Origin of the sequence: Paenibacillus massiliensis subsp. panacisoli DSM 21345, from assembly GCF_000426545.1 — a bacterium.
GTDB lineage: Bacteria > Bacillota > Bacilli > Paenibacillales > Paenibacillaceae > Paenibacillus > Paenibacillus panacisoli.
The window spans coordinates 480,786-538,456 of sequence record NZ_KE384534.1; the positions used below are offsets into that span (position 1 = coordinate 480,786).

The 57,671-nt window shown below is 49.5% G+C and carries 54 protein-coding genes and 1 pseudogene (2 of these 55 cut by a window edge); 46 read left to right on the forward strand and 9 right to left on the reverse strand.

Going from position 1 to position 57,671, the window contains the following annotated elements; genetic code table 11:
• Together K331_RS0124640 and K331_RS0124645 are read right to left on the reverse strand one after the other, a co-directional pair.
• A protein-coding gene (locus tag K331_RS0124640) for a non-ribosomal peptide synthetase (RefSeq protein ID WP_028592340.1) crosses the window boundary here: on the reverse strand, window positions 1-596 show its beginning. Its footprint begins 3,169 nt before the window's first position; only the first 596 of its 3,765 coding nucleotides appear in the window; the start codon lies at window positions 594-596; its stop codon lies beyond the left edge, outside the window.
• 106 nt (window positions 597-702) lie between these two features.
• Window positions 703-2,460 (reverse strand): methyl-accepting chemotaxis protein, encoded by a 1,758-nt coding sequence (locus K331_RS0124645; RefSeq protein ID WP_028592341.1) that lies wholly within the window; start codon window positions 2,458-2,460, stop codon window positions 703-705.
• 379 nt (window positions 2,461-2,839) lie between these two features.
• Between K331_RS0124645 and rpiA the strand changes: the two genes are divergently transcribed.
• The 9 genes from rpiA to K331_RS0124695 all read left to right on the forward strand — a co-directional run bounded on the left by rpiA (window position 2,840) and on the right by K331_RS0124695 (window position 14,980).
• Entirely contained in the window at window positions 2,840-3,511 is a 672-nt protein-coding gene (gene rpiA / locus K331_RS0124650; RefSeq protein ID WP_028592342.1) for a ribose-5-phosphate isomerase RpiA, read from the forward strand.
• Between the two features lie 94 nt (window positions 3,512-3,605).
• Entirely contained in the window at window positions 3,606-4,049 is a 444-nt protein-coding gene (locus K331_RS0124655; RefSeq protein WP_028592343.1) for a MarR family winged helix-turn-helix transcriptional regulator, read from the forward strand.
• Window positions 4,050-4,325: 276 nt separating this feature from the next.
• Window positions 4,326-5,414, forward strand: a complete 1,089-nt coding sequence (locus tag K331_RS0124660) for a cobalamin B12-binding domain-containing protein (protein ID WP_028592344.1) — start codon at window positions 4,326-4,328, stop codon at window positions 5,412-5,414.
• The gene (locus K331_RS0124665) at window positions 5,411-7,135 is read left to right on the forward strand and encodes an ATP-binding protein (RefSeq protein ID WP_028592345.1); all 1,725 of its coding nucleotides are present in this window, start codon (window positions 5,411-5,413) and stop codon (window positions 7,133-7,135) included. Before K331_RS0124660 ends, K331_RS0124665 begins: the two co-directional genes overlap by 4 nt.
• Window positions 7,136-7,233: 98 nt before the next feature.
• Entirely contained in the window at window positions 7,234-7,797 is a 564-nt protein-coding gene (locus K331_RS0124670) for a nucleotidyltransferase family protein (RefSeq protein WP_028592346.1), read from the forward strand.
• Window positions 7,798-8,055: 258 nt separating this feature from the next.
• Window positions 8,056-8,484 (forward strand): GNAT family N-acetyltransferase, encoded by a 429-nt coding sequence (locus tag K331_RS0124680; RefSeq protein WP_028592347.1) that lies wholly within the window; start codon window positions 8,056-8,058, stop codon window positions 8,482-8,484.
• Window positions 8,485-8,620: 136 nt separating this feature from the next.
• Window positions 8,621-9,241, forward strand: coding sequence for a GDSL-type esterase/lipase family protein (locus tag K331_RS0124685; protein ID WP_028592348.1), 621 nt, complete (start codon window positions 8,621-8,623; stop codon window positions 9,239-9,241).
• A 396-nt stretch (window positions 9,242-9,637) separates the two neighbouring features.
• Window positions 9,638-11,647: a methyl-accepting chemotaxis protein gene (locus K331_RS0124690; RefSeq protein WP_051290011.1), complete on the forward strand. Its 2,010-nt coding sequence runs from the start codon at window positions 9,638-9,640 to the stop codon at window positions 11,645-11,647.
• A 207-nt stretch (window positions 11,648-11,854) separates the two neighbouring features.
• Window positions 11,855-14,980, forward strand: coding sequence for an ATP-binding protein (locus K331_RS0124695; RefSeq protein ID WP_211237357.1), 3,126 nt, complete (start codon window positions 11,855-11,857; stop codon window positions 14,978-14,980).
• A gap of 20 nt (window positions 14,981-15,000) precedes the next feature.
• On the opposite strand, the gene K331_RS0124700 is transcribed toward K331_RS0124695, so the two are convergent.
• The 3 genes from K331_RS0124700 to K331_RS0124710 all read right to left on the reverse strand — a co-directional run bounded on the left by K331_RS0124700 (window position 15,001) and on the right by K331_RS0124710 (window position 19,031).
• Complete coding sequence (locus K331_RS0124700) at window positions 15,001-15,678, reverse strand: response regulator transcription factor (protein ID WP_028592351.1); 678 nt, start codon at window positions 15,676-15,678, stop codon at window positions 15,001-15,003.
• Window positions 15,679-16,018: 340 nt separating this feature from the next.
• Window positions 16,019-16,693, reverse strand: coding sequence for a tetratricopeptide repeat protein (locus K331_RS0124705; RefSeq protein WP_018883557.1), 675 nt, complete (start codon window positions 16,691-16,693; stop codon window positions 16,019-16,021).
• Window positions 16,694-16,997: 304 nt separating this feature from the next.
• Window positions 16,998-19,031: a beta-galactosidase gene (locus tag K331_RS0124710; RefSeq protein WP_028592352.1), complete on the reverse strand. Its 2,034-nt coding sequence runs from the start codon at window positions 19,029-19,031 to the stop codon at window positions 16,998-17,000.
• 218 nt (window positions 19,032-19,249) lie between these two features.
• On the opposite strand from K331_RS0124710, the gene K331_RS0124715 reads away from it, so the two are divergent.
• Together K331_RS0124715 and K331_RS0124720 are read left to right on the forward strand one after the other, a co-directional pair.
• On the forward strand, window positions 19,250-20,107 hold the full coding sequence (locus tag K331_RS0124715; protein ID WP_036635857.1) for a helix-turn-helix domain-containing protein: 858 nt from the start codon (window positions 19,250-19,252) through the stop codon (window positions 20,105-20,107).
• A 117-nt stretch (window positions 20,108-20,224) separates the two neighbouring features.
• Window positions 20,225-20,881, forward strand: a complete 657-nt coding sequence (locus K331_RS0124720) for an SGNH/GDSL hydrolase family protein (RefSeq protein WP_028592354.1) — start codon at window positions 20,225-20,227, stop codon at window positions 20,879-20,881.
• 220 nt (window positions 20,882-21,101) lie between these two features.
• On the opposite strand, the gene K331_RS31720 is transcribed toward K331_RS0124720, so the two are convergent.
• Complete coding sequence (locus K331_RS31720; RefSeq protein WP_084165561.1) at window positions 21,102-21,311, reverse strand: hypothetical protein; 210 nt, start codon at window positions 21,309-21,311, stop codon at window positions 21,102-21,104.
• Between the two features lie 130 nt (window positions 21,312-21,441).
• Here K331_RS31720 and K331_RS0124725 point away from each other — a divergent pair, with 130 nt between their 5' ends.
• The 3 genes from K331_RS0124725 to coaD all read left to right on the forward strand — a co-directional run bounded on the left by K331_RS0124725 (window position 21,442) and on the right by coaD (window position 23,786).
• Window positions 21,442-22,365 carry a DUF7638 domain-containing protein gene (locus K331_RS0124725; protein ID WP_028592355.1) on the forward strand — a complete coding sequence of 308 codons (924 nt, stop codon included), beginning with the start codon at window positions 21,442-21,444 and terminating at the stop codon, window positions 22,363-22,365.
• A gap of 322 nt (window positions 22,366-22,687) precedes the next feature.
• Window positions 22,688-23,278, forward strand: coding sequence for a 16S rRNA (guanine(966)-N(2))-methyltransferase RsmD (gene rsmD / locus K331_RS30465; protein ID WP_036635728.1), 591 nt, complete (start codon window positions 22,688-22,690; stop codon window positions 23,276-23,278).
• Window positions 23,271-23,786 carry a pantetheine-phosphate adenylyltransferase gene (gene coaD, locus K331_RS0124735; RefSeq protein WP_018883550.1) on the forward strand — a complete coding sequence of 172 codons (516 nt, stop codon included), beginning with the start codon at window positions 23,271-23,273 and terminating at the stop codon, window positions 23,784-23,786. The genes rsmD and coaD overlap by 8 nt, the downstream gene beginning before the upstream one ends.
• Here coaD and K331_RS0124740 read toward each other — a convergent pair.
• Window positions 23,761-25,068, reverse strand: coding sequence for a hypothetical protein (locus tag K331_RS0124740; RefSeq protein WP_051290012.1), 1,308 nt, complete (start codon window positions 25,066-25,068; stop codon window positions 23,761-23,763). The genes coaD and K331_RS0124740 overlap by 26 nt on opposite strands.
• Window positions 25,069-25,191: 123 nt before the next feature.
• On the opposite strand from K331_RS0124740, the gene K331_RS0124745 reads away from it, so the two are divergent.
• Window positions 25,192-26,229 (forward strand): YlbL family protein, encoded by a 1,038-nt coding sequence (locus tag K331_RS0124745; protein ID WP_226383683.1) that lies wholly within the window; start codon window positions 25,192-25,194, stop codon window positions 26,227-26,229.
• Window positions 26,230-26,266: 37 nt separating this feature from the next.
• On the opposite strand, the gene K331_RS0124750 is transcribed toward K331_RS0124745, so the two are convergent.
• Window positions 26,267-27,502: a nucleotidyltransferase gene (locus tag K331_RS0124750; RefSeq protein WP_028592358.1), complete on the reverse strand. Its 1,236-nt coding sequence runs from the start codon at window positions 27,500-27,502 to the stop codon at window positions 26,267-26,269.
• A 302-nt stretch (window positions 27,503-27,804) separates the two neighbouring features.
• Here K331_RS0124750 and K331_RS0124755 point away from each other — a divergent pair, with 302 nt between their 5' ends.
• The 29 genes and pseudogenes from K331_RS0124755 to K331_RS32855 all read left to right on the forward strand — a co-directional run.
• Complete coding sequence (locus tag K331_RS0124755) at window positions 27,805-28,317, forward strand: YceD family protein (RefSeq protein ID WP_028592359.1); 513 nt, start codon at window positions 27,805-27,807, stop codon at window positions 28,315-28,317.
• Window positions 28,318-28,460: 143 nt separating this feature from the next.
• Complete coding sequence (gene rpmF / locus K331_RS31725) at window positions 28,461-28,634, forward strand: 50S ribosomal protein L32 (protein ID WP_036645943.1); 174 nt, start codon at window positions 28,461-28,463, stop codon at window positions 28,632-28,634.
• 262 nt (window positions 28,635-28,896) lie between these two features.
• Window positions 28,897-29,472, forward strand: coding sequence for a transcription factor FapR (gene fapR, locus K331_RS0124760; protein WP_018883545.1), 576 nt, complete (start codon window positions 28,897-28,899; stop codon window positions 29,470-29,472).
• A gap of 1 nt (window position 29,473) precedes the next feature.
• Complete coding sequence (gene plsX / locus K331_RS0124765; protein ID WP_025681529.1) at window positions 29,474-30,481, forward strand: phosphate acyltransferase PlsX; 1,008 nt, start codon at window positions 29,474-29,476, stop codon at window positions 30,479-30,481.
• The gene (locus K331_RS0124770; protein WP_018883543.1) at window positions 30,478-31,467 is read left to right on the forward strand and encodes a beta-ketoacyl-ACP synthase III; all 990 of its coding nucleotides are present in this window, start codon (window positions 30,478-30,480) and stop codon (window positions 31,465-31,467) included. Before plsX ends, K331_RS0124770 begins: the two co-directional genes overlap by 4 nt.
• A gap of 49 nt (window positions 31,468-31,516) precedes the next feature.
• A complete protein-coding gene (gene fabD, locus K331_RS0124775; RefSeq protein ID WP_028592360.1) occupies window positions 31,517-32,479 on the forward strand; it encodes an ACP S-malonyltransferase in 963 nt (320 codons plus the stop codon).
• 26 nt (window positions 32,480-32,505) lie between these two features.
• Complete coding sequence (gene fabG, locus K331_RS0124780) at window positions 32,506-33,255, forward strand: 3-oxoacyl-[acyl-carrier-protein] reductase (protein ID WP_028592361.1); 750 nt, start codon at window positions 32,506-32,508, stop codon at window positions 33,253-33,255.
• A gap of 93 nt (window positions 33,256-33,348) precedes the next feature.
• Complete coding sequence (locus K331_RS0124785) at window positions 33,349-33,582, forward strand: acyl carrier protein (protein ID WP_018883540.1); 234 nt, start codon at window positions 33,349-33,351, stop codon at window positions 33,580-33,582.
• 347 nt (window positions 33,583-33,929) lie between these two features.
• Window positions 33,930-35,168 carry a beta-ketoacyl-ACP synthase II gene (gene fabF, locus K331_RS0124790; RefSeq protein WP_028592362.1) on the forward strand — a complete coding sequence of 413 codons (1,239 nt, stop codon included), beginning with the start codon at window positions 33,930-33,932 and terminating at the stop codon, window positions 35,166-35,168.
• 13 nt (window positions 35,169-35,181) lie between these two features.
• Window positions 35,182-35,880 (forward strand): ribonuclease III, encoded by a 699-nt coding sequence (gene rnc / locus K331_RS0124795; RefSeq protein ID WP_028592363.1) that lies wholly within the window; start codon window positions 35,182-35,184, stop codon window positions 35,878-35,880.
• A gap of 382 nt (window positions 35,881-36,262) precedes the next feature.
• Window positions 36,263-39,832 carry a chromosome segregation protein SMC gene (smc, locus tag K331_RS0124800; protein ID WP_028592364.1) on the forward strand — a complete coding sequence of 1,190 codons (3,570 nt, stop codon included), beginning with the start codon at window positions 36,263-36,265 and terminating at the stop codon, window positions 39,830-39,832.
• Between the two features lie 145 nt (window positions 39,833-39,977).
• The gene (gene ftsY, locus K331_RS0124805; RefSeq protein WP_028592365.1) at window positions 39,978-40,991 is read left to right on the forward strand and encodes a signal recognition particle-docking protein FtsY; all 1,014 of its coding nucleotides are present in this window, start codon (window positions 39,978-39,980) and stop codon (window positions 40,989-40,991) included.
• A gap of 370 nt (window positions 40,992-41,361) precedes the next feature.
• Entirely contained in the window at window positions 41,362-42,012 is a 651-nt protein-coding gene (trhA, locus tag K331_RS0124810; protein ID WP_025681534.1) for a PAQR family membrane homeostasis protein TrhA, read from the forward strand.
• A 134-nt stretch (window positions 42,013-42,146) separates the two neighbouring features.
• Complete coding sequence (gene ylxM, locus K331_RS0124815) at window positions 42,147-42,515, forward strand: YlxM family DNA-binding protein (RefSeq protein ID WP_018883534.1); 369 nt, start codon at window positions 42,147-42,149, stop codon at window positions 42,513-42,515.
• A gap of 63 nt (window positions 42,516-42,578) precedes the next feature.
• On the forward strand, window positions 42,579-43,958 hold the full coding sequence (gene ffh / locus K331_RS0124820) for a signal recognition particle protein (protein ID WP_018883533.1): 1,380 nt from the start codon (window positions 42,579-42,581) through the stop codon (window positions 43,956-43,958).
• 95 nt (window positions 43,959-44,053) lie between these two features.
• On the forward strand, window positions 44,054-44,326 hold the full coding sequence (gene rpsP / locus K331_RS0124825) for a 30S ribosomal protein S16 (protein WP_018883532.1): 273 nt from the start codon (window positions 44,054-44,056) through the stop codon (window positions 44,324-44,326).
• A gap of 22 nt (window positions 44,327-44,348) precedes the next feature.
• Entirely contained in the window at window positions 44,349-44,579 is a 231-nt protein-coding gene (locus tag K331_RS0124830; protein WP_018883531.1) for a KH domain-containing protein, read from the forward strand.
• A 101-nt stretch (window positions 44,580-44,680) separates the two neighbouring features.
• A complete protein-coding gene (gene rimM / locus K331_RS0124835) occupies window positions 44,681-45,193 on the forward strand; it encodes a ribosome maturation factor RimM (protein ID WP_028592366.1) in 513 nt (170 codons plus the stop codon).
• Between the two features lies 1 nt (window position 45,194).
• Entirely contained in the window at window positions 45,195-45,968 is a 774-nt protein-coding gene (gene trmD, locus K331_RS0124840) for a tRNA (guanosine(37)-N1)-methyltransferase TrmD (protein WP_025681535.1), read from the forward strand.
• Window positions 45,969-46,325: 357 nt separating this feature from the next.
• Window positions 46,326-46,667, forward strand: coding sequence for a 50S ribosomal protein L19 (gene rplS, locus K331_RS0124845; RefSeq protein WP_018883527.1), 342 nt, complete (start codon window positions 46,326-46,328; stop codon window positions 46,665-46,667).
• Between the two features lie 153 nt (window positions 46,668-46,820).
• Complete coding sequence (lepB, locus tag K331_RS0124850; protein WP_028592367.1) at window positions 46,821-47,453, forward strand: signal peptidase I; 633 nt, start codon at window positions 46,821-46,823, stop codon at window positions 47,451-47,453.
• A gap of 52 nt (window positions 47,454-47,505) precedes the next feature.
• The gene (ylqF, locus tag K331_RS0124855) at window positions 47,506-48,366 is read left to right on the forward strand and encodes a ribosome biogenesis GTPase YlqF (RefSeq protein ID WP_018883525.1); all 861 of its coding nucleotides are present in this window, start codon (window positions 47,506-47,508) and stop codon (window positions 48,364-48,366) included.
• Between the two features lie 309 nt (window positions 48,367-48,675).
• Window positions 48,676-48,810, forward strand: a complete 135-nt coding sequence (locus tag K331_RS33010; protein WP_264177771.1) for a hypothetical protein — start codon at window positions 48,676-48,678, stop codon at window positions 48,808-48,810.
• 76 nt (window positions 48,811-48,886) lie between these two features.
• Window positions 48,887-49,513, forward strand: a complete 627-nt coding sequence (locus K331_RS30470) for a ribonuclease HII (RefSeq protein WP_084165562.1) — start codon at window positions 48,887-48,889, stop codon at window positions 49,511-49,513.
• 350 nt (window positions 49,514-49,863) lie between these two features.
• Window positions 49,864-51,912: a hypothetical protein gene (locus K331_RS0124870; protein WP_028592368.1), complete on the forward strand. Its 2,049-nt coding sequence runs from the start codon at window positions 49,864-49,866 to the stop codon at window positions 51,910-51,912.
• Window positions 51,909-52,211: an EscU/YscU/HrcU family type III secretion system export apparatus switch protein gene (locus tag K331_RS0124875; RefSeq protein ID WP_028592369.1), complete on the forward strand. Its 303-nt coding sequence runs from the start codon at window positions 51,909-51,911 to the stop codon at window positions 52,209-52,211. The genes K331_RS0124870 and K331_RS0124875 overlap by 4 nt, the downstream gene beginning before the upstream one ends.
• The gene (locus tag K331_RS0124880) at window positions 52,204-52,611 is read left to right on the forward strand and encodes a YraN family protein (RefSeq protein WP_051290013.1); all 408 of its coding nucleotides are present in this window, start codon (window positions 52,204-52,206) and stop codon (window positions 52,609-52,611) included. Before K331_RS0124875 ends, K331_RS0124880 begins: the two co-directional genes overlap by 8 nt.
• A 420-nt stretch (window positions 52,612-53,031) precedes the next feature.
• Window positions 53,032-53,607, forward strand: a complete 576-nt coding sequence (locus K331_RS0124885; protein ID WP_036635730.1) for a nitroreductase family protein — start codon at window positions 53,032-53,034, stop codon at window positions 53,605-53,607.
• A 266-nt stretch (window positions 53,608-53,873) separates the two neighbouring features.
• Window positions 53,874-55,154, forward strand: a pseudogene (locus K331_RS32855) (YifB family Mg chelatase-like AAA ATPase); the annotation flags it as partial.
• Here K331_RS32855 and K331_RS0124895 read toward each other — a convergent pair.
• Window positions 55,135-56,769, reverse strand: coding sequence for a recombinase family protein (locus tag K331_RS0124895; protein ID WP_051290014.1), 1,635 nt, complete (start codon window positions 56,767-56,769; stop codon window positions 55,135-55,137). The pseudogene K331_RS32855 and the gene K331_RS0124895 sit on opposite strands and share 20 nt — an antisense overlap.
• Window positions 56,770-57,171: 402 nt before the next feature.
• Between K331_RS0124895 and K331_RS0124900 the strand changes: the two genes are divergently transcribed.
• Both K331_RS0124900 and K331_RS33015 read left to right on the forward strand, forming a co-directional pair.
• Entirely contained in the window at window positions 57,172-57,486 is a 315-nt protein-coding gene (locus K331_RS0124900; protein WP_028592373.1) for a LytTR family DNA-binding domain-containing protein, read from the forward strand.
• Window positions 57,487-57,630: 144 nt separating this feature from the next.
• A protein-coding gene (locus K331_RS33015) for a hypothetical protein (RefSeq protein ID WP_264177772.1) crosses the window boundary here: on the forward strand, window positions 57,631-57,671 show its 5' end (the start). The gene runs 85 nt beyond the window's last position; 41 of the gene's 126 nt are visible here — the first part of the coding sequence; the start codon lies at window positions 57,631-57,633; its stop codon lies off the right edge, out of view.

A 57,671-nucleotide genomic window follows, 5' to 3' on the forward strand; every position in this document is an offset into this window, starting at 1 on the left:
GCTTCTGATGCTATTACGTTGTAATAGGAAGCATAGCGCTCCATCGTGTCAGCCAGCAGTAGCGAGCGATCATACCGAATGTGAACATGATACGCGTCTTCCTCGGTTGCTACATGTACAGCGATAATAGGCTCGGGCATAGCTTCAGGTAACGACTGCAAGGATTTTGCCGATTCAGCAGTGTCCTGTACCTTGTCGCCAGCCTGCAAATATGAGAACACAACCTCCGCACCGATCTCTGTGAGTCGGGATGCGTTAGAGGAATGAAGATCATGGCACTGGTTCATTAGCTCGGACATCGTTAAGGACGGTTGCAGCTCTAACTCCCACACATTCCATCCCGCCGTGTTACTGTAGATGAGGGAGGCCAGCTCGGTCTCCGCAGAGAGTCTGTACATCCAGGCAAAGAATACGGCTGTGAAGAACGCTTCTTGTTGCGCTACAGGAATCTTGGCCTGCACAGCTTCATATACGGTCCGGTCAAGCTGTACATTCAAGTTGTCCTGCTCGTAGGTTCGGTGTCTGCGATTACGATCGAGCGGAATAGGAAGTGCCTGAATGACTGGGGCAGTAATATTCGTATTGGAATGACTCATGTTCAGATCTCCTCCAATGAATGTTATAGGGAAAGAAAAGCCTTCCATCCGAGAAATAAGTATGGAAGGCGCTCTTTGGAAGTTAGCTATACGTTACGACTATGCATTAGCTCGGATTGGATACTTTGAAATAGGAAATCAGTTCTCTTAGTTCCTCAGACATAGAGCTGAGCTTGTTAGAGGAGTCAATGATTGAGATCGTTGAAGCCTTCTGCTCTTCCACCGTCTGAGAGATATAGCCGCTGTTGCTGGCAGTCTTGCTCACTGTGTTTGAGAGTTCTTCTGCGGTAGCCGTCATTTCCTGAGTACCTGCCGAGATCTGTTCGGTAGAGCTGGACAGGTCCTCGATCTGTGCGACAAAGCTTCTTGTAGCACCGAGAATATTCTCGAACAATGATCCAGCTTTTTCTGTAACAGCAATTCCTTCTTCGACCTGCATGGTACCTGTCTCCATAGCGATCGAGGCTTCCTTGATCTCCTTCTGAACCTCTTCAATCAAGCCAGTGATTTGCTGGGTGGCTGCCTGGGATTGCTCAGCAAGCTTGCGGACCTCTCCAGCAACGACAGCAAAGCCTTTACCTTCCTCACCGACACGAGCTGCTTCAATGGAGGCGTTCAAGGCAAGCAGATTGGTCTGGCTGGAAATGCCACTAATAATGTTCAGAATGTTACCAATTTCCTGTGAACGACTTTCGAGCAGACGAATAGCCCGCGAAGTGTTCTTAACGGAGTCTGTAATCTTGTGCATTTGCTCAGCAGCCTGTTGTGCGACCATGTTGCCTTCCACGGAGCGCTGTTGTACGGAATCGGCCTCGGAGGCAAGACTGGAGGCATTGACTGCAATTGTCTGAATGACCGATGCCATCTCAGACATGGAACGAGCTGTGTTCATAGAAGATTGCTCTTGAGATTTGATGTTATCCGTAATTTCATTGATATTGGCGTTAATTGTGTTAACGTTGGTACCATTTTGCTCACAGATCGCGAGCAGCTCCTTGGCGGATTCATTCACTTCATCGGTTGTAAATTGTACTCGGGCCATGGTGTTGTTCATACGCTCAACCATAGTGTTGAATTTGTCATTCACAATGCCAAGGTCATCGACGCCTGCCTTGATACGAACATTCAGATTACCTTCACTGACCTCTTCGATTCCATGGATTAATTCCTTGATCGGAGACAGTGTGCGTTTGACGACAATATACTGGACGACGAAGAAAATAACGAAGAACAAGGCCATGATCGCGATACCAGTCCATAGGGTCTTGGTGAGCCCCTTAGGCACAGCGCTCGCATCCACGTCAACAGCAAAATACGCAAAAATCTTGTTGCTGCTATCCTTGAGCGGATACATCAGCGTAGTCCAGGTACCGAAGTCATCGGAGTAAATGTCTGAGAACGTTGGGTTGCCAGCATTCAGCATCTTACCCACCGCATCTGCAATAATTACCGGTTGTTCATACATAGCACCAACGCCCATATCCGCTGCTTCGAAGTCGTTGCGCAGAGCGGTAGGCATAGCGACAATCGAGGTCCCACGACCATTTTCAAGCTCAACCCCAAAAATGTAAGCATAGTTCACGTTAGGATTGTACTTGCTTATGGTGTCGAGCGTCTCGCGCAGCTTGGTTTGTGCAGGGCCGTCATAGCTTTGCTCCGTAACCGCCTGTCTAACTTCCTCGGCATCAATCTGTTGATACCAGCTCTCCGTTACCTTTTCAATCTGGCTATGGAGCTGGTCGATCAGAACAGACTTCTGAATCAGGTAGCTGGACGCGATCAGCAGGGTCCCAATCAAAATAATGTTAATGAAAGAAAGAAGAAGGTTTTTCGTGAAAAATGAAAGTCGGGTCCAAGTTTTCAAAAATGCTCACTCCTGGTTCGAAATAATGTTGCTAGAACTCATAATCTTGACGCTAGGGAAGCTGGTGGTCATTCCTTTCTCTATGTATTGACTAAGTTGTTCTGCCCTCCTGTCATATAAGACTCAAGTCCTGGTAATTTGCTGACCCCATATGTAATATCGTAAAAAATAGTCTTAAAATGAAGAGCAAAGTGAGAGTTATATGAGATCAGTCGGATGTAAAACTTAGATGTAATTGCGTAAATATGCATTGTTATGCAATCATTAGAAAAAGAGTACAAAAATATGATACTGGAAAAACTCAAAAAAAACACCTCTAGTTATCAAAGTTTGTAGTACACTTAGGAAGTAAGATTACAAGTGGGGGTGAGCGATTATTATGAACATGAAAAAAATCGCAGCCGAGAAGGCAGTCGAAGCAATCCAGGATGGGATGAAGGTAGGCCTCGGGACTGGCTCTACTGCTTACTGGGCAATTCTGAAGATCGGTGAGCGCGTGCGTGATGGTCTGAAGATTGAAGCGGTGGCAACATCTCGTGCTTCTGAACAGTTGGCGGAGGAATCTGGCATTACACTCGTTCCCTTTGAGTCGCTGGATCGCCTGGATCTCACCATTGATGGCGCTGATGAAGTGGATGAGAATCTTCATTTGGTTAAGGGCGGCGGTGGAGCATTGCTGCGAGAGAAGATCGTGGCGGCTCAGTCGGACAAGCTGATTATTGTAGCTGACGAGAGCAAGGCTGTTCAGACCTTGGGAGCTTTCCCGTTACCTGTAGAGGTAGTACCCTTCGCTCATGAATGGACCAAAAGGTCGCTTGAGGAGACGGGTGCCACAGTGAGCTGGAGAAGAGCGGACGGAGAGCTGTATATTACTGATAACGGCAACTACATCGCTGACTGCAGCTATGGTCAGATCAAGGAGCCGGGTTCATTGGCAGCTATCTTGAATGCGATTCCAGGTGTCGTGGACAACGGCTTGTTCGTAGGCATGGCGGACCAAGTTATTATCGCAGCTGCTGACGGTCAGCTTCGCATCAGAAATCGAGCTTAGCATGTGGACAGGCTACAAAGCGCTGGTGATCTTGACAGTTCCATACAATTAATATATCTTTGAATTAAGATATGAGGTGTGGAGGCTGGCTTTTATGTCTAATTCAACGGATCATCAGGAAATATCCCTTAATTTGTTTGTCGTGCTAGCACGAGCTTATAATTCAGTAACATCCCGCACGAATCGGGATATTCATGGCTATGGATTGAATACTACGGAATTCGGAGTGCTGGACCTATTGTACCATCGTGGTCCGCAGCCGCTACAGAAGATCGGTGAGAAGGTCTTGATTTCCAGTGGTAATATTACCTATGTAGTGGATAAGCTTCAAAAGAAGAATATGCTGACCCGTCGGGCGTCCCAGGATGACCGGCGCGTGATCTATGCTGAGCTAACCGAGGAAGGTCGTCACTTTTTCGAGCAGATTTTCCCAGGTCATCGGGAGGTTATCATGGATGCGGTCAGTGGGCTGTCTTTGAAGGAGAAGGAACAGGCCATCACCTTACTGCGTAAGCTGGGATTCGGAGCGGAGCGATAGGGTAGAGGGCTCGCACTCCAATTGGCTTTACGAAGAAGTATCGGTGAAGAAGTATCGGTATTATGTATACCGGTACTTTTTTTATTTGAAGATAATAGACTTAATAAGTCCTTTATTTTACGAATTGTTTGCGAATACGGGTTAATTCATGAAGCAGTATACGTTATACTAAAGGTTGACCTTATATTACTGTAGCTCATCGTATTGAAGTTCAATTATAGTGTTCATCATTTTGAAGCTCGCGGTACTATATTAATCCGGATGGAGTGAATTCGCTTGAGTATACAAGCTGGATATAGCAACGCTGGCGAATTGCTACTCACACGGGCGGGTGAACTGGCTGATTGGATAGTAGATAGACAATATGATCTTCAACCCGAGCTGATGGAGCGATATGGTCCAATCGGTAAAGTGAAGACTAGGCAGGATACGCTCTATAGCCTTCAATTTCTGGCAGAGAGTGTCATGGTAGACAGTCCGAAGCTGTTTGTTCAGTACATTTCCTGGCTCAAAATTCTGCTGGAGGGGTTCGGTATCACCTCTCAGGATCTTGTGATCAACTTGCAGCTGATCGACAATGCCCTGGAGGAATTACTGGAGCACCCGGGCAAGACGATGCTGCGGGACCATTTGTTACTCGGCATTGAACGAATCAAGGAACCAGAGGAATACCCCTCGTTCATCCGGCAGGATAACCCGTTATATGAGGAAGCTAGAACGTACCTTGACTTGCTAAGTGCAGGGAACCGAAGAGAAGCACTTGAGCTTGTGGAGGAGCTTCTGGAGAATGAGGTAGCTATAAAGGATATTTATAAATATATCTTTCAGATTACACAATATGAGATTGGACGACTGTGGCAGATGGGAGACATGAATGTCGCTCAGGAGCATTTCTGTACGGCAGCCACACAGTTCATCATGTCCAGCCTGTATGGTCGATGGATCGTTCATTCACGTGATGGATATCGGCTACTCGCCACCTGCGTAGGGCAGGAGCAGCATGAGATTGGCATTCGAATGATAGCGGATTTCTTTGAAATGGAAGGCTGGAACACGTACTATCTGGGGGCGAATGTACCGCAGCGAAATGTAATTCAGGCTATTATTGACTATAGCGTCGACCTAGTGGCACTATCGGCAACGATGGCTTTTCATGTTCATCTGATCAAGGATCTGATTGTTGCGATTCGTGCGGACGAGCGAACAGCCCATGTAAAGATCATGGTGGGTGGACAGCCGTTCAACATGGATGGCAGGCTATGGCAGGAAGTTGGAGCAGATGGCTTCGCGATAGATGCGGATCAGGCAGTGAAGGCTGCTGCTGATCTATTGTCACATATAGCCCAGGGAGGTAACACAGCATGAGTGATCCTTCGTTGGAAATTCAGAATCTACGCAAGATCATTGAGGACCTATCCAGGCAGATCGTGACAGCACAGACGGAGCAGGAACGAGTACTAAGCGAATTCTCCGGGATGAATAATGAATTAGTGAATCTGCAAAGAAAGCTGACCAAGTCCAATTCGGAGCTGAAGCAGGCGAGAATGGAGGCCGAACGAGCGAATCAGGCGAAGAGTACGTTCCTTGCCATGGTAAGCCATGAAATTCGTACACCTATGAACGGAATGCTTGGCTTGACAGAGGTGCTTCTGGCAGAGGAGCTGCCTGCTGCCCAGCGGGAGTCGATACAGTGGATTCAGGAGTCAGGCAAGCTGCTGCTGGACATGGTGAACAATCTGCTCGATCTATCCAAAATTGAGGCCGGAGAAATGAAGCTGCAGGCTACCTCTATCAATCTGCAGGATATGATGAAGCAAGTTACAGCTTTGCTTGAGGTACAGGCTGCTCAGAAAGGCAATGTGATCTCTACGGAGCTGGAGCAGGGCGTGGAAACAAGGCTCATCGGGGATGCAGCGAGACTCACACAGGTACTGCTCAACTTACTTGGCAATGCTAACAAATTCACGGTTGCCGGGCAGCTGCAGATCAAGATCAGGCTATTGGAGAACAGCGACGAACAGCAACGACTGCGTTTTGAGGTGAGCGACACCGGCATAGGCATTTCGGAAGCTGATCAATCCATATTATTTCAGCCTTATACCCAAACGGTAGAGGGACAGACATCACCACATGGAGGCACAGGCCTGGGGCTATGGATTAGCAAGCTGTTCGTGGAAATGATGGGCGGTCAGATCGGATGTATCAGCGTAGAGCAGGAGGGAGCAACCTTCTGGATTGAGCTAGTGCTGCGCAAGGCCAGTGATCCTGAGCTTCACCCCACGCATGCTACGAAGGCTGGTGCTCCAGCAGAACTAACTGAGTGTGACAAGATGGATACCATGCTGCCGATTCTCGTAGTAGAGGATCAGCTTGTGAACCGGAAGGTGATTGGAGAGCAGCTAAGACGATTGGGGCTGAAAGAGCTGGATTTTGCGGTAAGCGGTGAAGAGGCTGTAGAGTATGCACGTAGCCGCCATTACGGCTGCATACTGATGGATCTTCATTTGCCAAAGCTTGACGGATATGCTGCGGCAGCTCACATTCGTGCACACGAACAGCAATCACAAAGCGAACGGATACCCATTATCGCCTTATCCGGTAGCTCTGGTGAAGAGGAAAGGAGTAAGGGGGCGTCTGCGGGCATTGACGATTTCCTGCAAAAGCCAGCCTCGATTCACTTGCTAAGGGAGAAGCTGCAGCACTGGCTTCCTCAAGCTGCACCGGAGGAGGCCCTCATTGATGAAGAGGTCATCCGAGACATCATGGCTCTGGATGAGGATGGAAGCACAGAGCTGCTTGCTTCATTGCTGGAAATATATAAGGGTGATACGCCATACAAGCTGCAACGCTTGATCGGTCTGCTGGAGCAGGAGGAGTTCGATCCATGTGTGTATAATCAAATATTGGAGGCTGCGCACGAGCTAAAATCAGGAAGTCTCAGTCTGGGCATCAAGCGAATGTCGATCATGTTCGCTGATATTGAGCAAGCTGCGCGTGATCGGAAGCTGTCGACCGTCAAACCGGTCATATCCAAGCTGGAGCCAACGTATCACATGACCTGCACTGCTCTCGAAGCTTTTTTGTAGATTGTAGTTGATAGGCTGTAGTTTGGAAGTTGTTCTTGGACATGCATGTACTCTGTAACGAGTGCGTGCATGTTATTTTCATCTTAGGGAGGGATCTGATGGAACATCATATCAACATAGAGCAGCGTGAGCGGCTGCTGGCTTGGCTGGAAGACCCACAGGTATATGATGATTTGAGACGTGTGAGGGAGCTAGGGCTACCGCAAGCCTGCATCGCGGCCGGATATGTGCGGAACCGTGTCTGGGACAAGCTTCACGGCTATGTGTCCTTGACCCCTTTAAATGATATTGACGTCATATACTTTGATCCCGAGCAGCAGAGCGACGAGCGGGATGAATGGCTTGAACAGCAGCTGGGCCGGGATCAGATTCATCGGAACTGGTCGGTCAAGAATCAGGCTCATATGCATATACGCAATGGACATGCTCCATACGCTTCAGTGACCGATGCGATGCGTTATTGGCCAGAGACGGCTACGGCGGTAGGCATCTATCTGGACCAGGAGGATCAGCTGCAGATCGTTGCTCCCTTCGGGCTTCAGGATCTAATGGACTTGAAGGTACGCAAGGGTCCATACTTTCGGAGCGACACCTATTTCCGGCAACGGGTGTTCGACAAACAGTGGCTGGATACCTGGCCGCTTCTAATTGTGGAAGCATAACCTGAAATCCTGCAATAGGAGGCATTATAAAAGAACGGATATGACACAAAGCATACAGGAGGCTTCAACGTGAACCATAAGAGACTCAGGATCGTTTTAGGTGTTCTGGTGATAATCGTGCTCCTTGTAGTAATTATTCCGCTCGTGGGATACTTTGGCGTCAGCAGTGCCGACTCATTTTCAAATGAAACATTCTATTATCTTCAACTAGGGGCAAGCTTGTCTGCCCTAACAATCAGCTGATCAGGAGGAACCAACATGTTCAAGGATATCAGGAATGAATTAGTGCAACGCCCCGAAATTAGAGAGCTGCTAGGCTACGCGGCTATTTCGACTGGAGAAGAGGAGGATGAGCTGCTTGAGCATTATGCTTCGTTGGCAGACTGGCATCTATACGGGTATGAGGACGAGGGGCTGATCGTTGGGATCACCGGCTTCGTTGAGCAGGCCGATGGGGAGCTGAAGCTGCAGCATCTGGCTGTTCTTCCGGAGAATCGACATAAAGGGTATGCCAGAGGAATGCTGCTGGAATTGATCAAGGAGCGTGAGCTACAGCGTATGACGGCAAATACCGACGAGGAAGGAGCACAGTTCTTCAGACAGCTCGGATTTGCGGTGTACATAACGAAGGATACGCACACTGGACTTGAGCATTACCGCTGTGTGTATGAAGTAGAGCTGGACTAAGCATTCACCGTGCCCGTATCCCCTGTCTTTACATATACTGCATTAACGCCAGTTCAGCGGAGCGTTGCTTCGGCAGTGTAATCATTGTAGCAGAAGCATAGTTCTGCGAGGGTGAACCGACAGGGAGGCAGGGAATATGGCATATCGCTATACGGCTCTTGGTGACTCGCTCACGGTAGGGACCGGGGCACTGCCTGGCAGCGGCTTCGTTCCTCTCTATAGAAGCATGGCACAGCGGTCACTGCAAGAGCGAATTATACTGCATAATTATGGGGTGAACGGGTTAACTTCAGGAGAGTTACTCAGTCAGTTGAACAGCTCTACCTTGCTGGAGAGCGGGGTGAGTCAGGCCAATATCATCACCGTCAGTATCGGGGGCAATGATCTGCTGAGGATGGCGCGCTCTGGCATGCAACGGGATGCAGGAGGGGATCTGGAGCTGACCAAACGCAATGTGCGCCGGATCGTGAATACGCTACTGCAGATCAAGAGAGGCAGCCGGGAACCCTTCTTTATTCGAATTCTGGGGCTGTACAACCCACTGCCGCGCTATCCGCAGGCACAGTATTGGGTGGGGCAATACAATCGTTTTCTCAGCACAATGAATGCTGGGATCATTCGGGCAGTCCAGATTCAGGACAGCTTCGCAGGCCAAGAGCGGCGTTTGCTCTCACTGGACGGGATCCATCCCAACGGACGAGGCTATCGAGTGATCGCTGCACAATTGAATCAAGCAGGATATTATCCGCTGAGATAGGCTATAGCTGACTAGAGCTGATTAGAAATGATGGTGTAACAAGAGGGATGTTCTTCGCCTTTGGGCTGAAGGATGTCTCTTTTTTTGTGTAGAGTGGCTGGCATGTGCTTTTGCGAAAATCGTTTATTGATATTCTTATATCCGCTTTATTTTTGTCGAATGACGACGAACGTCATAGAGAATTGCCATAAATGCTCTCAAGTTTTCTTAACAAGTGTTAAGGAAATTCATAGTTTTCTTATGAATGGTTAGCATTTGATTTAATGATTTTCTCCTATACTTAGCACGGTAGTTCTTTGGTCTTAGTTCTTGCTGCTTCAGATTATATTGAAGGTTGTTATTCGCTCATGAATATGGATTGAGGAACTATAAAACCAGAAGAAGAGGTGTGAGGAATTGAATTCGAAAGTGGCAAAGCTCGAAAAAACAGGGTGGTTGACCCGTATTCAAAAAAACTTCAAAACGAAGCTGATCCTGTCTTTTCTTGTGTTTTTGGTTGCCCCATCCATACTAGTAGGGGTGCTGGCATACTTTAATGCCAAAGAACAAGTGGAGAAGCAAATCGTACATGGTGCAGAGGAAGCTGTGAAGCTGGGCGATCTGGCCATCACCATAGCCATTCAGTCCAAAATCAGTGATATTAAGACCTACGCTGAGCAGTTGGATGAAGCGCTCTACACCAACGAAGAAGATGATTACATTACAGGGGAGTTCGCCCAATATTTACAGCAAAATGAAGATGCCTCCGCTATTCAGCTTGCTACCGAATCAGGATTGTATATGACCTCTGCTCCAGCGGAGGAGATCCCGGCAGGCTATGACCCAAGAGAACAGGCCTGGTACAAGGAAGCGATGAGCAAGCCGAGTGAAGTGACGGTGAGCGTTCCTTATCGCTCAGAGAATTCAGATGATTTTACAGTTACCATTGCCAAAGCGCTGGATGATGGAACAGGTGTTATTGGAATTGACCTCAAGCTAACCATGTTTCGGGACTGGATGCAGAACGTCAAGATTGGTGAGCAGGGCTATATGGTGATGCTGGATACCAGTCGCACGTACATCTATCATCCTACACTTGAAGCTGGCACAAGTGCAGAGGATGCTTTTTGGAATCAGGTATACGAGAATCCATCCGGTAGCTTCTCCTACAAGGTGGGTGAGGACGATAAACTGATGTATTTTACAACGAATCCCCTGACAGGCTGGAAGCTGGCTGGTACGATGTATACCTCTGAAATGGTGGAGGCGGCCAAGCCCATTTTGACGAGCATGCTATGGATTCTTCTCATCTGTTTAGCGGTAGGAATTGTGCTGGTATGGCTTGTTGTCCGTTCCATCATTCGTCCGATCGAGAAGCTGAAGGGACAAGCTAATCTTCTGAGTGAGGGTGATCTGACGCAGGAATTCGTTCGACAAAGCCATGATGAGATCGGTGATCTGACCGATGCCTTTGGCAAGATGCAGGGCAATCTACGTCTATTGATTCAGAGCATTGAGAGCAGCTCACGCCAGGTTGTAACTTCCGCTGGAGAGATGACACAAAGTACAGAATCCACCAGTGCGGCAAGTGAGGATGTAGCGAAGGCCGTTCAGGAAATTGCCAGCAGTGCAGAGAAACAAAATGTGAGTATTGTCCAGAACAATGTTGCCTTGGATGAAATCGCCGTAGGTGTTACCCGAATTGCGGAACGCTCTGGCCAGGTTGCAGATCTGACTCGTCACACCACGTCCCAAGCTGAGGAAGGTGGGGAGTCTGTGCGGCTGACGGTGAGGCAAATGGGCTCAATTCATGAGACGGTGGAGCAGGCGAACCACATCATCCAGGTCTTGAGTGACCGTTCTGTGAAGATTGCTTCAATTACGACGTTTATAGGAGACATAGCCAATCAGACGAACCTTCTGGCATTAAATGCTTCTATTGAAGCAGCACGGGCAGGAGAGCATGGAAAAGGCTTCGCAGTCGTTGCCGAGGAGATTCGCAAACTTGCGGAGCAATCGGGACAATCTGTGAAGGATATTACGCAGCTTACAGAAGTGATCAAGCAGGATATGGAGGCTTCTGTGAGTATGATGAATAAGATCTCGGGCGAGGTTCGTGACGGTATGGATATCTCCACAGCTACGATCAGCAAGTTCGAGACAATACTGAATAGCATGCAGGAGATGACACCGCAGGTTGAAGAGGTGGCTGCTATCTCCCAGCAAATTACAGCCGGGGTCGAAGAAGTGTCCGCTGTGGCTTCTGAGCTGGCTCAGATTGCTACAGGCAATGCGAGCACAGCGGAGGAAGTAGCCGCATCCTCAGAGGAGCAGCTGGCTGCAATGCAGCAGGTATCAGCCTCTGCACTTAGTCTCGCAGATATGGCGGAGCAGCTGCAGCAATTAATACGGAAGTTCAAATATTGAGAGGCTACTTTTCACACAGATGAATCTGTTTTAGTTGCTTCAATTAGCCTTCACATACTATGATTAAAGGAACTGGGTTTCATAGTTATGCAATTCTCTAATCTGGATGGTGGGTACTTGATACTAGATTTTATGCTACCGGCATGGATTGTTCTATGCTCGATCTATCTTCTTCATTCCTGTCTTGAGCAGGATAAGCTAATTCATATGAAGCAGCCAATGCGTACATGGGTTGTAGGCATAGTGCTAGGAGTGGCAGCCCTTGTGCTACTTACTGTCCGTCAGGGTCCAGATCATCCAATGGAAATGAGCATGCTCGGGATCGTATATATGCTGGGGGTTTATTTTGGTCGGGCAGGGTCTGCGGTAATCATATTCATGATGCTATTGATCTACCGGATGATGGACCCTGCTTCCTACGCCATGGACTGGCAGTATTGGACAGCTGAACTTGTGTATGTTGCTGGATTGTGCCTCCTGAATGCCTTTTTGAAGAGTTTTTTCGTACAGTGGCTGTCAGGAGGTCTTTTTTTGTTGTTGAACTGTATGCTGCTTGGGTTGTTTCAGGGCTTTGCCGCAGGATGGATGTGTCGAATCCTGTCGCTGGCCCTGATGTTGTTAATGGTCATTATATTATTGTACGTGTTGGCGAGGTCCAGAGAGCGACAGCAGCGCCTCATGCAGAGCTATCGTCAGCTTGAGGAGCTGGTGGAGCATCAGCCAGGGTTCACCTTTATTGTAGAGAAGAGAAACGGGAGGTATGAGTATCTCTTCTCTGAAGGTGAGATGCTTCAGTTAATTGGTGTTCCTCCTCATCGACAGGGGCAACCTATGGGATCGTCTGGACTGGACAGTGAGATTTTTCCGCAAGAGATCATTGAGTTTATCCATCAGAAGTATCAGGAGGCCTGGGAAGGCAAGCCAGTCTATTATGAGGTTGAATGTCTCGGTCACTATGCACTGGTGAAGCTCCAGCCGATTGTAGATGAGCATGGAAGAGTTCAGCGTCTGATTGGGTATGGTGTTAACATTGCTACATATAAGTCGGTCAGGCGTCAGCTCCAGGAACAGGGAGAGGGCTTTGCATTTCTAAAGGAATACGCAGAGGACTGGATTATGGAGTTCACGGCTGAGGGCCGTATTATGTATGCCAATTCAAATGCACTGCAAGCGCTTCAGCTCGAGCTTCCCCAGATTATGAATCAGCACCTTGAGAGGCTGGTACATATAGAGCAAGAGGAGCAATGGGTGAGGCTGATGAGAAGCACACAGCATAATGAAGGAACGAAACAGACCGAGCTTAGGATCATATTGGACAATGGCATGTCGTCGTATTACAACGTGTACATTCTTCCTTTCTATCACAGGGATGTACTTGTGCGAATTCAAGCCGTATTTCAGAATATCACGGATGCTCGTGAGCGTGAAGCGGCGGTGGAGGCTAGTGCGGCCAAGAGCGAATTCCTGACTTATATGACCCATGAAATCAGGACGATACTGAATGGGCTTATCGGTTTTTTGCTACTACTACAGCGAACCAGGTTGTCTCCGATTCAGCAGGATTATGTGCGCAAGATGAATGATTCCTCCCACTCACTCATGAATGTTACAAACGATATTCTGGATATGGCGAAGATCGAGGCAGGAAAGCTGGTTCTGGAGCAGGTACCCTTTCATTTCGAAAAATGGATCAAGGGACTGGCGGACAAGACAGGCGTCTATCCGCGACAACAGAATGTAGAGCTGGTGTTCTACACAGATCCCGATTGTCCACTCTATGTTGTTGGTGACCCCTATCGACTGGAGCAGGTGCTGCTTAATTTACTGAGCAATGCAGTCAAATTTACGGATGCTGGTCACGTTCTGCTGAGGACAGAGGTCATCTCACTAGAGGCAGAGCAAGTCCGAATTCTCTTTGAGATTGAGGACACGGGGATCGGCATGACGAAGGAGCAAATGTCGCGGGTGTTCATGTCATTTACACAGGGGGACCCGGATATAAGTCGAAGGTATGGCGGAACGGGTCTGGGATTATTCATTTGCAAGCATCTGGTGGAGTCTATGGGGGGGAGTCTGGAGGTGGATAGCGCATTTGGCAGCTACAGCCGCTTCTACTTCGAGCTAAGCTTTGCACTGGCAGCTTCACAGGAGCAAGCCCTACCTGATCACACGGAAGTAAGTATTCCTAATTACGAAACAGCCATCGTGGATCACCCATCTCATTCCAGAGAGAGTATGACTCAGATTCTGCAATCCTTTGGCATGAATCCGCGTGTATTTTCAAGCTTTAAGGAGTTCATCAGCTCGGGCTGGGGAACGTCAAATGATCAGGACGGTCAGCATGTGCTGATTATGAACGTAGCTGCCTATGCAGAAGATCCCCTGGAGCGCAGAATTATGGAGCTGACGAAGCTGCTGCGACCCTATCTGCATATTGTGGTGTGCTCGGATGCAGGTAACGTTATAGTGGATGAGGCACATGATTACGAAGTGGAGACAGATACCCGTCTCTTTAAGCCCGTTACCCGTCTTGGACTCTTGGAAGTGTTTGAGATGTTGGAGGAGCCCGCTCTGGCATCAGAAGGAAGCACTGAACAGGATATGTCCGAGCCGGCCCCCTTAATAGAGAAGAAATGTATTCTGGTTGGTGAGGATGAACGCATTAGTCAGCTTGTCATCGAAGGATTACTTGGCTATCTGGGATATGAGGTGACAATCGCAAGTAACGGCTATGAGGTGCTGGATTGGTTGGAAAAGAAGCCGTGGAGTCTGATCTTTCTGGATCTGTCCATGCCCAAGCTGGGCGGTATGGAGACAGCGTTGCACATTCGGAGAATACGTGCGTATGATCAGACGCCGATCATTGCGATCACTGCGAACAGTGTCAAGTCTGTACACGAGCAATGCCTGTCGAGCGGAATTAATGAAGTGCTGATGAAGCCTGTGCACTCGGAACGGCTAATGAGAATCGTAGATGCTTGGTCGGGCATGAATGGTTTGCGCAGTATTCAAGGTGTGGATATTGATCAAGCGCTAACCCAAATGGATGAGAAAATGCATATTCTCCAGTTTGCGCTGAGAAGATTCAAGACGGAGTACGAGTCGTTCGGCAGTATAGTACAGCAGGAGCTGCACGCCAAGAACTTCGACCAGGTGTCCCGTAGAATCCATACCTTGAAGGGAGCTGCTGCCAATCTATATGCCAGACGATTGCAGCAGAAGGTGATTGAAATGGAGGAGTTGCTGCAGTATGGGGCTCTTGAGCATGAAATAAAGCGTACATTAGAGGAAGTGCTTCATGAGCTTCAGCTTATTTTACAATCCATGCCGTAGTGAGGGATTGCAATGGTAATTCAAGGTGTGAATTTGTAACCGACGCCCCATATCGTATGTATGTATCTAGGCTGCTTGGGATTTTCTTCGAGCTTCTTGCGCAGCTTGGTAATGTGAACATCCACTGTACGGTCGTTGATATAGGAGTCAACACCACGAATGGCTTCAATAAGGGCGTAACGGCTAAATACTTTGCCGGGGTTCAGCAGAAAAAGCTTCATAATCTCGAATTCTGAAAAGGTCGTCTCAATCTTGGTGTAATTATGAAGAATGATTCTTCGTTCCAAATCTATGGTGATTCCTGGCTCAGGAGCTGGCCCTGTTGTGGGATTCACCGGAAGTGAGCTCCGTCTTAATACAGCTTCAATTCTGGCCTTAAGCTCCTGCATGCTGAAGGGCTTGCACACGAAATCATCAGCTCCCTCGGTTAACGAGCGGATCCGTTCATGAACATCCGTCAATGAGGAGGTCACAATGATCGGAGCCTGAGTATGGCCTCGAATGAGTGCACAGGGATTAATCCCTTGTGAGTCTGGCAACACCAGATCCAGAATAATGATATCCGGCTGGGAGCTCAACAAGATCAGGCCCCTCTCGGCATTGTCCACTCTGCTCACTTCATAGCCTTCTCCTTGTAGATAAAGAGCCAGTGTGTCGCCAAGCATATGGTCGTCTTCGATGATAAGCACTCTGATCATGATATTCCTCTCTTGGATTCATCAGCTACTAGCATATTGAAATGCTCTAATATATTTGTAAAAAGGTGCAAGTATACTTGTTAATCTATACGTAAGGCAGGGGTCTGTCAAGAAAACCCTTCATCCTTTGGAAAGTCTTGCTGATGGTGACAATGGACGGATTAGAGAAGCTGAGAGCTCATAATCGTTGTGCTTGAATGAAACATTGAACAGATACACTGTAAGGAAGCATTGCATTGCAGAGTGGAATGAAGTACTAACATGCAGCATAACAATGATGGCTGTAATGATGGGTAGCAGAATAGACGCACTCCCGATCGGGGGTGCGTCTATTGGCATGCTATTTCTTCATTTTATTGACCCAACTACGCAGTGCCCATTTGCGCTCGCTCTTTTTACGATATTTTGGCAACGTACGATAAATGGCCAGTGACTGGGTGAATGCTTCGTGCGCTTCACGGCTTCTCCCCAACGATTGATAAATTATCCCCGACAAATAGTAGCCTTCACATGAAGAGGATTGAATGCTCTGAAATTGCTCCAGATAGCCCAGGGCCTTGGATTGATCCTTATCCTTGAAGGCATCTGCCAGCCTTAGCCAAGGCTCACCGTATTGTACGCGCGGATTAATAGATAAGGCCTTCAACAAGTGAGCTTCTCCTTGGTCCGACTGGCCCAGCATAATCCTACTAGTGCCTACTGCATTCCAGTAATCAGCAGAATCATCATAGCTGTCCTTGATCTCCCCCAGGTAACGCAGAGACTCTTCATATTTTTTGCGAATAATCAGGTTACGTGCAAGATCCAGCTTGGCCGATACATCATTCGCATTCAGCGCAATCTGATCTCGCAGCCGGGCTGCTTCGCGTCTACGCTTCAAGGGTCGAGTCAGACTCGGGAAGATGCCGATGAATTGGCGATCAAGTACATAGATGATGATTAGCAGAAGCAGCAGGGCGAGGAAAGGATTGCCCACCAGCCACCATAATGCCGAAAAGATGATAAACTTGCTCATTGTCGTTCCTTCAACTCCTCATTCAGCCTAGCGGATGCCAATACATGGATATTATAGCACAGCGCTGGATTGCTGAACTACGGTTTTCTTTTTTTGGCAGCAGCACAGACAGGAGTGGCAATGATGATATGTGCCACTCCTGTAACTAAACGGGAGATCCATCGATCCACAGAAATGCTTCTCAAGATGCGTCCCAAATGCGTCCCAAATGCGTCCCAAATGCGTCCCAAATGCGTCCCAAATGCGTCCCAAGATACGTCTCCATTTGCTTCTCAAATTGTTGTACTTCGATATGTTCCGCAACCTAATGCTGGCTTGGTCTCAAGATATGCACATCATGGCCGGCAATGGTCACCTCGCCGCTATATTCGTGTTTGCTGATCAGCTCCAATGCTGTACCCTCCTGAATGTAATATTGTTGAGGCTCACGGTCATGATTCATAACGAAGATATAATCCGTACCCTCCTTGGAGCGAACACTGATCTCCACACTGTCAGGAGCGGTGATTGGAGCCCCAATGCCGAGTTCAGTGCAGATATGGGTTAGCAGTCCATTCAGAAATTCCTGATCCGGGTCGGTTGCCACGTACCAGGCCGCACCATTACCCCAACGGTTGCGAGTGAGCGCAGGCATACCCTGATAGAAATCTTCGCCATAGACGGCAATCGTATCAGCGCCTTCTGTATGCAGCAGGTCGCAGAGCAGTCCACATGGATAGGCCCCCTCTAGTACGCCTGTTTTTTCCTTCAGTATGATGCGATTCTTTTGGGTCGGCAAGAGCGCGTCGATCTCTTCCACCCATATGCCGAGCAGCTTCCGCAGCTTGCCAGGATATCCACCAAGTGTTACCAGATCGTGTTCATCGACAATACCGCTGAAGAAGGTAGTCAGGAATGTGCCGCCTTGCTCGACAAAATGCTCTAGCCGCCCTGCTACACCCTCCTTTACCATGTAGAGCACAGGTGCGACAACGATATCGTATTTAGTGAATTCTGTAGATGGACTGATGATATCAACCTGAACATGCTGATCGAAGAATGCTTTGTAGTATTTGTGTATCTGTTCTAGATACTTCAGAGCGACGGTTGGTCCACTGGATTTCTCAATCGCCCACCAGTTATCCCAATCAAAAATAATGGCTGCCCGCGAAGGAACGGAAGCATCCAGAAGGGTATCTCCCAGTGCCTTCAGTTCAGCGCCCAACTGGGTGACCTCTCTAAATACACGGGTATGCTCATGTCCGACGTGCTCGATAACAGCTCCATGATATTTCTCGCATGCGCCAATAGAGCGGCGAAGCTGGAAGAACAGGACGGTGTCGGCCCCATGAGCAATGGACTGGTAGCTCCATAGGCGCATTACGCCCGGTCTCTTCAGCGAATTATAAGGCATCCAGTTCTGCTGGCTCGGAGTCTGTTCCATTAGCATGAAGGGCTGACCATCCTTGAGGCCGCGCATGAGATCATGCGCCATTGCTGTGAAGCTGAAAGGTGTGTCCAGAGCGGGATAGCTATCCCAAGAGACGATGTCCAGATGCTGTGCCCATTTGAAATAATCGAGCTCCTTATAGAAGCCCATCAGATTCGTCGTAATGATCGAATCCGGGATGCGTCGTTTGATCGCATCATACTCCAGCAGGTAGCATTCCAGCAGACTATCCGAATTGAAGCGTGAATAATCCAGTGATATCCCCTGGAAATTCGATTTGTTATTTCCCCAATGCTCAGACAGATTGCTCGGCAATACGATCTCATCCCAGTTATAGAAGGTGTGCCCCCAGAAGGAGGTGTTCCACGCCCGGTTGAGGTTCTCCACGGTACTATAGCGCTTCTTCAGCCACATACGAAAGGCTGCCTCGCAATGCTCGCAGTAGCACTCGCCACCATATTCATTGGAGACATGCCACACCAGCACGGCTGGATGATTCTGATAACGCTCTGCCAGCCGCTCTGCCATTCGTTCTGCATATTTGCGATAGGTTGGACTGTTAGGACAGGAATTGTGCCTCCCGCCGAACTTGCGCTTGCGCCCATCCGCATCGACACGCAGCACATCCGGATATCTCTTCGCCATCCAGGCCGGGTGGGCAGCTGTGCTGGTAGCCAGACAGACATAGACACCATTGGCATACAGGCTTTCAATGAGCTCATCCAGCCACTCGAAATGATAGGTGGATTCGTCAGGCTGATTTTTCGCCCAAGCGAACACGTTTATCGTAGCCATATCTATGCCTGCCAGCTTAAATAGCCGTAGATCCTCAGTATGAATGTCCTTGCTCCACTGCTCTGGATTGTAATCACCACCATAAAAAACCTTGGGCAGCTTGCTACTGATCATGATCAAGCACCTCTTTCATGAAAGTAAGACACCAAAGTAGAACACTTTACGTAACAGAGCTACGACAGAACTCACATCACAAGTATTCACAACAGAACTCACATAACAGAATTGAATACATATAAGAATAACTCTATGCTATATGAAATCATTATTCTTGAATATATAATAAAAGTCAGAGTCTATATAAGAAAATGGAAGTGAGTAAAGTGGATGAAATGGAGCAGAAAGAGCAACAGGAACCGGAGCCTCACAATATGCACAAACGATATTTTCTTACCTCTCGCGAGCAGAAGCTTCCTTTGTTCATTGATAGCATTGGTCTAAATGGACAGCAGGAGGATGTAGACCGTCCAGAGGGCTTCCCGTGCTTTCATTGGCTGCAGACTATTCAGGGAGAAGGGGTAATGAGCTTCGGGGGCGCTTCGTTCAAGATGGGAGGAAATACGGGGGTGCTGCTGCCACCAAGGGAGCCTCACAGGTACAATCGCCGCAGTGATGTATGGCAGACGCTGTATATCACGTTTGACGGCCCCTTGTGCTTGGCTGTTATCGCCGCCCTGGGCTTGAAGCCAGCCTCCTTGTACTACTGGGAGCAGGGGAATGAGCTGGATGGCTTCGGTATTCAGGTGCTGGATTCCATTGCCAGCGACAGAGATTTGTTAGGGCTGGATGCCTCTTCTGATATGTATAGATTCCTGGCCATGCTTAAGAAGCATGGTCGAACCGGCACTCTGCCATCACTATACCAACAGGTGGAGAGAACGATTCCTGTACTGGAGTATATGGAGCAGCATTATGGTGACCCTTCTCTTGGGCTTGGAGACATGGCTGCAATTTTGGGTGTCAGCATCAGACATCTGAATTCTCTGTTCAAGCAATCTATGGGGATTACTGCATATGCTTGTCTAATTATGATTCGAATGCGCAAAGCGAAAGAGCTCATGACAGAGTTCCCTGCCATGCCTGTCCGTGCAATTGCCGAGCGTGTCGGATTCCGTGACAGCAGCCATTTTGTAGCGACCTTCAGGAGGCATGAAGGTGTAACTCCACAGCAATTTCGAATGCTCCATTAAGGTTGCACTATTACTGATTGTCAGCCTTTGTAAAATGATCTTGCAGAGTCTGGAATACAATGGTTATCATGGAGGTAGCTAGACTACTATTATAGGGAACAAGGTGGAGGGACCGGGATGAAGTTAAGCAGTCAGGACCGTTGGGTATTCATTGGCGATTCGATTACGGATTGTGGACGTGCCAGACCGATTGGCGAGGGAGGAAACGGGGCTCTTGGCAATGGGTATGTAGCGCAGATTGATGCTTTGCTCCGAGCAGTGTATCCGGATCTGAACATTCGTATATCCAATGTGGGAACGAGCGGGAACACCGTGCGTGACCTCAAGGAACGTTGGAGTAACGATGTACTGGATCTCAAGCCGGATTGGCTAGCTGTTAAGATCGGTGTAAACGATGTATGGAGACAATTCGATGCTGCCGCACGTCCTGAACAGCATGTCTATCTGGATGAGTACAAGCGCACCTTGCGTGAGCTATTGACCCCTGTGCGTTCGTCGGTGAAAGGGTTGGTGATGATCACGCCGTACTACCTGGAAGCGAATACAGAGGACCCCATGCGTGCTACGATGGATGTTTACGGAGCCGCTGTGAAGGAGATTGCCGAAGAATTGGAGGCCATTCTTGTAGATACGCAAGCGGCTTTTGATCGACAATGGGAGTTCATATATCCGGCTGCTTTGGCATGGGACAGGGTCCACCCGGATCAAGCAGGGCATATGATTATTACGCGTGCAGTGCTTGAAGCCGTCGGCTTTGATTGGAATAGAGCTTGATTATAGAAGGCCAACTTAAGCAGGCAGGTCAGCCAGGGTGCTCCCGAAGCCGACCTGCCTGCTTAGATGTGTCTCTATCGGATAAACAGGAACTCCGGAGACTGAATGGCTGATAAGATTGATTATAGCCCCATTGAATGGTGAGTGTCCCTGTTCAAAAGTACGCAAGTATGCTTGTCTGTAGATGGTTGGATATCCTGCCGTGTAGTGTGCGTCAGACTTAACGCCGACGCGATTTTTTGCGGCGCGCGGAGACTTGGCAGCTAGGACCATTGGTGACGGACACAGGGAACTGATGATTGTAGATCGGTACAGCCTGACACTCATTAACGATCTCGATTGGATGAATGACAGGGATGACCTGTGGGTAGAACAGATGATTTACAACTTGCACAGGTGGGCACACAATTGGATTTACTGGGCAGCTCATGACAGCAGCTCCTTTCGTTGTTTGCTATAACATATTACAAAACTTATGTTTTGCTTGGACAACAGCTGAGCTGTCGTTAATATGGTCCAATATCAGATGTCAGATGTAGTCAATAGAGAGGTGAAGACAGATGCAGAGAATTCGAAGACAGAAGCAGGTCGAGGGGACAACCACCCCTGGTATTATACATAACGCAGATCATCACTTTCTCATCCAGGTGCAGATCTATGAGGATGGGATGGTGAATTGCTGGGAGCTCGTAGATCTAAAGGGACTGGAGCAAAAGATTGACGAATACTGGCTGGGACCAGATATTCCTGATGGAGAGACGCTATCCTTACATGGTCTGGGTGCCTTCATCGTCGGAGCGGCGGATTGGTCATTCGATAACGATAGCTACTACCAGCACATCGAGGCCAAGGTACGGTCACTGAATCCAGAGTTTCGCAATATATACGAGATTACTGCCCGAGAGCGGGAGCTTATGGAAGTGCGAAGAATCAGTCCTTCCCCGAAGGCAGTTGATTTTGCTGTCATTCAAGAGATGTTCTATAGCACTATTGAGGGTGACGGCTTCTGTATGTTCATGAGAGAGCAAGGGGAAAATTACCTTGTCAATCTTGTCGTGTATGAGAATGGAATCGTGCATATTTATGGCTTGTCAGATTCGCGTGAGATTCCTATTGAAGACCTGGAGGCTTCGTTCGCGGATGGAACGTTGTTCACTACAGGGGCTTATCCGCTGGTTGTCTCGATCCCGGAGCTTGGGAAGATCACCTTCACAGAGGAGCTATATGCGGAAGTAGCGGAAGATAAATATAAGGAGCTGCTGGACAAGTATAAGAAGCTAAAGGGTGAGCAGACATCCCTTGAGGAGTGTCGTGCTGCTTATCACTTGTATCTGGAGTTCCCAAGTGAGTTCAACCGTGAGCGCCTGAAGACAGCCTATGAGCAAGTACCTGAGCATATGCGAATGTATCTGGGGGACATGGACACGAGGGATTCTGATTACCAGCGTATTCTGTACTCGCCGGAGGATAAGCGCGAGGTGTGATGCGGTATAGGCAAAAAAAATCGGACGCCCCTTGCGGAGCGCCCTTCGATGGGAGAGGAGAAACCGGACGAAGAGCTTATGGGGAAACGTAAGCCTTCTCCGCGGTTGTCTACGGCATCGGTTAAATGCCGATAATTCAAGCATGCCCATTGCAGGCGATGTTATACATTTCCAAGTGGAAATTTGTCTAGCAGTCTGCAGAATCATCCATTGTACCTGTGCATGGACTTCATTTTTCAAGCGGGACGCAATGTGATACGATACAGGCATAAGGTCGCTGGCGATCGTATATCAAGCTATAGAGAGAATGGTGAAATCATCAGTGAGAGTCATATCTGGAAGCGCCAAGGGAAGGCCGCTCAAGGCAGTCCCTGGTATGGGGACGAGACCCACTACGGATAAAGTCAAGGAGGCTCTATTCAGCATCATTGGACCCTACTTTGATGGTGGTATAGTCCTGGATCTTTTTGCTGGAAGTGGAGGACTAGGAATTGAAGCGCTGAGTCGGGGGATGGATCGGGCTGTATTTGTAGATTTGGAGCCGAAGAGTGTGGAGGTCATCAAGGAGAATCTACGAAAGACAGGCCTGGCCGGGCAGGCTGAAGTGTTCCGTAACGAGGCTGGACGCGCCTTGAAGGCGCTCGCCAAGCGCGGGACTGTTTTTGATGCCGTTTTTTTAGACCCACCGTATCGCATGAAGAATGGAGACGAACTGATGAGCAAGATGCATGAGCTATCTCTGCTGAGAGATGGCGCAGTCATCGTGCTGGAATATGAGACGGGCTATGAATACCCCGAGCAATTCGGCAGTTTCAAGCAGCTGCGCAAAGCGGTATATGGAGAGACGACCGTATCCGTGTACGATTACATATTGCACGAAGAGTCGGTCAAGGAGGACACAGACAATGATTGAACAGGGACACAAACAAAGAATTGCAGTATATCCGGGCACATTTGATCCTGTTACGATGGGACACCTTGATATCATCCAGCGTGCTGCCAGACAGTTCGATGTATTGATTGTGGCGGTGCTTAATAATATAAGTAAAAACCCGCTCTTCTCCGTAGCGGAGCGTATGGAGCTGCTGCGCTCCGTGACGAAGGATATCCCTAATATCGAAGTGGATTTCTTTCGTGATCTGACCGCTAATTATGTGAGGCAAAAGGGAGCGCATGTCATCGTCCGCGGGATTCGTTCCGTGACGGATTTTGAATATGAGCTGCAGCTGGCATCAGCCAACCACAAGCTGAATCCCGAGGCAGAGACGATTTTTATGATGACCAATCCCAAGTACTCCTACCTTAGCTCCAGCATGGTGAAAGAGATTGCTCATTTTAACGGGAACATTGTGGATCTGGTATCTCCAGAGGTGGGCGAGGCCTTGTACGACAAATTCAACGCGAAAAAAGTCGACGACTAGCATACATCGTGATTGATAGCAATAGTAACACTGTAAGAATCAAGATGCCCAGCATCCATGGGGCAACCGTGAGCTGCCATAGACTTGTAATGGTCGGCTCTGTTGCCATATCTATGCTTGTGCTTGTGTCAGTGAGCCCCAGAAGCGGATTCGTCCCATAGGCGGGCTGGACAAGCTGCATGAGACGCTGCCATGGTCCCCAGAGGATGAGGGTAAATATAAAAGCGATCAGGCCGTGCCATAGTCTCGTGTATGCCAGTAGCTTACCGCGATCTGCGGGTCTTGTAATGGCAACGCTCTGGAACCAGCCCGATAAGCCGCCCCATCCTAAGATGGCGCTGATACCGGCCAGTACGAGTGGAGAACTGCCAAGTGCTGTGGTCAAAGCATATGAGCCGAGGTGAAGCTCCAGCAGTGCCGGCCATACATAGCTGAAGGCACCTGAGGACACATACAGGTTGAATAACTGGCTGATGACCGCGAAGAATAAAATGAAGCCGCCCGATATCATCAGCGTCTGCACGGCATTCGTAACTGTATCACCCAGTAATTTGCCGAAGCTGCGGCCATCCTGCTCGCGGGCGAGTCTCATCTCCGTCAGCACAGTGCCCAGCCGTATTCGAACGAAGGGGCCCTGAACATAGCTATGCCCTTCTATTGCTCTTGAAGTAGAACTGGATGCATGATGTCTGTTTATGTTGTTGTCTGTCAATTGTTTGTATGTAGCAGAATTGTTTAGAGTGTTAGTACTGCTACGACCACGAAGCAGAATCAGTGCGGCTGTGATCCCGGCGCTCCAATGTACAGCTAGCAGCAGGTAGCCGAGAGCAGGACTGTGCAGGAACCCGGTACCGATGACCACGATAATCGTCATGGGATTGTTGAAATGAGTCAATGCCGTGAGCAGCCGGGCTTGCGTTTCGCCAAGCTCGTCGCGGGCCATGAGCTGTCTGATCGCTTCAGCGGAAGCGGGTGCCCCGGCCATCATACCCAGCGCCAGTACCCAGCCGCTATGGCCTGGCAGACGGAAGCAGCTTCGCATAAGTGGGCTAAGCAGAACTCCGAGACCGTGAACGATGCCTAGAGCCAGCAGCATTTCGGACAGCATCAAGAACGGCAGCATAGCTGGGAATACAATGGTCCACCATAGCTTGAGCCCTTGCGAGGAAGCCTTGAACACCTCCTCGGGGGCCAGAAGGACACCTGTAAGCACCATGACTGCACCTAGAGCGATAGCTAAGGTGGATATAAGGCGCGGATGCGCCTGAATAATATTTTTCATATCGCTGATTCACCTTCTTCCGGCTTGTACCCTATTCTTAATAGGAGTCTATGAGTCACAGAATAAATACATACCAGAAGTCATATAGATGCCAAGGGAAAAAGAAAGGGGATGCGGAGGAGTATGCAACAAAATAGACGCAACGGGCTATACTGGCTGCTGTATTTGCTTAGCATCGCCATTCTGGCCTATGTCCTTGTGTATATGCCGATTCCGTATCTGATCTATAAGCCCGGCACCGCTGAGGAAGTAAAGCCGATGGTGACGGTGCAAAATGGCGATCCGAGCGAGTCGGGCAGCTTCATGATGACGACGGTATCGGCCAGCTATGCGAATGTCATCCTGCTGGCACTGTCAGCCTTTGATCGGGATGCTGAGATTCAAGACAAGGACAGCCGACTGCAGGGGCGCAGTGAGGCTGAGTATGCTGCTCAGCAGATCTATCTGATGGATAGCTCGCAATCCTCTGCCATTGAGGCCGCCTATCATCATGCTGGAGTAGCATATCAAATTGTTCCGAGTCATGTGGTCGTCATGAAGCTGCTGCCAGGCGCAGACCGTGACCTCCTTCCGGGAGATCAGCTGCTGGAGGTGGAGGACAAGGCAATCCAAGACCATGCACAGCTAAGGGGTCTTCTGGAGGGCAAGCGTGCCGGGGATACACTGAGCTTCAAGCTGCTTCGGGATGGAGAGGTGCTGACCCGAGATGTGACCTTAATTCCTATCACCGACCCGGATACTGGACAGCAACGGATCGGGCTTGGTGTAAGCCTGGCAACGGTACAAAAAATCAAGCCCGACAACCCGGATCACACGATAAGCTTCGCCTCGACCAATGTAGGCGGGCCATCGGCCGGTTTGATCTTCACATTGGAGATCTATAACCAGCTCACGCCGGGGGATCTGAGTAAGGGCTATCGGATTGCAGGCACAGGCACCATCGATCAGGATGGTAATGTAGGTGAGATCGGCGGCATCGTGCATAAGATTGTTGCAGCCGATCGAAAGGGAGCGGATCTCTTCTTCGTGCCTGAGGGTAACTATGAGGCTGCACTCGGCAAAGCGCAGGCTATTGGCACTCGCATGGAGCTAGTGCCCGTGCGTACCTTGCAGGACGCCTTGGATTATCTGGATGTCAAAGCCGTCAAGTCAGAGTCTTGAAGCCCCTGTTGGACATAAGTCTAGTGCACAGGGGCGTTCAGGATATGACTGGTGGGCGCAGATAATCGGCATACATGCGCGTGATTTCTGGCTCCCGCATAGCAGCACTGTAAATGGCAGAGGCTTGCAGGTCCAGCTCTAGCTGGGGCAGGGATTGAGAGGACGCTTGAACAAGCAGCGGGAGTGATGCCCGCTGCTTCATTTCTTTAAGCATAGCTCTTCCAGTCTGATTGAAACCCAGTATGCGAAGGTAATGAGGCCCTGCTGCGAGCTCTGTAGGCGCCAGCTGTACCTTGGAGTGGTTCAGCAAAATATGGGTCAGCATACGCTGAAGTCGGGTGCGTGTATATCGCTTGGTCTTCAGGGCGCTTAGCAGACTCTCGACTGAGGGACTGTCCAGTCGGTGAAGGCCATTCAGCAGGCGATGCTCCAGACCCTCGTTTACCTCATGCAGCTCGGCCAGTTGCTGGGGGCTGCGCGTAATCAGTCCGTGAAGCAATGGCATGCTGAATGAATCCCATTGCTGCGGCCCGCGCCCCGCTGCCCACTCGCGGCGCAGAATATCCAGCACGGCACCGGGCACATAAGGTGCCGCTGCATTAGGCCCGCCGCTCAGCAGCAGGCGGCGGATCGCCGTGGCGCTCGCGATGGCTTCGCCCTCCCGCGCCACGGCGTCATGATAGCCCGATCCGCTGCGCGTGATCGTGCAGGGCACTATGGCGCTGCCGAGCCGCTGCAGCGCCATCAAATAATGCAGCCCTAAAGTATTATTGGGCTGCTGAAGTATGCCGGACAGCTCCGCGTAGTCCGGCCATTCCGCCGCCAGGGCACAGGCGGCGTCTGCATAGGCGGCAGGGTAGCTCCAGCCTGCCGCCAATCGCTCCGCGATGCCGGACTTCAGCGCGTCCGGCTCCGCGGTCAGTGCTGTCGCCAGCGCCTGTAGCGGCGACAGGTCACCTGCCTCGCTGCCGAAGCAGAGGCAGTCCACGATGCCCGTGGACTCCAGCAGGGCCACGGCGCCGTAGGCGAACCAATCGGCTGCCTGCACCGCATAGGCTACTGGCAGCTCCAGGACGAGGTCTACACCCATAGCGAGCGCCATCTCGGTGCGGGCCCATTTGTCAACGATAGCAGGCTCGCCGCGCTGGAGGAACGGGCCACTCATGACCGCCACGGTGCGGGAGGCCCCGGTTCTGCTTTTGGCCTCTGTCAAGTGATACAGATGTCCGTTATGCATGGGGTTATATTCAACAATAATGCCTAAAGTCTTCAATTGAGCAAACAACTCCCTCATAAATAGGGTATACTATGATAATAGCCCGGGTCGACTACGCGAAAGCCCGAGGCTTGTTGGATAAAATCCATTAGTCTGACAGCTCTATCGGCTTGTCCGGTTACCGCATCAATGTTCCTCCGGTTGAAGTAACCCCCTCTTTGCATGTCCATCAATCTTGGTGTATCTTACATTGTACATCATTGTGTCGTCGGGCGGTACGAATGGGTGTAAAGGAAAAGGTGTTGACAAACATCGGGCTCAGTCGGTATAATAATTTTTGTTTGTTTGGGGTGATATTTATGCATTTACATTTTCGCAAGGTAGCTCAACATGATGGCCCGGTTATCATTCGTGAGACGCTTGATGTCTCGAGTATGATTACCCATCGCAAGGACATTACAGCGGTATCTCCGCTGCAGGTGGACTTGAGTGCCAGCATAGTAGGTGAGAGCCTGATGGAATTGAAGGGCACCTTGTCGGCTGAGCTGGATACCCAATGCTCACGCTGTCTGAAGCCTGTCCATCAGCATCTGGACATCCCGTTCGAGGAGCGCTTTCGCTCGGTAGTCGGGGAAGCAGAACTGGAGGAAGACGAAGAGGATGCCACGATCCCTGTGGAAGGTGAAGCATTCGACACGGTTCCTTTCTGCGAGGAATCCTTTGTGATTCATCTGCCGTTCACTCCGCTCTGTTCGGAGGACTGCAAGGGTCTATGTCCGACCTGCGGACAAGATTGGAATGAGGGCTCCTGTGACTGTGACAACACACGCGTGGACCCAAGACTTGCTGCGTTGAAGAATCTATTCAAGTAAGTCTATTACAGCAACATCATGTAAGGTAGTTATTCACCGGCTGCGGAGCTGAGTCTGTCTTGAACAGGTGCTAGAATCCCGGTCTTGAATGAGATAACAAGCAATACCCCTAACGGGTTGACTTCGATAAGGAGGTGGGAATGATGGCAGTACCTCAACGTAGAACGTCCAAGACACGTCGCGATAAACGTCGTACTCACTTTAAACTGGCTGTGCCGGGCATGGTGAAATGTGAACAATGCGGAGAATTGAAGCTTGCTCACCACGTGTGCAAAGTGTGTGGAACGTACAAATCTAGAGAGATTATTTCTCAATAAGATGCATCTGAAAGTAGTGCTTCACCACGGTGAGGTACTATTTTTTTTGCCTCCATGCTTTTCTTTTGGCTCGGCATACGATATACTGTTGCTTTAGTACCAGGTTCTAATAAGAGGCAGTATATCGAATGCAGGCTGCCAGTTCATAGAGCAGACTGTCCGTACATAGATAAGATACATACACCGATTATGATTCGTTCGAATATACAAGGTTACCGTCTACGGGTAACGTTAGGTAAGGAGGCGAGTAGCCATCGAGCGTTTGCCCAAAAAACAAAGACATCAGCAGCTGACACAACTCATAGAAGATAATCCGTTCGTTACGGACCAGGAATTGACAAGGCAGCTCAAGGTCAGTATTCAGACCATTCGTCTGGACCGTATGGAGCTTGGCATACCGGAGCTTCGTGAACGCATGAAGCTTATGGCTGAGCGCTCTTATGATCAGGTCCGCTCTTTGCCCCTGCATGAGATCATCGGGGATATCGTAGACCTGCAGCTGGATCGCAGCGGTATTTCGATATTCGAGATCAAGGAGGAGCATGTCTTCTCCAGAACGGGAATCGCGCGCGGTCACTATGTGTTCGCTCAGGCTAACTCGCTTGCAGTGGCCGTAATCAATGACGAGATCGCCTTGACAGCCTCTGCGGATATCCGCTTTGTGCGTCCTGTCCATCTGGGTGAGAAATGCATAGCCAAGGCCTATGTTCGTTCGAATCCTTCGCAGAAGGGGAAGGCCAAGGTCGAGGTGTTCATATACGTAGTAGAAGAAATGGTCTTTCAGGGGAACTTCGTCATTTATCGTTCCACCGTGGAAGATACTGAAGGAGGAATTTAGCATGCGGATCGCCATTGATGCCATGGGAGGCGACCATGCCCCCGGGGCAATCGTTGCCGGAGCGATTGCAGCAGCTGTCGAGTGGAAGGATACAGAGCTTGTTCTCGTAGGGAATCAGGAGCTCATCGAGGAGCAGCTCAAGCTGGAGAAGGAGCGTCCTGCCAACCTGACGATACGTCACGCCTCGGAAGTCATTGGAGGTGAGGACGAGCCAGTACGTGCGGTTCGTCGGAAGAAGGATGCTTCGATGGTGGTTGCAGGTAGAATGGTGAAGGAGCGCGAGGCTGACGCCATGATATCAGCGGGAAATACTGGGGCGCTAATGACGACCGGACTACTGGTTGTCGGGCGGATGGAAGGCATTGAGCGTCCTGCACTTGCCCCCATGATCCCTACGCTGGATGAAGTAGGCGTACTGGCGTTGGATCTCGGAGCGAACATGGATGCCAAGCCTGAGCATCTGGCCCAGTATGCGCTGATGGGAAGTCTGTATCGTAACAAAGTACACGGCTTGCCCAAGCCACGAGTAGGACTGCTGAATGTAGGAACAGAAGCTGGTAAGGGCAATGAGCTCACCAAGCTTGCTTATCCTTTGCTAGAGCAATTGCCGGTACATTTCGTGGGGAATGTAGAGGCTAGAGATGTTCTGTCGGCCAACTGCGACGTATTGGTATGTGACGGCTTTGCTGGTAACATCATGCTGAAGTCGCTTGAGGGAGCTGCAGGGACGATCTTCTCGTTGCTTAAGGAGCAATTCGGCAAATCGCTTAAGACGAAGCTAGCAGCAGCGTTGATCATGCCGGAGCTGAGAGGCATCAAGAACAGGCTGGATTACGCTGAGCATGGCGGAGCCCCGCTGCTTGGCTTGAGCGGACTGGTTGTGAAGGCGCATGGCTCTGCGGATGCCAATTCTGTCAAGAATGCCGTACGTCAGGCACGGATTGCCTTGCAGAACAAGCTGGTGGACAGTATATCTGATGAAATAAGCGGGAAGAGAGTGACTTCATGACTAATTTAAAATCCGTAGGCATTATCGGTACAGGAAAATACGTACCAGAGAAAGTGCTGACGAATAGCGACCTTGAGAAAATTGTTGAAACCAGTGATGAATGGATTGTGAGCCGTACAGGTATTCGTGAGCGTCATATTGCTGCGCCTGAGCAAGCGACCTCGGATCTGGCGTATGAGGCTGCTGTGAGAGCACTTGCGTCAGCTGGCCTTACAGCGGAAGAGCTGGATCTGATTATCGTAGCGACAATTACACCGGATATGGCATTCCCTTCTACAGCATGTATTTTGCAGGATAAGCTGGGTGCAAAGGGAGCGGCGGCTTTTGATCTGTCAGCTGCCTGCTCTGGCTTTGTATACGGACTAGCCACAGCAAATGGCTTCATCCAAACGGGGATGTACAAGAATGCGCTGATTATCGGTGCTGACTGCCTGTCCCGAATCACAGACTACACGGACCGCAACACCTGCGTCCTCTTCGGAGATGGAGCAGGAGCCGTTGTCATTGGTGAGGTTCCGGAAGGAAGAGGCTTCAAGTCCTTTGATCTGGGTGCAGAAGGCGCAGGCGGTGGCTTGCTGAAGCTGGAAGCAGGCGGATCGCGTCTGCCTGCTACAACGGAGACGATCGAGAACAAATTGCATTATATTTATATGAATGGGCGCGAGGTGTTCAAATTTGCGGTGCGTGTCATGGCCTCTGCAACAGATGTAGTACTGGAGAAAGCTGGTTATGCCAAAGAGGATATCGATATCTTCGTACCGCATCAGGCGAACATTCGCATTATTCAATCGGCGATGCAACGTCTGGAGCTACCAGCAGAGAAGGTAGTTGTTAACGTGGATAAATATGCGAATACTTCTGCGGCATCCATCCCGCTTGCGCTTGTTGAGGCGGCTGAGGAAGGTCGGATTAAGGAAGGCGACCGCGTGTTGATGGTTGGTTTTGGCGGAGGACTTACTTGGGGTGCTTCTGTACTGGTATGGTAAGTAGCTTACTGCTACTTTTTGACTTTGCATTAGAAAGAGGTACACTACTATGGGTAAAATAGCATTCGTATTCCCGGGACAGGGATCACAAGCGGTGGGGATGGCGCGTGACGTTCATGACGCAGTTCCGGCTGCCCGCAAATTATTTGAGAAGGCAGACGAGCGACTGGGATTCTCCTTGCAGTCTCTTGTCTTCGAGGGACCTGAGTCCGAACTGAAGCAGACCTCCAACACACAACCTGCTCTTCTCACAGCTAGTGTGGCGTTCTGTGAAGCGTTCAAGGCAAGTGGCATTGCTCCTGATTATGTAGCTGGTCACAGTCTGGGGGAGTACAGCGCTCTCGTAGCTGCTGGCGTGCTTGATTTTGAGGATGCGGTTGCTCTGGTGCGTGCTCGCGGTATCTTCATGGAAGAGGCTGTACCTGGAGGTCAAGGTGCGATGGCAGCGGTGCTTGGAGCGGACCGGGACAAGCTTGCTACGCTGTGTCAGGAGATTAGTACTACCGCAGGTGCGGTAGAATTAGCTAATGTCAATTGTCCTGGCCAGATCGTGGTGTCAGGCACAACTGCTGGCGTAGCAGCTGTGGCTGAGCGTGTGAAGGAAGCTGGAGGCAAGCGTGCAATTATGCTGGAGGTGAGCGGTCCGTTCCATTCCTCCATGATGAAGGAAGCGGCCCAGAAGCTGGCACAGGAACTTGCACAGGTATCCTTTAGTGAGGCGAAGTATCCTGTAGTTGCGAATGTGACCGCAGAGCCTGTAACGGATGGACAACGGATTCAAGAGTTGCTGGTAGAACAGGTCTATTCCCCTGTATTGTGGGAAGACAGTGTGAACTGGCTCATATCGCAAGGCGTAGACACCTTTGTTGAGTTTGGTCCAGGCAGCGTCCTGACAGGTCTTATTAAGAAGATTGATAAATCAGTCCGTTTGCTCAACGTGAACAGTCTGGCTGCGTTGCAGGCAACGATAGAGGAATTGACTGTTCCTGCTGGAGAGGACACTCTAAATTAAGCCAATGGTACGAGGAGGAAGCAATCATGTCCAAGCCTTTAAGTGGTAAAATTGCACTGGTCACCGGTGCTTCCCGGGGAATCGGTCGGAGTATCGCACTGGCATTAGCTGAAGCAGGGGCCCATGTAGCAGTGAACTATGCTGGTAGTGAACAGGCGGCAGCTGAGGTGGCAGAGCTGATTCGGGCTCATGGCTCTGAAGCGATCACTGTACAAGCTAATGTTGGTCGCGCAGAAGAATCGGAGCAGATGATCAAGCAAGTGCTTGACACCTGGGGCCGCATTGACATTCTGGTGAATAACGCGGGTATTACGAGAGATAATCTGATTATGCGTATGAAAGAGGACGAATTTGATCAGGTTATTGAAACGAACCTCAAAGGTGTGTTTAACTGTCTTAAAGCAGTCACACGGCCGATGATGAAGCAACGTGCGGGTCGGATTATCAACATTTCCTCTGTTGTGGGCGTTCTAGGAAATGCCGGTCAGGCGAATTACGTAGCTGCCAAAGCAGGCGTAATCGGCTTGACGAAGTCCTCGGCACGCGAGCTGTCATCTCGTGGAATTACTGTCAATTGCGTAGCTCCTGGATTCATTGATACAGAGATGACCCAAGTGCTTGCGGATGATTTGCGCGAGAATATGCTCAAGGATATTCCGCTGGCCCGTCTTGGACGGCCTGAGGAGATTGCTGCAGTGGTGCTGTTCTTGGCCTCTGAAGCCTCCTCATATATGACGGGCCAGACTCTGCATGTGGATGGTGGCATGTACATGTAGCCTGTACCCCTTGGGGCGGAAGAGTGGCACTGCTTCTCTTCTATGGCATTTTAATTCGAATTTTCGTATAATACGGGTGAGGAGGTGAGCCGGATGTCCGACGTATTGGAGCGTGTAAAACGCATAGTCGTAGACCGTTTGGGAGCCGACGAAGCTGAAGTTACACTTGAAGCATCTTTTAAAGATGATTTAGGCGCTGATTCTCTTGATGTAGTAGAATTGGTTATGGAATTGGAAGATGAGTTTGATATGGAAATCTCTGATGAAGATGCAGAGAAAATTACAACTGTAGGTGAAGTTGTAAAGTACATACAATCTCTCACCTAGGCGTTTTGCATAAATCCTATAAGCTGCTCTCAATGGACAAGCTATAGTCTGAGCAGAATCTGTTTACCTATAGTTTGAACTAGGGAGCGTTCCTAATCGAATTATGCAAAATGCTGACCTAAGTCAGCAAACCAAAGTCCCGTTCTGTCTCAGGCGGGACTTTCTCCTAATTCATTGCATTGCTTTCCGATGGGATGATACAGGCTGAACTAAAGGCGGAACTGCTCTTGTATCGGGATATTGCCGGTAGGTTGGGGAGCATTGCTAACTTTAGTTGATTCTATATATGCTATCAGATGAAAATAATCAATTGCACAACAGACTGCAGTTAACCATAGAGGTGAATCATGAAACAACGAGTCGTAATAACAGGAATGGGCGTAGTCACTGCACTTGGCCAGGATTTGAATACATTATGGGATAATCTGATGGCAGGCAAATCAGGCGTCTCCGTCGTTGAGGCTTTTGATGTCAGTGAGTATACAACGAGAATCGCTGCATCCATCAAGGATTTTAATCCAGAGGATTACATGGAGCGCAAGGATGCTCGCAAGATGGACCGTTTCGTTCAGTTCGCTGTAGCCGCAGGTACCATGGCTCTGAAGGATAGCGGAATCGAGATTGGCGGGAATGCGGAAGCTGAGCGTGTGGGCGTATCCATCGGCTCGGGAATCGGAGGCTTGGGTACCTGGGAAGACCAGCACAATGCGCTCTTGGAGAAAGGTCCAAAGCGTGTTAGCCCATTCTTCATTCCGATGATGATTGCTAATATGGGATCTGGACAATTGTCCATTACCCTAGGGGCAAAGGGACCTAACACGACACCTGTCACGGCATGTGCGACGGGAAGTCATGCGATTGGGGATTCCTTCCGTCTGATTCAGCGCGGGGACGCAGATGTCATGATCTGTGGAGGCGCTGAAGCAACGATCCGTCCTACAGGGATGGCAGGCTTCTGCTCCATGAGAGCAATGTCCACACGTAATGATGAGCCTGAGAAGGCAAGCAGACCGTTCGATACGGATCGTGACGGTTTTGTCATGGGTGAAGGTGCAGGAGTTCTGATTCTAGAATCACTTGAGCATGCTAAGAAGCGTGGAGCTCGCATTTATGCTGAGGTAATAGGCTATGGCCTGTCTGGAGATGCCCACCACATGACGGAGCCAGATCCAGAAGGAGCAGCTCGCTGCATGAAGATGGCTATTCGTGATGCGGGTCTTCAGCCAGAGGATATTGACTATATCAATGCACATGGTACTTCGACTCCAGTAGGAGACAAGTCGGAGACAGAGGCTGTGAAGAAGTCGCTGGGTGATCATGCATACAAGGTAGCTGTCAGCTCAACCAAGTCTATGACAGGTCATTTGCTGGGTGCTGCTGGCGGAGTGGAAGCAGTTATCTGTGGTCTGGCATTGCAGCATCAGACGATTCCGCCAACGATTAATCTGGACAATCAAGATCCTGCTTGTGATCTGGACTATGTACCGAATGTTCCACGCAAAGCAGAGCTAAATGTTGTGATGTCCAATTCGTTTGGCTTTGGTGGCCACAATGCTACCGTGGTTCTAAAAAAATTCGAAGCGTAAGGGGTAAGGCCGCTTGAGTGGAGATTTGAAGCAATTACAGCAGAAACTTCATATTCAGTTTAACAATCGTCAGCTGTTAAAACAGGCCTTCACGCACGCCTCTTACGTCAACGAGCATCGGTTTGGTCAGCATCAGGATAATGAGCGCCTTGAGTTTTTGGGCGACGCGGTCCTGGAGCTGACTGTATCCGAGCAGCTATATCATCAGTACCCTAATCGCCCGGAGGGAGAGCTCACCAAGCTTAGAGCAGCGATTGTATGCGAGCCTTCACTTGTGAAGTTCGCAGTTGCTCTAAACTTCGGTGAATATGTTCTACTGGGTAAAGGGGAGGAGCTCACCGGCGGGAGGACCCGCCCGGCTTTGCTCGCTGACGTATTCGAATCTTTTATAGGCGCTCTGTATCTGGATCAGGGTCTCGAGGTAGTTCGCTCATTTTTGAATGAGCATATATTCCCTCAGATTGTCCTGAATGGAAGGCTGCAGATGAGTGATTTCAAGACCGAGCTACAGGAGCTGACACAGCATCATAACATGGGTGTGCTAGAGTACCGAATTGTTGAGGAACGCGGCCCGGCGCATGAGCGCGAATTTGTGGCTGAGGTTCATATGGATAAGGAACGCCTGGGAACCGGAACAGGACGTTCCAAGAAGGAAGCCGAGCAGCAGGCGGCGGCAGTAGCCTTGAACAAGCTGAAGTTGTCCGAGGCTTGAGTCCGAGGCTTGAACAGATCTGTAGCAATTATATGCTGTCAGGACAAAGCAAGAGCAAAGAGCAGCCCGCAGGATAGATATCCTCAGGTATGGAACGGACTGCTTTTTGCTCTTTTTTCGTTCTGCCTGAGCTATAATCACAGGCCAGAAGTATTACATGTGCTACAATACTAACAGAATTACGTGTGGACAGACTTATGGTGTGAGCTAACTGTCCGATGTCGATTATGAAGTGTATGGTAGCGAGTGTGGCCATAAGCAACTCTAGTTATTCTTATTCTGGGCTATAGTTATGACAGCCATTATCATCCGTCCGGGCTACCTAGATAGATTTAAAGTAGAACTGTCTGACGGATATTCAGTAATAGAGGTGAATCAACACATGTTCTTAAAACGCATTGAGCTGGCAGGATTCAAATCCTTCGCCGACAAGACGGAAATGGAGTTTGTCCGTGGCATTACCGCTGTCGTCGGTCCAAACGGGAGCGGCAAAAGTAATATTTCCGACGGAATCCGTTGGGTGCTTGGTGAGCAAAGCGCGAAATCCCTGCGTGGGGGCAAGATGGAGGACATCATTTTTGCTGGTAGTGATGCCCGTAAAGCCGTGAATTTCGGTGAAGTTTCCTTGACACTTGATAACGAGGACCAGGCTCTTCCGCTTGATTTTGGTGAGGTTACGGTGACTCGCCGAGTCCACCGCAGCGGTGATAGTGAATATTTCATTAATCGTCAGGCATGCCGTCTGAAGGATATTACCGAGCTGTTCATGGATACCGGGATTGGTAAGGAAGCTTATTCCATTATCGGTCAAGGGCGAATCGAGGAGATTTTAAGTACTCGTTCAGAGGACCGTAGAGGTATCTTTGAGGAAGCCTCGGGTATTGTGAAATACAAGTCCCGCAAACGGGAGGCTGTGCGCAAGCTTGATGATACCGAACAAAACCTGCTGCGTATTCACGATCTGGTCACCGAGCTTGAGGATCAGATTGGTCCGCTGAAGGAGCAATCGGAGAAAGCAATTCATTACAAGGAGCTCCGAGGCCAACTGAAATCCAAGGAAATTTCGGTCTATGTTCACCAGATTGAGGCCATACATACCTCATGGAGTGCAGCGAATGAACGGCTGAAGCAACTGCAAGAGGAGCAGCTACAGTTCTCCACGATTGTGTCTAGACATGATGCCATGCTGGAGAGCGATCGTACCGAGCTACGCAAGCTTGAGGAAGAAGTGGAGCGGCTGCAGGCAGAGCTTCTCCAATACAGTGAGGCGACAGAGAAAAGTGAGGGCTATGGAGAGCTGCTCAAGGAGCGGCTCCGCAACCTGGAGACGAATCGTGAACAGCTTCAGCAGTCACTGGAATCAAGTGAGACGCGCAATCTGGAACGTGAGCAGGAGCTAGAGAGCTTGCGTGAGAAGGTCTCATCCCTAAATCAAGAGCTGGAGCAGCTTCGTACGCAGCTCTCGCAGGAGGAAGCCAAGTTAATAGGCGTAACTGGCGGAATCAGTCAGGAGCAAGAGGAGAGTCTGAAGGGAAGCCTGCTGGAGCTGATGAACCAGATGGCTCAGACGCGCAATGAGATTCGATATGCGGATCAGCAGAAGGAATCTGCCGAGCGTAGGATGAATCGAGTGCAGGATGAATCCGGGAAATGGGAGGCACAGCAGAGCGAGCTGGAAGGACGCAAGCAACACCTTGAGGCAGCCAGCAACAAGCTCTCGACCGAGATCAGCAGTCTGCGAACCGGTTATATTCAGGAGAGCGAGCGTTACCAGTCCCAGCAGAAGCTACAGGAAGAAAGTCAAGGCGCAGTAAGAAAATGGGAGCAAAAACGGGAAGCCCTCATCTCCAGACGGGATACGATGAAGGAAATGCAGGATGATTTTGACGGCTTCATGCTGGGCGTAAAGGAAGTGCTCAAAGCGTCCAGAAAAGGAACACTGCATGGAGTTCATGGAGCTGTAGCTGAGCTTATCCGTGTGCCAGAGCAGTTGGAGCAGGCCATGGAGACGGCTTTGGGTGCTTCCGTCCAGCATATTGTAATGGAGAATGAGGCGGTATCTAGACAAGCGATCGCTTTCCTGAAGCAACGTCAGCTGGGACGGGCAACCTTTCTGCCCATGGACGTTATTCGTCCAAGGCAGATTGGGGCTAGCGAGCGGCGAATTGCTGAAGAGGCTGAGGGCTTTGTCGGCATCGGTGCGGAGCTGGTGCAGTACGATGAACGCTATGAAGGCATCATTGGAAGCTTGCTTGGGAATGTTGTTATTGCCCGTACGCTGGAGGATGCGAATCGGATCGCTGCACGCTGCCAGTATCGCTATCGGGTCGTGACGCTGGAAGGCGATGTGGTCAATGCGGGAGGCTCGATGACAGGCGGAAGCCAGTTCAAGAAGAATGCCAACCTGCTGGGCCGTAAGCGTCAGCTGGATCAGCTGGATCAGGAGATTCAGAGCACGGATAGTCAGTTGGACAAGCTGCGCCAGAGCATACAGAATGTGAAGCAAGAGATGGAGCAGACTCAGCAGCGTCTGGACGAGTTACGTCAGTCTGGCGATGTGAAGCGGGGCGAAGAGCAGCAGGCAGCTATGGAGATGAAGCAGATAGAGCATGAGCTCCGCCATGTATTGGAGCAGGTTGCCATCTCAGGGCAGGAGAAATCAGGCTTTCTGGAGGAGATCAAGCAGCTGGAACATTCTCGTGAGGAGGCTGTGAAGAAGCTCGCAGCACTCGAAGAAGAGGAGCAGAAGGTTCACCAGGCTATTCAGGCTGCAGAGTTCGCCCGTAAGGCTAACGAATCCGCCAAGGAGGAGCTACAGGTTCAGCTCACCGATTTGAAGGTTCGGGAAGGTAAGCTTGACCAGGAGCGCTTCTCGCTGGAGGAGCAGCTGCGCCGACTGCAGCAGGATGCGGATGGTCTTGGCAAGGACGCCAGGAATAACCGATCTCTGCTTGCAGCTGTGGAAGCGGATCTCAAGAAGAATCGCGAGGAGAGCGTGAAGCAGATTGAGGATCTGAATCGCTATCGTATGCTCAAGAGCGAGATAGCCGAGAAGCTGGAATTCAAGCGGGCTGCCCGAGCGGAGTTATCGAAAAAGCTGGAGCTGGCGGAGAACGAGACTCGTGATCAACGCAATCAGCTTAAAGAGATAGAGGAGCAGCTGCGCCAGACTGAGATTGGTGTGAACCGGCTGGATGTCGAGCTGGAAAATATTCTTCGTAAGCTGGCAGACGAGTATGAGATGAGCTACGAGCTTGCCAAGCAGCGGTATCCTGTACCAGAGAATATTGAGGAAGCACAGGCAGAGGTACAGAAGCTGAAGCGTAGCATCTCTGCACTGGGTGAGGTGAATCTAGGTGCTATTGAAGAGTATCAGCGCGTGAACGAGCGGTATCAATTCCTTGATGAGCAGAAGTCTGACCTGATTGAAGCGAAAACTACATTGTATCAGGTCATCCGTGAAATGGATGAGGAGATGTCCAAGCGCTTCAAGACGACCTTTGATGCCATCCGCCGAGAGTTCGGCACCGTGTTCACCAAGCTGTTCGGTGGTGGTCGTGCAGACCTCGTGCTGCTTGATCCGGAGCGTCTACTGGATACGGGGATTGATATTGTAGCGCAGCCTCCAGGCAAGAAGCTGCAAAATCTGCAGCTGCTGTCTGGTGGAGAGCGTGCCCTGACAGCAATGGCACTACTATTCGCCATCTTGCATGTCAAGCCAGTGCCATTCTGCGTTCTGGATGAGGTCGAGGCCGCACTGGATGAAGCGAACGTAGTCCGCTTCGCTCAGTATTTGCGGGAATTCTCGGAGCAGACTCAGTTCATTGTCGTTACCCACCGTAAGGGGACGATGGAGGAATCGGATGTGCTCTATGGGGTAACGATGGAGGAAGGCGGGGTCTCGAAGCTGGTATCTGTCCGGCTGGAGGACGAAGAGGCTGAGATCGCCTAATGCTCTGCCCTATCTAAGGGTAGGTTGAATGAGCTGGTGAGTACAATCATTAGCGAAAAGCTAGAAAGCCACAGAAAGCAAAGGGCTTTCTAGCTACATGACATGAATGATGTAAAATGTTGATATCAGAGCGGAGGGACTAAGCTTGAGTTTTTTTAAGAAGCTGAGAGAGAGCATTGCCAGTAAGACAGAATCGGTTACCAAGCAATTCAAGGATGGTCTGGAGAAAACGCGCAAGGGCCTGGTGGAAGCGGTATCGGATCTAATTATTCGTCGCAGAAAGATCGATGAGGAATTTTACGAGGAGCTTGAAGAGATTCTGATCGGTGCCGATGTAGGTGTGAACACGGTCATGAATCTGATTGAAGAGCTGCGCGATGAGGTGAGAAAGCGTCGAATTGAGGATGCGGCTGAATTGCAGCCTGTGCTCTCTGAGAAGTTGTCTGAGCTACTGCGTGGAACGGAGAATAATGAGCTCAAGACTAATCCAGATGGCATCACCGTCATTTTGTTCGTAGGGGTCAATGGCGTCGGCAAAACGACTACAATCGGTAAAATGGCTCATCGCTTCAAGCAGGAGGGCAAGAAGGTCATGCTGGCGGCAGGTGATACGTTCCGTGCAGGAGCGATCGAGCAGCTGGAGGTATGGGGCCAACGCGCAGGCGTAGAGGTCATTAAACAGCATTCAGGCTCAGATCCAGCCGCTGTGATGTATGATGCCGTACAGGCTGCGAAGCAGCGTCAGGTGGATGTGCTGCTCTGCGATACGGCTGGCAGACTTCAGAACAAGACGAATCTGATGGAGGAGCTGAACAAAATCTTCCGTGTCATTCAGCGGGAGATCCCGGATGCCCCGCATGAGGTGCTGCTCGTACTGGATGCAACGACAGGACAAAATGCGCTGAACCAGGCGAAGCTTTTCGGTGAGAAGAGCGGCGTGACCGGTCTTGTGCTGACCAAGCTGGATGGTACGGCCAAGGGTGGTATCGTCATTGCTATTCGTCAGGAGATGAACCTGCCTGTCAAATTCGTCGGCCTTGGCGAGAAGATTGATGATCTGCAGCCATTTGACTCCGATCAGTTCGTACATGCCCTGTTCGCAGGTCTTGTACAGGAGACGACCGAGGAGGCGGCGGATGCCTCGGACTCCCAGTCCTGATAACGCTCCCGCTGCGTACAGCGGGAGTATATGCGATTTTTGACCGTGTGGCCGATCCATGAGACCACATGGAATGCAGGTTCTACGTAGTTGCGTAGGAGGATACTGCCTTGTAGCTTGAGGCGAATCATGGCACCTATTGTGTGTAGATAACGTCAACATGCGTTGTACTTGTGTATGCTGTAGTTAGCTGATGTATTGTTATATTGGACCTGTGTGTAACACAGGTCTTTTTTTGTAAGCTAGGGCAGGAGGGCTCCGAGGTGCGCCGTGTGCTCATAACATAGTATAATGATGGAAGCCACTGTGAAGGACATCTCGAAAATACCCTGGTTAAATACCTGATCGACAAGAATAATGGGAGGTTCGTATGGTTAATACTTACACTTACAACCGACGGGAAGAACTGGCTAATGCAATTACACACGGGATTGGCGCGGCTCTGAGCGTAGCGGCTCTTGTGCTTCTGATTGTCTTTGCCAGTACACAAGGTACAGCATGGCATGTCGTGAGCTTCACCATTTATGGTGTAACGATGCTGCTGCTGTATACGAATTCGATGCTTCTCCACAGCTTTAAAGAAGGAAAGGTTAAGGATTTGTTCGAATTTTTCGATCATTCCTGTATCTACCTGTTCATTGCTGGGACCTATACGCCATTCATGCTTACGGCACTGCGCGGCACACTGGGCTGGACGCTGTTCGGCATTGTTTGGGGAATTGCAGTTGCTGGTGTAATATTCAAGGTGTTTTTTACGAAGCGATTTTTGTTCATGTCTACAGCGTTCTACCTTGTGATGGGCTGGCTCATCGTCATTGCCTGGAATCCGCTAGTGGCCACTATACCGCATGGAGGAATCGTGCTACTGGTAGGCGGAGGGATCATGTATACGCTCGGGACGATCTTCTATGTGTGGAGGGCGTTTCCTTATCATCACGCGGTATGGCATTTGTTCGTATTAGGCGGTAGCATTTTGCACTTTTTTGCCGTGCTGCTCTACCTGACACCGCTCAAAATCTAGGCTCACGTCAAAGGAATTCAAGTCATTTCATTGTGACAAGGAGAAATGCTTGACAACGAGATTTCTTTTAGGTATGATAAGGAACGTTGAAAAGAAGTGTAAAGTGTTTTTCCTTGACGATGGGGGTGCCCAAAATGAGTCAGGAGAATCGACTCGAGAAGACAACCAGAATTAACCTGCTGTTTGACTTCTATGAACCTTTGCTGACAGACAAGCAGCAGATGTTCCTAAAATATTATTTTCATGATGATTTCTCCCTGGGAGAGATTGCAGCAGAATTCGAAATCAGCCGTCAGGCTGTATATGAACATATCAAGCGTGCCGAGCAGGTGCTCGACATGTATGAAGAGAAGCTTGGATTGCTAGCCAGACATGAACGGCGATCGGAAGAGCTTGAACGTCTGCAGGGTCATCTGGCGAAGCTCATGTCGCAGACGGATATGCCGCATGAGGCGACATTACAGCAGATGAATGACATCGTGAGTCGCTTGCAGGAAATGTAACCTGCTTGTTGCGATGAGGCTCACTGGTGAGTAGTCACAACATGGAAGAGGAGGTGTGACTGTATGGCATTTGAAGGATTGTCCACCCGACTTCAGAGTGTGTTCAGCAAGCTGCGGGGCAAGGGTAAGGTATCTGAGGATGATGTAGCTCAAGCCATGCGTGAGGTACGACTGGCTCTGCTTGAGGCGGACGTTAACTTCAAGGTAGTGAAGGACTTCATTGCGAAGGTCAAGGAAAAGGCTGTCGGTAAAGAAGTCATGGACAGCTTCACACCTGGTATGGTCATTATCGACATCGTTAACAAGGAACTGACCGAGCTGATGGGCGGAAGTCAGGCAAAGCTCGCTAAAGCGAACAAGCCGCCTACAGTGATTATGATGGTAGGTCTGCAGGGTGCCGGTAAGACGACCACCACAGGGAAGCTGGCCAAGCTGCTGCAGAAGCAGAATCATCGCCCCCTGCTGATCGCTGGCGATATTTACCGCCCAGCGGCTATCAAGCAGCTTCAGATCCTTGGAGAGCAGATCAAGGCGCCGGTATTCTCGTTAGGAGATCAGACCAGCCCCGTTGAGATTGCCAGACAAGGTATGCAGCATGCGAAGGAGAACGGGCATGATTATGTCATCGTCGATACCGCAGGTCGTCTGCATATCGATGAGGAACTGATGGAGGAGCTTAAGCAAATCCATAGTGTAGTTCAGCCTGATGAGGTTCTGCTCGTCGTAGACGCCATGACAGGACAGGATGCTGTTAACGTGGCGGAGCATTTCAACACGCAGCTCGAGCTTACTGGAGTAGTCCTGACCAAGCTCGACGGTGACACACGTGGTGGTGCGGCTCTCTCGGTCAAAGCTGTAACAGGCTGTCCGATCAAATTCGCCTCCATGGGTGAGAAGTTGGATGCCTTGGAGCCCTTCCATCCTGAACGGATGGCTTCACGGATTCTCGGCATGGGCGACATGCTCTCTCTCATTGAGAAAGCCCAGTCTAATATAGACGCCGACAAAGCAAAAGAGATGGAGCGCAAAATGCGCAACGCTGAATTCACGTTCGAGGATTTCCTTGAACAGATGGATCAGGTGAAGAAGTTAGGTCCTCTCGACCAGATTCTGGATATGATTCCCGGTATGGGCAACATGAAGCAGATGAAGGACATCAAGGTGGACGACAAGCAAATGGGACGCATCGAAGCCATTGTGCACTCTATGACGACTGAAGAGAAGCAGCAGCCTGATCTCATTAATCACAGCCGTCGCAAGCGGATTGCACTGGGAAGCGGAACGTCGCTGGCTGAGGTCAATCGACTTATCAAGCAGTTTGACGAGATGCGCCGAATGATGAAGCAATTCTCGGACATGATGGGACCGAAGGGTCCAAAGAACAAAAAGGCTTTAAAGCAGCTTAAGGGTCTGGGCAAGGGAATGCGTTTCCCGTTCAGATAATGATCAGAGGTTCATGATCGTCGTTTTGGCTTATGCCGAAGTGAGCGTGGAATGATATAGCAAGTCTATTCTATTTCTTGAAGGAGGTGAATTTCATGGCAGTTCGTATTCGTCTGAAACGTATGGGTGCGCATAAAGCGCCTTTCTATCGCGTGGTGGTATCTGATTCTCGTTCCCCTCGTGACGGTCGCTTTATCGAGGAAATCGGTTACTACAACCCGGTTGCACAACCGGCTGTTGTTAACATTGATGAAGAGAAAGCGCTGAAATGGCTGCAAAACGGTGCGCAAGCATCTGATACCGTTCGCAACCTGCTGAGCAAAGCTGGTGTAATGAAAAAACACCATGAGCTTAGACAGCAAAAATAGTTGCTGATTCGGAGGGTCATAAATGGAAGAATTAGTGATAATCATTGCTAAGGCTTTAGTAGATCATCCGGAAGATGTAACCGTGAAGAAGGTTGAAAAGGATCGGCTTGTCGTCTATGAGCTGGCTGTACATCCTGATGATGTCGGCAAGGTTATCGGCAAGCAGGGCCGGATCGCCAAAGCACTTCGTACTGTGGTTACATCAGCAGCAGTTAAGATGGATAAACGGGTTACCGTTGATATCATATCTTAAGATATAGGAAAGGGGGTTAGGATGAATGTCCTAGCCCCCTTTCGTACATGCTGAAGATGTTATGTCCGGTTAATAGAACGTGAAAGAGCAGGAGGGGCAAGATGCAACAGTTATTAAATGTCGGCAAGATCGTAAATACGCACGGCATTCGCGGTGAACTGAAGATATTGTCTTCCACGGATTTCCCCGAGGACCGTTTTGCAAAAGGAAGTGAGCTTCTTATCGTCTCTGAGCAGGGAGCTCCGATTCCTGTAACGGTGGAAACTTCACGTTTCCAAAAGAATATGGTCATTGTGAAATTCAAGGAATTTGGAAATATCAATGATGTCGAGAAATATAAAGGTAGCATGCTGAAGATCACAGCGGATCGGCAGGGCGAGCTGGGGCAGGATGAGTTCTACTTTCATCAGATTGTAGGCTGTGAGGTATTCACAGAGGAAGGTGAGCTGCTCGGTACCATCAAGGAGATTCTAACGCCTGGAGCCAATGATGTATGGGTAGTGAAGCAGAAGAACGGGAAGGATCTGCTGCTGCCTTATATCGAGGAGGTTGTGCTGCAGGTGGATGTGTCTGAGAAGCGTGTAACGGTGCGGCTTATGGAAGGGCTATTGTAAGATGAGAGTGGATGTATTGACCCTTTTTCCGGAAATGTTCGAGGGAGTCTTCGGAACTAGCATTCTCGGCAAGGCAAGAGAGAAGGGAATCGTCTCACTGGAGGCAGTTAATTTCCGGGCCTACGCAACGAACAAGCATAATACCGTCGATGATACGCCCTATGGCGGTGGTGGAGGGATGGTGCTCAAGCCAGATCCGATATTCGCCGCCGTGGAGGATTTGCTGGCACGCAAGCAGGCGGATGAACAGGAGAATCCGGGTGCTCAGGGAGGAAGACAGCCACGCATCATTCTGATGTGCCCGCAAGGGGATACGTTTACCCAGCAGAAGGCAGAGGAGCTGTCTCGGGAAGAGCATCTGATCTTTGTCTGTGGGCACTATGAAGGCTACGATGAGCGCATTCGGGAGCATCTGGTGACGGACGAGCTGTCTATTGGCGACTATGTGCTCACTGGCGGAGAACTGCCAGCCATGACGGTCATTGATAGTGTAGTAAGACTGCTGCCTGGAGTGCTGGGTAACGAGAGCAGTGCGATCACAGATTCTTTCAGCACAGGTCTGCTTGAATATCCACATTATACGCGTCCTCCTGAATTCCGTGGGTGGAAGGTGCCCGACATTCTACTCTCTGGTCATCACGCGAATATTGAGCAGTGGCGGCGACAGGAGTCTTTGCGTCGAACGTGGGAGCGTCGGCCTGAGCTGCTAGAGCAGGCAGAGCTTACGGCCAAGGAGCGAGAATGGCTGCGTAAGCTGGAGCAGGAAAATACCTAGTATCTTGACCGAATAAATTCAAGTTGAATATCCAGGAAGTATAGCCACTAGGGAAACGTACGCAAATCCTAGTACAACGAAGTTCGCAGGCATTTGTAATCATGCAGGTAGATGTCTATAATTAAATACATGACTTGATGTAGATCACGCTGGAGTCAGTATAGGTTGGCTTCAAAGGATACACCAGCAAAAATCAACAAATTATATGAATCCCCTCTAATTGTTGTTGCAATACGGTGCCCTCCATGATATGATACATCTGTTGTGTGTAATACGGTGGTCCGCTGTGGATGATGAAGGAAACGGATGAGTTTCTGGAAGATGCATGAACACCTGTACGGAAGGAGGGAGTCCTAGATGAATATCGTCCAAGCGATTACTCAAGAACAACTTCGCAAGGATATTCCGAGCTTTCGTCCTGGCGACACTTTGAAAGTGCACGTTAAGGTTATCGAGGGAACTCGTGAGCGTATCCAATTGTTCGAAGGTGTTGTGATCAAACGCCGTGGTGGTGGAATTAGTGAGACTTTTACAGTTCGTAAAATTTCTTACGGTGTAGGTGTGGAAAGAACTTTCCCGCTTCATTCCCCAAAAATCGATAAAATCGATGTGGCTCGCCGTGGTAAAGTGCGTCGTGCGAAGCTTTATTATCTTCGTGAACTGCGCGGTAAAGCAGCGAGAATTAAAGAAATTCGTTAATATAACGAATAACGTGAGGGGCTTGATTACAAGCTCCTTTCGTTTTTTTCTGGAGAAGTTCGGAGATGCTGTACTGATTCATCAGGCGGGTCTCGTAATCGAATCATGATACATAGAGTACAAGTAATCGACAAGAAGGGAGCAGTCTGAGCTATGGAGCAGCCACACGGGCAGGGTGCTGGCGAGCAGTCGGTACATCAAGGCGGGAATTCAGGCGAGAAGCAGAAGAATGAGATTCTGGAATGGGTTAAGGCCATTGCAATAGCGCTGATTGTTGTCTTTTTGATCCGTTGGTTCTTGTTCAAGCCATTCATTGTGGAAGGTCCATCGATGCAGCCTAACTTTCATACCGGAGAACGGGTTATTGTGAATGAAATTCTGTATAGCTTCCGTGAACCCAAGCGTGGAGAAGTCATCGTATTCCATGTGCCTGAAGAGGGACGAGACTTCATTAAGCGCGTTATTGCTGTCGCTGGAGATACGGTCAAAGTAGAAGGGGATAAGGTTACGGTAAACGGAGAGCCTATTCCTGAGACATATATTCACGAGGCTGTTGAGGCCGCTCAAGCAGAGGGACGGGAGTATAACTCCCTGATGGATTTTCCGAATGGAATGGTAACTGACGATAAAGTCCCTGAGGGAACGATATTTGTCATGGGAGACAATCGCTCCAACAGCACAGACAGTCGCCGGATCGGTTACATCAAGCTGGATGAGATTGTAGGGCGAGCTGATGTTATTTTCTGGCCCATCAAAGATATGAAATGGATTAATCATAGTGAATAAGCGGTTAAATGGCTTCATACCACTTAACGGCTTGTAGAATGAGGTGATGACGGTGACGATTCAATGGTTTCCTGGACATATGACCAAAGCGCGCCGCCAAATACAGGAGAAGCTGAAGCTGATTGATCTGGTTATCGAACTGATTGATGCAAGGCTTCCACTGTCCAGCCGTAATCCGATGATTGATGAGATTTTGCAGGGTAAGCCGCGGATGATTGTCATGAACAAGGCGGATTTGGCGGACCCGGCGGTCTCACAGGAATGGATCGCATATTTTAAAGAGCAGGGCCATGCAGCACTGCAGGTCGATGCGCAGACGGGAACAGGGATTAAGGATATACCTGTACAAGCAAAGCTCTTGCTCAAGGAGAAGATCGACAGACAGCTTGCGAAGGGGATTAATCCGCGAGCCATTCGGGCTCTCATTGTAGGAATTCCGAATGTCGGAAAATCCACGCTCATTAACCGCATGGCTGGCAGGAATATTGCAGCGACGGGTGATCGTCCTGGCGTAACCAAGGCGCAGCAATGGATCAAGATTGGCGAGATTGAGCTGTTGGATACACCAGGTATCCTGTGGCCCAAGTTCGAGGATCAAAATGTCGGGTATCGTCTGGCCGTAACCGGCGCCATCAAGGAAGAGATTTTGAACGTTGAGGATGTAGCCTTTTTCGGGGTTAAATACCTGGTTCAATATTACTGGGATACGATGGCAGAGCGATACGGGTTAACGGAGAAGCCGCAGGATCTTGAGAACCCTAATGAGATTGTAGAGGTTATGGAAGCGGTAGGACGCAAGCGTGGTTGTATCGTTAGTGGTGGACACGTAGATTTGGAGAAGGCTTCGCTGGTAATTTTACGTGATTTGCGTGCAGGCAAGCTGGGACGATTGACACTGGAGTCACCTTACTAGGTGCTCTGAAGATCTAGTATGGTGCTCGCATCATGTTGGTCTAAGCTATAGGCAAGCGAGAGGAAGCACCTTTCGTGTCTCATTCAGAGATGCGGAAGGTTTTTTTGTATAGGAGCGAGTTATGAAGATTATGCATTTATAAATGTCAGTTAGCCACTGGAAGCCAGCCAGATATTCGCTTAGACAGAAATTGGTGGTAGAAGTTCTCTATAACGTGGACTCATAAATATGTTAAGATGGGCTGTATCCATATGAATATCCTCATGAAAATAGCTGGGAAATATAAGCCGCTGCAAGCGGAGAGCTCTGATGACGTATGTTAAGCTTGCTGTTCTATTGCACGAGGATGATGAGGTGATGAACAGCAGGCATAGGGCAGACCCTTTGTTTCTCAAGGGCTTCTCGTTGTCCAATAACGACGGTGCTCTCCTGATCGTTACATAGTCAGTTCGGTCAGGGACTAGTATGGTAGAGCCATGGCTATTAATGAAGTCGAAATATATGTAAAGCGGGTGCTGTAATGAGTGAAATGCTGCGTTATGAACGTGAATGCTGGAAGGAAGGCTACCAATCCATAGCCGGAATTGACGAGGTAGGCCGTGGCTGCTTGTTCGGCGATGTAGTAGCTGCAGCCGTTATTTTACCTCCTGAGCTGGAGCTGGAGGGTGTAACGGATTCGAAAAAGCTGAGCGACAAGAAACGGGACATGTACTATGAGCAGATAATGGACAAGGCACTAGCGGTCGGGATCGGCTTCGTAAGCGCCCAGGTGATTGACGAGATCAACATCAAGCAAGCAGCTCGTCTGGCGATGAAGCAGGCGGTGGAAGGCTTGCAGCTTACTCCTGACTATCTGTTGGTTGATGCGGAAAAGGTAGCGATTGATATCCCACAACTATCCATTATTAAAGGGGATGCAAACAGTCAATCCATAGCTGCTGCATCCATAATCGCAAAGGTCACTCGTGACCGCCTCTGCCAGACGGAATGGGAGGCCAAGTACCCAGAATACGGTATTGCCATACATAAGGGTTATGCAACCAAATTGCATAGAGAGCAGATTGTGGCCTTGGGGCCAACGCCGATGCATCGAAGAAGCTTCCTTGGCAGTCTGCTGACCGAGCAGCCTACACTGTTTGATTTGTAATTTGATCTGATTGAACCTTAATATGTTACTTAATGTACGTCATCATAATGGTACTTAATTATGGTACTTAATTTAGGTCGTCACGTATGTACAGAAGAAGATCTTGTCTGGTACATCTTCAGCTGTAGGCCATGGCTGTCTGCATTCAGAAGTGGCGTGTTCCGGTAAGCGGACTCATAACTTATCTTGGAATGACCGATATATACAAGAAAAGAAACAAATGAACAGAGATACAAGAAGACAACATGAGGACAGGCCCACCGTGCGGTAACAATTCGTACAACGTGCTCTAGCGCATGTTGCAGTATGCATATAGATGATATCAATCCTGATATGTAAGGAGGTTCGCCATGAACATCGGATCGGTTATCCGCGGGTTGATGGGAGATGCCAAAGCCGGAGACAGTAAAAAGCTGGAGCTGCAGACGGGGCAGGTCGTGCGGGGCACGGTCATGCAGGTATCCGATGACGGCAACGAAGCAGTTATTCAAATCCAAGGTACACAGGTACGGGCCAAGCTGGAGACACCGCTACAGGCAGGTCAGACGACCTTGCTACAGGTGCAGCCTCCCGGCGAGAACGGGATGGCGGTGCTCAAGCCTCTGTCTCAATCCCCGTACCTACCATTGCCGTCGGTGTCGCTATCAGAGGTGCTGAAATCGGTTGGCTTACCAGACACTGCGGACAATCGTGAGCTTATTCAATTGATGCAGCGTAACGGCATTCCGCTGACGCAGGATAACACTAAGAGCCTACGTGAGGTTGCCAATCAGCTACTTCCAGGCGGAGCCAAGCTGGATACACTTGTCCAGTCGGCGGCGGTAGCTCTACAGCGCGGACTCCCCATGACTCCACAAAGCATTGCCGGTCTTCAGCAGGCGATCTTCGGACCTTCACTTGATCAACTGCTGACTTCTCTCGAGAAGCTGGTGGATCAGGCATTGCGGCAGGGAAGCAACAACACCAGTACGGCAAATGGATCACCAACATTAGGTGGAGCAGCTAATGCTGCGACTACGATCAATGCTGGTACGTCTGCAAGTGCAGGAGCGGCTAGTGGCAGTGTATCCCAACAAGGAACAGGTGCAGCAGCTGGAGCCCCTGCTCCTACTGGTATGGGAGCAGGGAATACAGGTCAAGGACAGCCGTTAGCTTCTTCAGGAGCCCCTACAACCGTTCAGGCTGGATCACCGCAGGGAACTGGTGGTAGAGCAGGAGCAACAGGGAATACAACCGGCGGAGCAAGCCCGGCAGTTAATGGATCACAGTCAGGAGCAACGGGCACGACTGTAACGACAGCTGGTGGAGCTACTGGTCTGACTGGAGCAACGGGCAATACGGCAGCAGGGTCCCCAATGACAGGCGCTATTGCTGCTAACACATCTGGTGCAGCAGCTCTGACCCAGCAGGCTGCTGGCGAGAGTGCATCGAATCAAGGGCCTGCTGCAGCGGGACGCGCAGAGGCCAGCGTTGGCAACGGGACGGCTGCGGCGGGTGGAATGCCGCAGTCCGGTGCGCAGCTTCAGCAGCTACGTACGGTGCTGCAGGAGCTGCGCGGACTGGTGCCGACTCCATTGGCACCAGCACAAGCATCCGCGCCAGAGCATAGCCAAGGCGCGGCAACCGGGCGGGCTGGCGAAGCGCCACAGCCCGGAGAAGTCTCCGCTAGGCCTGCCGCGGAGACCGCAGTGCAGCCGCCCGCCGCCCGCGAAGCGGAGCCGTGGGTAGGGCGGCTGCTGAAGCTGCTCGGTGCAGAGCACGAGCAGCAGGTGCTTCGCCCCGCGAATGGTAGCGGGGCGGGAAGAGAGCTGCCTGTGCTAGGGCAGGCAGCGAATGGGCAGCAGGCGGATGCTGCTGCCACAGTCAAGGGAATGCTGCTGCAGCTGATGAGCAGCAGCGATGATCTGCCGCCTGCACTGCGGGAGGCGGCACAGCAGGTGGTCCAGCACCTTACAGGTCAACAGCTACTGCTGAATACGGATCGCACAGCTCCATTTGCACAGGTGCATCTGTTCATACCTTTCATTGGCCCAGATGGACAGGAGACAGCCTCGGTACAGATACAGTCTCGGCGTGGCAAGAAAGGCGAGCTGGACCCGGCGAATTGCCGCCTATGGTTCGATCTGGATATGCATGCCCTTGGACCGACGCTGCTGGATGTGCAGGTAGTGGATCGTATCGTGAGCGTCAAAGTGCACAATGATAGCGAATGGGCCGGGGCATTACTGGAAAGCGGTAGAGATAGCGTCACAGAAGGGCTGGCAGGCATCGGCTATCAGCTGTTGTCCTTACGAGCCGAGCCGATGCCAGTACGAGCTGAGCAGGAGTTGGATGCACCTGTGCGGGTGGCGGAGGAATATGCTCCGCAGACGTACAAAGGGGTGGATGTGAAAATATGAGTGATTCGTCAGAGCAAACATCCCTGGCAAGGAAAAAAGCTGTCGCTCTCAAATATGCACCAGGGGAGAATGATGCTCCTGTCGTCGTGGCAAAAGGAAGCGGTCGTCTAGCGGAGACGATTCTGGAGAAGGCCCGAGAGAACGGTGTTCCTGTGCAGGAGGACCCCGCCCTTGTAGAAGTGCTATCGAAGCTGGATCTGGATGAGCAGATTCCTACAGAGCTGTATCATCTTGTAGCAGAGGTACTGACTTATATTTACCGGATGGATAAGCAGGCCGGAGGCAGTTCCTATGAATAGCTTTGAGTGGGATGGACAAGGGATTTCTGCTCCCAAAGCTAGAGCCACAAGACGTGACAAAGGAAGCCTAGGTGAGTTGACGGCGGTCGATTTTTTACAGGAACAGGGCTATCTCTTGCGTGATCGCAACTGGCGCTGCAGAAGCGGTGAGATTGACATCATCGTAGAGGATGAGGGCTCGCTTATATTTGTGGAGGTGCGTAGTCGATCAGGATCAGCCTATGGTACGGCTACTGAGTCTGTAAATGCACGCAAGCAGGCACAGGTTCGCCATGTGGCCGCAATCTACATGCATATGAATGGTGTTCAGGATTGGCCTGTACGGTTTGATGTCATTGCTGTACAGTTATTGCCAGACGGTAAAGCCCAGGTGACCGAACATATATGTGCGGCGTTCTAACGTTATAAGTGATTGCAGTCCATACATAATGGGTGCTGTAATCACGAATTTTATCAACCTATATGAGCCGTGAAGCACACAGGCTGTCTGTCCTTAGTTCGATCAGGATAGGCAGTCTTTTTTAATCCTATGTCTTGAAGCGGGTTAGTTCCCTTATTAAATATTGCTTGTTTGACAAGAGGAATGGGAGAAGCTATAGTTTAATTATTGAGAAGTGTTCTCATTTGAGTTTGAATTCAGGTTTATGAGCGACTAGTTGATTATGTCAGATAATAATGACAGGACATTCTGTCTGAATAGTCTGTATTCTGGAATACGATAGCCTGTCAAGCAGGATTGGGAGCTACATAACTCGATATTCTTTAGGCAGCTGCTATAAGTAGCCAAATCGTATGAATAGATACTTGAGGAGGAAGTCATATGAGCACAAATTCAGGATCAAATACAGAAGTGAAATTCTCGGAGCAGGTGCTGGATGTCATTCGTAACCGGAGAACAGTTAAAAGGTTCAAACCAGATCCGATTCCAACTGAGACCATTACAGAGTTGCTGGATGTCGCTGTATGGGCGCCGAATCATAAGCTTCGTGAGCCATGGCGGTTCTTGCTCTTTACGGGAGATGGCCGTCAGCGCTTGGTCGATGCAATCTCCGCAGAGATTGGTGAGGAGAATAATCGCTTTGCAGAGGGGATTTTGCATAATCCGTTCGAGCTTGTGGTCGTGATGAAGGAAGATCCGCGACAGCTGGTGTGGGATGAGGACTATGCGGCTGTAAGCGCACTGGTCCAGAATTTTATGCTTGCAGCATGGAGTAAGGGAATCGGAACCTTCTGGGTAACGAAGCCGTTCCTGTATGGTCCTAAATTCCGTGAGCAATTGGATATTTTGCCTGGTGAAAAGGTAGTGGCAATGATTTACGGTGGATATCCTGATGTCATTCCAAAAGGACAACCACGTACGGCTGCAGTAGAGAAGCTTACTTTATTCGATCGCTAGAATCTTAACCCAACTCATATAGACTACGGGCTCAGCCTTATAAATATTGCAATAATTGTGCAGGACAGGCTTGGTCAAAAGCCTTTATTCGTAATCCATCAAGTATATCTTCGATTAATACATTATGAATACATCATGATCGGTACATCATTTTCCAACTTTATAGGTACTGTTCGTGAAGCTAGTGAAATAGTGGAAGCACCCTTTTCATGTATAAGCAGGCGTTAAAGCTATGCTCAATTATAGATGAATGGGGTGTTTTTGTTATGTATGGGAAATTGGACAGCGCTTGTCTGTATGGTATAGATGGTGTACTTATTGAGGTCGAGACGGATCTGGCCAATGGCTTGCCACAGACGGCTATCATTGGTCTTCCGGATTCGGCCATTCGGGAAGCTGTGGAACGTGTACGAGCAGCCATCAAAAATTGTGGCTTTACTTATCCTGCTCAGCGGGTAACGATTAACTTAGCCCCGGCAGATTTGCGAAAGGAAGGGACAGCCTTTGATCTGGCTATTGCTATTGGTCTATTAGCTACTAGCGGACAGGTTGTGCTGCCTGAGCAGGAGCGGACACTATTTATTGGTGAGCTGGCCTTGGACGGGAGTATCCGTCCTGTCAACGGAGTGCTCTCTATGGTGGATGCAGCCAAAAGAGAGGGCTGCAGCAGCGTACTTCTGCCGAAGGAGAACTGGGAGGAAGCCTGTCTCATTAGCGGTATCGACGTATACCCTTTGAGTCATTTACGGGATCTAATTCATTTAGCACATTGTCAGGATGAAGGCGGTTATTCCTATGAAGCAGGACATACCGGGGGGAGTCCAGATCACAATGAACAGGCTGTTGATGGGGAAACTGTAGACGAGGGAGCTGACAAGACTACTCGCCAGGTGATTGACCGTGAACGTGTGATAGCGGAGCTGCGTGGGTTGAAAGGAGCCAAGGCACCTATACGAATCTCGGCTTATGAGCCGTTACAGTCAATTTCCAGCTCTACAGGGCGAGGACGACCAGAGCCCGAGCATCCGTTGAGAGCGACAACGCGCTATGTTGTCGAGGATTATGCAGATGTGCTTGGTCAACAACAGGCTAAGCGAGCGCTGGTGATTGCTGCGGCAGGTATGCATAATCTGCTGTTCATTGGCCCGCCTGGAACCGGCAAAACCATGCTGGTAAAACGTCTACCCACAATTATGCCGAATTTAACAGAAGCAGAAGCATTAGAGGTCACGAAGATTTTAAGTGCGGCTGGCAAATTGAAGGAGGCTCCTACGGGGCTCATACGTCAGCGTCCTTTCCGTTCCCCGCACCATACGATTTCTTCAGCAGGTCTGATCGGAGGCGGGAGCATTCCGCGTCCCGGTGAGGTGAGTCTTGCACACAGGGGCGTATTATTTCTGGATGAGCTGCCTGAATTCAACCGTCAGGTGCTCGAAGTACTCCGGCAGCCGCTGGAGGATCGTCATGTGACCATTAGCCGCTCTCGTGCTGTATTCACCTTTCCTGCACAATTTATGCTGGTCGCATCTATGAATCCGTGTCCGTGTGATTAATACCTTGGGAAAAACAATATTGAACCTGTACATTGGCATATGGCTTGCCCGTGTCAGGTTCAATCTCTTGAATTACTCTTATTTTGTTGACGAGAGTTTTGACGATATCTCGTTTGATTTCAAATGGAGGGTCACTCGTTAGCTTGTCTCGGAAAGCTACCAGCAGATGCTCAATTGAATCAAACTGATCTGCGATGCTGCTCTCATCGGCAATAGCGCGATCTATCTCCTTAATCCGAAGTTCCAAACTATTAGACTCTTTCAGTATCTCTTGCAGTTGGCGTTCAACATCCAAGGCCGTAATGATTTTCTGACGGTACAAGGTCAGTATGCTTTGCTTTTCAGATTCCTTGGAATGCAGACTGCTGAGTACCAATTGCTTTTCATTTAGTAGTTCGTCTGTTATTTTCTTCTTTTCATCAATGCCATTAGCCAGCGCATTAATTGCCTCGCCAGGATCTAGGATGTAATTCACACATTCATTCCATACCAGATCTTCAAGCCAAACCCCTGGTACATTTTTGTTCTCACATTTTTCATAAGGGCCTTTATAAAGGGATTTGCCACCACAAGAATAATAAGCTTTCTTTTTACCTTTGGAGTCTGAATATCCAGTTCCTATATAAGTTATTCCACATGACCCGCACTTGATTAACCCGCGTAAGAGATAGTCCCTTGTTGCATTCCTTTTGCTTTCCCGCTGATTGGTTCTTAAAGACTGACGAGCTGCCTCCCATAATTCTGGAGATACGATGGCTGGTACTTCTCGCCTTATTATTTCTCTTTCTCTAGTCGCTCTTTTTCCATAATCATGATACCCTTTGTAGGTTGTATTTTTTATAATATTGCCGACTCTACCTGGCCACCATATGCCGGCAGTATTCACTTTGCGCTGACCTTTTTTGACTTTACGGCCATTCTTTACATAGGACGGAGGAATCTTGAGTGTATTAAAATAGTCTGCCACCTTGGTAGTTGACCATCCTTGGCGACCAACCAAATCGTATACTAGCCTGATCACACCAGCTTGGCTTAAGTCCTCTTTACCAGGAAGGGGAGACTCATCAACATACAAATAGGATTCCTCATCTTTACTGTAGCCGTAAGGTACTATTCCCCCAAGCCATTTTCCCAGCCGAGCTGCACGATTCGCTCCATGCCAAAGAGTATCAAGCAACGTATCCCGATCAAACTCAGCTTGTCCAGCTAGCACTGTGATGATAAAGCGTCCCATCGGGTCCCCAGTATCAAATGGCTCAGTCATTGATTTAATCTTAACCCCATACTCTTCTAGCTGGTAGATCGCATCAAGAGTAACTCTGGCTTTACGACCAAGGCGTTTCATATTGTAAATCAAGACAGTTTTGAACTTGCCTGCCTTAGCATCTTCAAGAAGTCTCTTTCCTTCGGGTCTCTGATCTAAAGGAATTGTACCTGAAACTCCATCATCTTTATACCAGTCAACGATATTCATCTTGTGCAGCTCACAATATTTTTCAGCAAACTCTATCTGGTTCTCAATAGTCTCGCGCTCAGCTTGGTCATCTGATGAGACACGAGGGTACACGACGACATCTTTTACTAAAATAGCCTCTGAAAAATTAAACATGTCTTATCCCCCTGAAGCATAATTGTAAGATCGTATGTTCGGTGTTTTCTCCAAAAGAAAAAGCCCCGGAGGGCATATTGATATAAGTATTCAATTTTAAAACCAATTACCTGTTTAAGCAGGCTAAATGAGTTTACACACAATAATTGGATTCTAAATGCAACTTCTTAGATTGTTTTAACTTGTTCCGGAATTCATTTCTAAGAAAAATTGCATGATTGATATCTCATGACTCTAATCTTAACTCGATAACTCCTATAAATTCAAGGGGGAATGATTAAATACTATGTAATAACTTTTTTTTGAACATTTGTATCTAAATGAATTTTGTTGCGTATATAACATCAAATAAGGTCAAACAACTCAGGGACATCAAGACATAACTGCAAGAGGTGATTACATATGGTTCCTATTGTTGGTTCTAAAGGTGAAATTATTGTTGTTAAAGTACGTGATATTATTTCTATCTCTTCATTGGATGGAGAAATTGAGATTCGAACTAAAACACGAAGAGGGAGACCTCTAAGGTCTTTAGTCGATTACGAACAATATCTTCTACCTATGGGGTTTGAAAAAGCATCTAAATCAGAGTTAGTTAATACTGAACAAATATGGAGATTTTGTGAACAAAATAAAACTCTATATTTCGACAAAAACCATAAAATAAAGGGCATAAAAGTTTCTCGTAGAAATCAGCGGAAATTTAAGGCACTTTGACCGTTCACTGACCTTGAACGGTCATTTTTTATTCGACAGTATCTGCAAAAGTAGTCTGGTAATATTGGGACTATAAGACCAGAGCGAGTTGTAAGAAGACATAAAAAAACGTACACTAATGTAATCTAGAATGGAAGTGACATCATGAAAAACGAATTTGATAAACTCGTTTCTTCAATCAAAGA

Excerpts from the sequence above, each read along its gene's own strand:
- K331_RS0124710 (WP_028592352.1), bottom strand. The coding sequence starts at position 19,031 with ATGATCAGTAGCAAGCTGCCCAAGGTTTTTTATGGTGGTGATTACAAT.
- rpmF (WP_036645943.1), top strand. The coding sequence starts at position 28,461 with ATGGCAGTACCTCAACGTAGAACGTCCAAGACACGTCGCGATAAACGT.
- K331_RS0124715 (WP_036635857.1), top strand. The coding sequence starts at position 19,250 with ATGGAGCAGAAAGAGCAACAGGAACCGGAGCCTCACAATATGCACAAA.
- K331_RS0124830 (WP_018883531.1), top strand. The coding sequence starts at position 44,349 with ATGGAAGAATTAGTGATAATCATTGCTAAGGCTTTAGTAGATCATCCG.
- K331_RS0124880 (WP_051290013.1), top strand. The coding sequence starts at position 52,204 with ATGAATAGCTTTGAGTGGGATGGACAAGGGATTTCTGCTCCCAAAGCT.
- fabD (WP_028592360.1), top strand. The coding sequence starts at position 31,517 with ATGGGTAAAATAGCATTCGTATTCCCGGGACAGGGATCACAAGCGGTG.
- K331_RS0124755 (WP_028592359.1), top strand. The coding sequence starts at position 27,805 with ATGCATTTACATTTTCGCAAGGTAGCTCAACATGATGGCCCGGTTATC.
- rpiA (WP_028592342.1), top strand. The coding sequence starts at position 2,840 with ATGAACATGAAAAAAATCGCAGCCGAGAAGGCAGTCGAAGCAATCCAG.
- K331_RS0124895 (WP_051290014.1), bottom strand. The coding sequence starts at position 56,769 with ATGTTTAATTTTTCAGAGGCTATTTTAGTAAAAGATGTCGTCGTGTAC.
- smc (WP_028592364.1), top strand. The coding sequence starts at position 36,263 with ATGTTCTTAAAACGCATTGAGCTGGCAGGATTCAAATCCTTCGCCGAC.
- K331_RS0124770 (WP_018883543.1), top strand. The coding sequence starts at position 30,478 with ATGACTAATTTAAAATCCGTAGGCATTATCGGTACAGGAAAATACGTA.
- rplS (WP_018883527.1), top strand. The coding sequence starts at position 46,326 with ATGAATATCGTCCAAGCGATTACTCAAGAACAACTTCGCAAGGATATT.
- fabF (WP_028592362.1), top strand. The coding sequence starts at position 33,930 with ATGAAACAACGAGTCGTAATAACAGGAATGGGCGTAGTCACTGCACTT.
- K331_RS30470 (WP_084165562.1), top strand. The coding sequence starts at position 48,887 with ATGAGTGAAATGCTGCGTTATGAACGTGAATGCTGGAAGGAAGGCTAC.
- K331_RS0124665 (WP_028592345.1), top strand. The coding sequence starts at position 5,411 with ATGAGTGATCCTTCGTTGGAAATTCAGAATCTACGCAAGATCATTGAG.
- K331_RS0124670 (WP_028592346.1), top strand. The coding sequence starts at position 7,234 with ATGGAACATCATATCAACATAGAGCAGCGTGAGCGGCTGCTGGCTTGG.
- K331_RS33010 (WP_264177771.1), top strand. The coding sequence starts at position 48,676 with ATGACGTATGTTAAGCTTGCTGTTCTATTGCACGAGGATGATGAGGTG.
- ffh (WP_018883533.1), top strand. The coding sequence starts at position 42,579 with ATGGCATTTGAAGGATTGTCCACCCGACTTCAGAGTGTGTTCAGCAAG.
- rimM (WP_028592366.1), top strand. The coding sequence starts at position 44,681 with ATGCAACAGTTATTAAATGTCGGCAAGATCGTAAATACGCACGGCATT.
- trmD (WP_025681535.1), top strand. The coding sequence starts at position 45,195 with ATGAGAGTGGATGTATTGACCCTTTTTCCGGAAATGTTCGAGGGAGTC.
- K331_RS0124720 (WP_028592354.1), top strand. The coding sequence starts at position 20,225 with ATGAAGTTAAGCAGTCAGGACCGTTGGGTATTCATTGGCGATTCGATT.
- trhA (WP_025681534.1), top strand. The coding sequence starts at position 41,362 with ATGGTTAATACTTACACTTACAACCGACGGGAAGAACTGGCTAATGCA.
- K331_RS0124870 (WP_028592368.1), top strand. The coding sequence starts at position 49,864 with ATGAACATCGGATCGGTTATCCGCGGGTTGATGGGAGATGCCAAAGCC.
- K331_RS0124740 (WP_051290012.1), bottom strand. The coding sequence starts at position 25,068 with ATGAAAAATATTATTCAGGCGCATCCGCGCCTTATATCCACCTTAGCT.
- K331_RS0124875 (WP_028592369.1), top strand. The coding sequence starts at position 51,909 with ATGAGTGATTCGTCAGAGCAAACATCCCTGGCAAGGAAAAAAGCTGTC.
- fabG (WP_028592361.1), top strand. The coding sequence starts at position 32,506 with ATGTCCAAGCCTTTAAGTGGTAAAATTGCACTGGTCACCGGTGCTTCC.
- K331_RS0124785 (WP_018883540.1), top strand. The coding sequence starts at position 33,349 with ATGTCCGACGTATTGGAGCGTGTAAAACGCATAGTCGTAGACCGTTTG.
- K331_RS0124700 (WP_028592351.1), bottom strand. The coding sequence starts at position 15,678 with ATGATCAGAGTGCTTATCATCGAAGACGACCATATGCTTGGCGACACA.
- plsX (WP_025681529.1), top strand. The coding sequence starts at position 29,474 with ATGCGGATCGCCATTGATGCCATGGGAGGCGACCATGCCCCCGGGGCA.
- K331_RS0124745 (WP_226383683.1), top strand. The coding sequence starts at position 25,192 with ATGCAACAAAATAGACGCAACGGGCTATACTGGCTGCTGTATTTGCTT.
- K331_RS0124900 (WP_028592373.1), top strand. The coding sequence starts at position 57,172 with ATGGTTCCTATTGTTGGTTCTAAAGGTGAAATTATTGTTGTTAAAGTA.
- coaD (WP_018883550.1), top strand. The coding sequence starts at position 23,271 with ATGATTGAACAGGGACACAAACAAAGAATTGCAGTATATCCGGGCACA.
- K331_RS0124680 (WP_028592347.1), top strand. The coding sequence starts at position 8,056 with ATGTTCAAGGATATCAGGAATGAATTAGTGCAACGCCCCGAAATTAGA.
- K331_RS31720 (WP_084165561.1), bottom strand. The coding sequence starts at position 21,311 with ATGAGCTGCCCAGTAAATCCAATTGTGTGCCCACCTGTGCAAGTTGTA.
- K331_RS0124725 (WP_028592355.1), top strand. The coding sequence starts at position 21,442 with ATGCAGAGAATTCGAAGACAGAAGCAGGTCGAGGGGACAACCACCCCT.
- K331_RS0124685 (WP_028592348.1), top strand. The coding sequence starts at position 8,621 with ATGGCATATCGCTATACGGCTCTTGGTGACTCGCTCACGGTAGGGACC.
- rpsP (WP_018883532.1), top strand. The coding sequence starts at position 44,054 with ATGGCAGTTCGTATTCGTCTGAAACGTATGGGTGCGCATAAAGCGCCT.
- ylxM (WP_018883534.1), top strand. The coding sequence starts at position 42,147 with ATGAGTCAGGAGAATCGACTCGAGAAGACAACCAGAATTAACCTGCTG.
- K331_RS0124655 (WP_028592343.1), top strand. The coding sequence starts at position 3,606 with ATGTCTAATTCAACGGATCATCAGGAAATATCCCTTAATTTGTTTGTC.
- K331_RS0124695 (WP_211237357.1), top strand. The coding sequence starts at position 11,855 with ATGAAGCAGCCAATGCGTACATGGGTTGTAGGCATAGTGCTAGGAGTG.
- K331_RS0124705 (WP_018883557.1), bottom strand. The coding sequence starts at position 16,693 with ATGAGCAAGTTTATCATCTTTTCGGCATTATGGTGGCTGGTGGGCAAT.
- lepB (WP_028592367.1), top strand. The coding sequence starts at position 46,821 with ATGGAGCAGCCACACGGGCAGGGTGCTGGCGAGCAGTCGGTACATCAA.
- K331_RS0124885 (WP_036635730.1), top strand. The coding sequence starts at position 53,032 with ATGAGCACAAATTCAGGATCAAATACAGAAGTGAAATTCTCGGAGCAG.